The sequence below is a fragment of the Shouchella rhizosphaerae genome, from assembly GCF_900142675.1.
In the GTDB taxonomy this organism is placed as follows: Bacteria; Bacillota; Bacilli; order Bacillales; family Bacillaceae_D; genus Shouchella; species Shouchella rhizosphaerae.
The window spans coordinates 1-57,671 of record NZ_FRBS01000008.1 but is presented as its reverse complement, the minus strand read 5'-3'; the positions used below and the strand labels follow the sequence as shown (position 1 = coordinate 57,671).

The following is a 57,671-nucleotide window of genomic DNA, read 5'->3' as shown; positions in this document are numbered from 1 at the left end:
GATTGCCAAGTATTATGCACCAAGTGATTTAGTTGGAAAAAAAGTCATTTGCGTGACGAATTTAAAGCCTGTTAAACTACGCGGTGAATTATCCCAAGGGATGATCCTCGCCGGCTCAAAAGGAAAGAAACTGCAGCTCGCAACCGTTGATGGTGATCTGCCAAACGGGGCGCAAGTAAAATAACGAATCATAAAGAAAAGAACCAGTTGACCGGAGTTGCCGGCGACTGGTTCTTTTGTGAGTGCTGTCACGCTCACTCATTTTTGTCTTCTTGTATTTCCGTGATAGAAAATTCAACGATGCAAGGGATTTTCGCAGTTTTATCGGCCCGTGCTTTTTTGCCGTATTTTTTAAAAAGCTCGTACATCTCTTCCTGCATGTCATCCATTAACGTATCGGACAAGTATAAAGGCACCCTATTTTTCACACGGTGCGCTTCCCCTATTCCCCCAGGTCCCCTGAACAAAGTCGTTTTCGCTTTATAATACTTTTCGACAATTCCTTTTACTGTTTCCACATGGTCGAGTTCCAGAATGCCATGTTCATACAATTGCTTAATATGGTAATAAATTGTTCCAGGGTTCTTTCCTAGCTCAACGGCTGTTTGCTTTGAAGTCATCGGCTTTTCTGCGAGCAAACTGATAATTTGCCCACGCAAAGGATCGGATATGATTTTTTGTTGTTTTAACGTAATATCCATAACTTCATAATTTTGCATAACGATCCCTCATTTTTGTCAATATGCACGTTGATTTATTTTTTTAAATTAACAGTAGCATTTATTCTACCTATTGAGAAACAAAATTGCAACTAGAAAAGAAGGCAGCGCTTGTACAAAAATCTTAAAACAGCCGATAACGACTCGATTGTCCGAGAAAGAAAGTAACGAAAAAAGCCAGTGGACAATTAGCTTTAAATGGGTTCTGAGAGAATGATTATCATCGTTATAGCAAGCTGTGTAATAAACTGAGCATGATTTACAAATGAAAGGAGGCAAGGATGGAAGTCGGTTGTTGAGTAGAAAAAATAAAGGAAAGCAGGGGATGAGATTTGAGAAAGTTGTGGTCGTTCATGGTTGTGTTTTTGCTGGCGTTTGGTGCTTTTTCCATGCCAGCGTATGGGCAAGAAGGGGCGGAAGCAGCCAATGTGAATTTCTCAATGCAAGGGTTTGCCACTCTTAATGGAGGGACTACAGGAGGCGCTGGAGGAGATGTTGTCACGGTTTCCACCGGTGACCAATTGATAGCCGCACTAAAAAATAAAAAGGCGAACACGCCTTTAACCATTTATATAAACGGAACAATCACGCCTGCAAACACATCTGCAAGCAAGATTGACATTAAAGATGTCAATGATGTGTCTTTGTTAGGGGTAGGAACAAATGGGGAACTTAACGGAATTGGCATTAAAGTGTGGCGGGCCAATAACGTGATCATCCGCAATTTGAAAATTCATCATGTGAATACAGGCGATAAAGATGCCATTAGCATTGAAGGCCCATCCAAAAACATTTGGGTCGACCATAACGAACTCTATAATAGCCTTGATGTGCATAAGGATTATTACGATGGATTGTTTGATGTGAAACGGGATGCTGATTACATCACTTTCTCATGGAACTATGTACACGACAGCTGGAAGTCGATGCTGATGGGTTCGTCTGACAGCGATTCATATGGACGAAAAATTACATTCCACAATAATTACTTTGAAAACTTGAATTCCCGTGTGCCTTCTGTTCGCTTTGGCGAAGCCCATATTTTCAGCAATTACTACGCAGATATTAGAGAGACAGGGATCAATTCTCGCATGGGCGCTCAAGTACGAATCGAGGAGAACGATTTTGAAAGAGCAAACAATCCAATTGTGAGCCGAGACAGCAAGGAAATCGGGTATTGGGATCTAGTCAATAACCGCTATGTTTCTTCGACTGGCGAGCAGCCAACTGTCTCGACAACGACTTATAATCCACCATACAGCTATCAAGCAACGCCTGTAAACCAAGTGAAGGATGTGGTGCGGGCGAACGCCGGAGTTGGGGTTATTTCTCCTTAAAGTTGTTTGAAAGCGCCACCTAAAGAGGTAGAAAGGCAACTACCTCCCGTTTTAGGAATAGAATGCTTTACATTTTTGCCTTCTTCCATTACGCTAACAGTAATGATGAAGGAGGTGAGTAGAACATGGATCTTTTTAATGGCAGCCAGGCAAAGTTTCGCGCCTATTTGTGGATTTGTCAGGCTATTTTTTCCGCTGTTGTTGCAAAATTGGACCAGTCTGTCCTTTTTTACGCAACTGCATAGGAAAAACCATTAGGAAGAGACATTTCTACTCGCATACGGATTGAGGCGGCGGAGAATTTTCTCTGCCGTCTTTTTGGTGTACACAAGTCTCTTCCTACTATCAATAGGAGGAATGAAACGTGATTCTTTGTTATGCCAATCAAGTTAGCCAGTCATATGGCGCTACACAAGTGTTTGCAAACCTGTCCATGGAAATCAAAAGCGGTGCCCGCATTGGTCTCGTCGGACGGAATGGCGAAGGGAAGACAACACTGGCCCGTATTCTTGCCGGAGTAGAACCCCCTGCAACTGGTGAGGTCGGCTGGCGTAAAGGACTGGCGAAAGGCATGTTAGCCCAAGCACCTACCTATTCGCCTGATAGACGTGTCTACACGATACTAGAAACGGTATTTAGCGATATAAAAAAAGTAAAAGAGCATATGACGCGATTGGAAGAAGTGCTTGCAACTGAGCAGCAACCAGCCAAGCTAGAGCGTGTCTTAGAGGAATACGGCAGTTTACAGCAGCAGTTTGCTGATGTTGGTGGCTTTGAATATGAGGCCAATATTCGCCGCATTGCCGCAGGGCTTGGCATTACAGGTTTGCTTGAGAAACGTTGGGGGGCTCTTAGCGGTGGCGAACGGACAAAAGTCGGCCTAGCCTGTTTATTGTTGCAAAAGCCTGAACTACTCATTCTAGATGAACCAACTAACCATCTAGATCTGTACGCGTTTGATTGGCTTGCTGACTGGGTGCGCCATTATGCAGGGGCTGTGCTCATTATTTCTCATGACCGTGCTTTCCTTGATGCGGCTGTAACGGAAATATGGGAAATGGAGAACGGGGTGCTGCATCAATATGCAGCCAATTACAGTGGCTATTTAAAAGAGCGTGAAGAACGCCTCATGAGAGAATTCCAGCAATACGCGGATCAACAGAAAAAGATGAAGAAAATGCGGGAAGCGATTAAGCGCCTGAAAGAATGGGCGAACCGTGCGAATCCGCCTAATGCAGGGATGCACCGCCAGGCTAAGAGCATGGAAAAAGCATTAGCGCGGATGGAAGAGCTAAAAAAGCCGCCGCAAACGAAGAAAGTAGAATTGTCTTTTGAGCAGCAAGGGCGCAGTGGCGAAGATGTAGTTGAACTAAAATCCGTTTCGAAGACATTTGGCGAACGGCAAGTGCTTGGTCAAGTTGACTTAGCTGTGCGCCATCAAGAACGAGTGGCCCTTGTTGGCGCTAATGGAGAGGGGAAATCGACGCTATTAAAGCTCATATTAGGGGAGATCGAGCCTGATACAGGACAATGCAAAATAGGGGCTAGTGTTTCACTAGGCTATTTGTCCCAGCATGGTACAGAACTTGATCCAAAGCAGACGGTGCTCGAAGCATTCCGCGCCAGTGCGCTTTTAGCAGATGGCGAAGCCCGAGGCCAGTTAGCGCGGTTTTTGTTTTATGGCCAGGACGTTTTTAAGCGTGTCGCCGATTTAAGTGGAGGCGAAAAAATGCGGCTGCGGCTAGCGCAGTTGATTTTCGAAAAGCATAATGTGCTCGTGTTGGATGAACCGACAAACCATCTTGATATAGACTCAAAAGAAGTGCTTGAAGAGGCATTGGCTGAGTTTACAGGCACGATCATCGCAGTATCCCATGACCGTTATTTTTTGAACAAACTTTTTCCTGTCACCTATTGGCTTGAAAATGGGGCTGCCACTCGTTATGAAGGCTCGTTTTCATATGCCTGGGCAAAACGAAAAAAACACGAGCAATAAGCAGCCAAAGCAAAAGCGCCAGACAAAGGGGAAATGCCCGTCGTTTGGCGCTTTTTTAGTTTTAGATGGAGAGGACGATTGGCAAGTAACTGGTTTCATACGATTATGTTTCATCGATATCGACCAGTTGGCGGACTGTGCCATCGTCAACACGAACTTCAAATATATGGCCGTCCTTAGTGAAAGAGAAAATGCCGCTATTAAAATCCGTTTGCCGCTCTTTAAAGAAGACGCCTTCATAGGTGAAGCCTTTGCTGTCGTCAAATCGCAGTTCATAAGTGCCATCTGTTTGTTCCACCAAATAGGCAGATACGCCTCTTTCAAAATTCCAATTATCCGTTTCATCGGCCCGTTCTTTAGGGACAACATGAAGATCAGCGAACGGTGCTTTTTCAAGCAACGTGTCAATAATCGAACCGCCGAGTAGGGCAGTCCATAAATTTTCAGCAATTTGGCCGATGACAATTTGTGTTGCTTGTTTTTCTTTTGCAAAGTTCGAAATAACGTTTGTAATATTGTAGGCATGAGATTTCTCTACACTCAAATCAGCACCGTATTCATCAGCAAGTTCTTTAAAAATGGACATATCAATTTTTTTATCGTGTTTATACTCCTCTTCTGGCAAAGAATCAAACACGAGGATCGATAAAGGCGCGTTTAGTTGGGCTGCAAGACTGGCCCCTCTTTTAATGAGTTTGCTGCCGTGATGACCGTAATTGACACAAACAAGGATCCGTTCATTAGACGAAGTAGACATACATTTCCCTCCATTCCTTTTCTGGTGCTTACCACCCAGTATACACAGGGCAATGGCCAAATGAAAATCGGCCATTTTTATACATGGCTTAGGAAAAGCAGTCATATACTGGACCAACCAGGCGAAGCAGGAGGTTGGTAGCGTGGAACGATTGACTGAGAACCTTTATCCCGTGTCGACGAAGACGGTAAATGGCACGAAATGGGGGTATATCAACGACAGAGGGCGCATCCGCATTTCACTCGTTTATGAAGGAGCAGAGCCTTTTCAAAGGAATGGTTTTGCGATTGTTACATTAAATGAAAAGCAAGGGCTTATTAATCAATTCGGCCGTTTTGCCGTAAAGCCCGTCTATAAAAGCATTCAACCTTTTTCAGAAGAACGGGCAATTATCCAAACAAAAGACGGGTTTAAAATGATTGATGAGAAAGGCCAGGTGCGTACGAAAAAAACGTATGCCTACATGGCTCCAATGAAAAATAGCCGTGCGCTGTTTCAAACAAATGGCCGTTACGGGTTTCTTAATTCTAATGGCGAGGAAGTGATAGCAGCCCGTTATCTTTTTGCTTATGATTTTGACGAAGGAAAAGCGGTCGTGCAAACAAAAACGGCAGAGTTTCAGTTAATTGATGAGAACGGGCTTGTGCTGCATACATATCCATATGCCGATGTGGGATCGCTAAGCGAAGGACGAATAGCTTTTAAGGAAGGGGATCGTTATGGCTATTTGGATGAAGCAGGAAATGTCGTTATTCCGCCCAAATATGGCATGGCTTTTGCCTATGAGGATGGCTTTGCGATTATCGCAACGAGTGACGACAACTATTCTTATGGGTTGATGAATAAAGCAGGCGACACCATCTTTGAACCTATATACAATGAAATACGCTTGCTTCAAGAAGGACGTATTGCGCTTGGGAAAGCGAAGGACGCCAATAGGCCGTTTTTAAGCCGTTATGCGATCGCTAATACAAGCGGGGCGGTATTGACGGACTTTGTTTATGATGAGATTGGCTCTTTTAACAAAGGCACTGCTAGCGCAGTGAAGGACGACAGAACGTTTTTTATTGATAGAGAAGGCCACAAAGTCAAGACATTCCCCGCGTTTTCTGGTACAGGTGTACTTCGGAAGGAAAACGGCATTGTTTCGGCATTCATTGACCAGCGTCTTTTTTATACAGATGAGCATGGAAAAATCATTTGGCACCCAGACACGGAAATCCTACTGCGCCGTCCTTATCGCATCCAAGAACGCCTGTATAAACGTGGGCCCAATTATTATGTTTATTATCCGCAAATTGAAGGAATGGCGAACCAACTCGAACAACAGGCCATCAATCAAAAATTGGCGAAGCAAGCTGGTGTTCGTCATGTCACAGAAGCGGAAACAAAAGAACGTACGTTTACAGGTGATTTTAATGTTCTCTTTTTTAAAAAACACCTTGTTGTGTTGGAAATCGATGGCTATACGTATCCATTTGGCGCGGCCCATGGGATGCCAACAAGGACTTTTGCCAATGTGGACGTACGCAATGGCCATGATTATGCCCTGTCGGAACTATTTAAACATGGCCGTGATTATGCGGCAGTTTTAAGCAAACTGGTAGGCGAACAAATAAAAAAACAGGCGGATGAGTACTTTCCAAATGCATACAAAGGGGTGAACAGCACCCAACCTTTCTATGTTGATGAGCATGCGCTCTATCTTGTCTTTGATGTATATGAGCTGGCGCCTTATGCGGCTGGTTTTCCTACTTTTAAAATTCCCTTTGCTGAGATCGAACCGATCATTGACCAATCGGGGCCGTTTTGGCAGTCATTCCACTATTACAATCAGCCAAACTGATCGAATACGCAGATGGCAGTCGAAGTACGTGTGCCTGAGCAAATGGTTTTCGTGTACCTGGAACAGCTGTTATTGCCTATATGCGAGCAGACGATAAAAGATAGTAAAGAAGCCCACTTTTTTGCTTTGCTTGCGTTCACATAGCCAAAAGGCATAAAATGCCTTTGAGGTGAATAGTGATGTTATTTGATACGCATGTCCACTTGAATGCCAAGCAGTTCCAAGGAGATGTACAGGAAACGATTGCAAGGGCGCAGGAAGCAGGCGTTAAAGAAATGGTGGTTATTGGTTTTGACGAGCCTACAATTGAGCGGGCGATGGAACTTGTGGAACAATACGAGGATTTATATGCAGCTGTCGGTTGGCATCCGGTCGATGCCATCGATATGAAGGATAAGCATTTGCACTGGCTGGAAGAGCTATCAGCCCATCCAAAAGTGGTTGCTCTTGGCGAAATGGGCCTTGATTACCATTGGGACAAATCGCCAAAAGATGTCCAAAAAGAAGTGTTCCGCAAACAAATTGCTTTAGCAAAAAAAGTGAAGTTGCCGATTATTATTCACAATCGCGAAGCCGACCAAGATGTCGTTCATCTCCTTGAGGAAGAAGGAGCAGCTGAAGTTGGCGGCATTATGCACTGTTTTGGCGGCAGCGTGGAAATAGCGGACCGTTGCTTAAACATGAATTTCCATATTGGCCTAGGTGGCCCTGTCACATTTAAGAACGCTAGACGGCCAAAAGAAGTAGCTGCGCATGTGCCGATCGAACGGTTGCTAATTGAAACCGATTGTCCTTATTTGGCTCCTCACCCTTATCGGGGAAAACGAAATGAGCCAGCCTATGTAAAGCGGGTGGCAGAAGATATCGCAGAATTACGGGGTATCCGTTATGAGGAGCTAAGCCAGAAAACGAGGGAAAACGCTCTAAAATTATTTGGAATTAAAGACAATAATTAGTTTTTATCCCTAGCATCTGGGCAAATTGCAAAGGTTACTGCTTTGTTACGTTTGTGTAACTGTTGTTGACACGCTATTCGTTCGTCTCTATAATTCGGTGCTTGAGGAGGGACGAACGATGAGCGATAAGCACAACCTGTTGAATAGGCCTGAAGCCGACCCTGCCATTAGGCGGAGGATCTTGATTGCAGTCGCACTTTTCCTAGGACTAATTCTTATTTTATCTGGGTTATTTGAGTTGACCAAAAAAGCGGTTGCTGTTGAACAAAACGGCGAGAAGGTTACTGTGCGCACGCACGAATCGACAGTCGCGGATTTGCTTGAAAGCTTGGAGATCCATGTAGGTGAACATGATTTGATTGAACCGTCGTTGCAAACGGAGATTGAATCTGGGATGGACATTGTTTACAAGCCTGCAGCTGAAGTGACATTGTCTGTTGCCGGTGAGGAGACCACAGTCTACACAGTTGCTGACAATGTAAACGATTTGTTTACTGAGTTAGGCATCGAACCAAAAGCAGAAGACGAGATTGAACCAAGTGGGGATACCCCGATTGAGGATGGATTACATATTGCCTATTCGCCAGCAGTGCTTTTGACATTTGCCTATGACGGCAATGAAGGCGAGTACTGGAGCACCTCAGCGACTGTCGCTGACTTTTTGAAAGAAGCCAATGTCGAGCTTGGCGAGCTTGACCGAGTTGAGCCAGCTTTAGACGAAGAATTGCGGGACGGGCTTGATATCCGCCTCGTACGTGTTGAAAAAGTCACCGATGTCATTGAGGAACCAACTGCATTTGAAACGCTTCGCGAAGAAGATAGCGATTTAAACCATGGCGTGGAGCGTGTAGTAGAAAAAGGGAAAAAAGGCAAGCAAGCTCTTCACTATGAAGTGACGCTTGAAGACGGCGTCGAGGTCGACAGGCAACTTGTGAAGACGGAAACGGTTGAAGAGAGTGAAAACCGTGTTATTGCGGTTGGAACAAAACAAGAAGAGGCAAAAGAGTATGTCTCTGAGACGCAAACGGCCCATGAAACAGTCAGCCAAGAACCAGTGGATCAGCCAGTAAGCGAACCGGAAAAACCGAAACAGGAAAGCGCCAAACCGCAAGAAAAGCAAGAAGTGGAACAAGAGAAACAACAAAAGACATTGCAAATGCAATCGACTGCTTATACAGCGGCTTGTGACGGCTGTAGCGGAATTACGGCGACTGGCATTGATTTAAACAGCAATGCCAACATGAAAGTCATTGCTGTAGATCCAAGTGTCATCCCCCTCGGCACCCGTGTACACGTGGAAGGGTACGGCGAAGCCATTGCTGGCGATACAGGCGGTGCTATCAAAGGAAACAAAATTGACGTACACGTCCCAACAAAAGAAGACGCTACGAACTATGGAAGCAAAAGCGTGAAAGTAACAATACTTGATTAATAAGGAAAAAAGCAAGTTGCTGGCAAAGCACTTGCTTTTTTTTTGTGTGAAAACAGGCTACAATAACGTCATGGTCTTTTTAGAGAACGGAGTGAACGACATTTTCGTGATTAATGAAATGATTGTTGTGGAAGGAAGAAAGGACACAGTTTCCATCAAACGGGCAGTTGAAGCGGATACGATTGAAACCAATGGATCGGCGGTCGGCGAGTCTGTGTTAAAACAAATCGAGCTGGCAGCAAAACGCCGCGGCGTAATCGTATTTACAGATCCGGACTACGCTGGGAACCGTATTCGCCAAATTGTCAGCAAGCGAGTGCCAGGCTGCAAGCACGCATTTATCAAAAAAGCGGACGCAAACCCGAAGCAGCGAGGGAAGAGTGTTGGTGTAGAGCATGCCTCCCCCGATGCAATTCGCGAGGCGCTTCTTGCTGTTCGTACGGAGCAGCTTGAACCATTTGCAGCACAAATGACGGTCGCTGATTTAATGGAAGCAGGATTATTATCAGGAAAAGGGGCGAGAAGCCGCCGCGAACGTTTAGGCGAACACTTGTCGATCGGCTATGCTAATGGGAAACAGCTTTTGAAACGGCTGCACATCTTTCGAATCACCCCTGAAGAATTTAACGAAGCGGTGAGGTGGATAAACAAACAGGAGGAAAGTGAACTTGAATAAAGACATTGCGACACCAGCGCGGACAAATGCCATTTTAAAAAAGCACGGATTTACATTAAAGAAAAGTTTAGGGCAAAATTTTCTCATTGATTTGAACATCCTTGCCAAGATTGTGGAAGCAAGTGGTTTCGATGAACAAGACGGCATTGTCGAAATTGGTCCAGGCATAGGTGCCTTAACGGAACAACTGGCAAAAAAAGCAGACAAAGTGGTCGCTTTTGAAATTGACGGCCGTTTAATCCCGGTGTTGGAAGACACCCTTTCGGCTTACCCGAATGTTAAGATCATCCACTCTGACGTGCTTAAAGCCGACTTGCCCGGTGTGCTGGACGCTGAGTTTTCGAAAGGGCAAGCTATCCATGTTGTTGCCAATTTGCCCTATTATGTCACTACCCCTATTTTAATGAAATTGCTGGAAGACAGGCTCCCTTTTAAAAGCATCACCGTCATGATCCAAGCAGAAGTAGCAGAGCGAATTGCGGCAAAGCCAGGGTCGAAAGAATACGGTGCCTTATCGATCGCTGCTCAATATTACGCAGAAGCAAAGCCAATGGTGGTTGTGCCGGCCTCTGTTTTCGTGCCCCAGCCACGGGTTGATTCAAGTGTATTAAAATTAACGATTCGCGAAAAGCCGTTAGTGGAAGTCATTGATGAACGTTGGTTTTTTGACGTATTCCACGCTAGTTTTGCCAATCGCAGAAAAACGATTTTAAACAACCTTGTCCATAACCTTGCCGGGAAGGACGCCAAGGCTGCTATTGAACAAGCGCTGTCGGAGGCGGGGATTGATCCAAAACGCCGGGGCGAGACGCTGTCACCGCAGGAATTTGCTCGTTTGAGCGATGCCCTTTATTCCACGTTGCGGAAAGCCGACCGATAAAGGAACCATCGCCGTTGCCTCTTCATAGGCTATCGCAGAGGGGGCAACGCGATGACAATACAAGTTGGTGATGTGGTAGGCCGACTCTCTTATGATTGCGATGTCTTGTTTCGTGTGCTTGCAATCGAGCGCGGCGTGGCAACATTAGTCGGTGAAGAAATGCGTTTGCTGGCGGATGCGCCAGTGACCGATCTAAAAAAAATGTCCGCAAAAGAACGGGAAACAGATAAAAAACGGCAAAAAGAGCGAGAGGATGTCTCCTACCGGTTGTTTCGCCAAGATGCGAAATTAATGAAACGAAGGCAAGAATATCAAGCGGCATCAGGCTATGAAGAGACGCCGCATTTTTTTGAGATGAGAGGCCGTGTGCTTCACTTAGATGGAGACTTAAATTATTTAAATCGTTGCACGGCGTTATATGAAAAATTCGGCGTCCCCGTTTACGGCGTCCACATGGAAGAAAAAGAAATGCCAACGCAAATGGCCTCGCTTATGGAAATGGTCCAACCGGATATTGTCGTGATTACAGGACATGATGCCTATTCAAAAGCTAAAGGAAACCGAGATGAATTAAAGGCTTATCGCCACACAAAGTATTTTGCTGACTGTGTCCGTATTGCAAGAACAACGGTACAAAGCCGTGATGACTTGCTTATTTTTGCTGGGGCCTGTCAGTCCCATTTTGAGACGTTAATCAAAGCTGGCGCTAATTTTGCCAGTTCCCCAGAACGAGTGAATATCCACGCGCTTGATCCAGTCTATATTGCATCGAGGCTTAGTCGTACTTCTTTTTTAGAGACGGTTAATTTATGGGAAATACTGCGCAATACCATTACAGGGCAAAAAGGAATAGGTGGCATTGAAACACGTGGCTCTATGCGCCTCGGTTTGCCGTTAAAGGAGCAAGATGAAACGCCTCAAACCGATTGAGGCGTTTCAGACTGTAGACAAACGCTCGCATACTTCGTCGTTTGTCTCACTCATATGCTCATGAACCTCCGTTCTATTCGCATCTTCCCTCGCCTGACAAACGTTTTCTATCAGTCTGATTAGGGCTGACATTGACATTTATTAGCAGACATAAAGGAAGCGTTTTTAGTATATCCTACAAACAACAAAAGTTGACAAAGATAGTTGTTGACAAACAGGTTTTCTGGTTGTTATAATTTAAAATTTGACTTTTTTGTAATTGTGTTATATACTATGAAGAGCGAGGTGGTTGTGAGTATGGCAAACACAATAATTGACATTAAACGGGCACTAGACAAAAATGTTGGCAAGCGTATTACCATTAAGGCAAATGGCGGACGCAGACGCTCTTCAGAGCAGTCAGGCATGATTGAGGAGACCTATCCTGCCGTGTTTATTGTCAAGTTGGATGAAGACCAAAACTCGGTGGAACGCGTCTCTTACAGCTATGCAGATGTGCTTACGGAAACAGTTGAACTGTTTTTGTCAGGAGAAAATGGCCAAAAAGCAACAATTATATAAGAATCGGCGTTTGCCTCAGTGACTTTCTTTCCAGCAAAAAGAAAGTCTTTTTTTTGTCCATTTGCTCATACTAAGGGTGCTGGGCTATAACCAGCAACAAGCAAAGGAGCGGGTTTAAAATGGGGAGAAGACGAGGCATTATGTCAGATCGCTTAAAAGAAGAACTTGCAAAAGAGCTTGGTTTTTATGATACTGTCCAAAGAGAAGGCTGGGGTGGCATTACGACAAGAGACGCAGGGAATATGGTAAAACGCGCCATTGAAATTGCCGAACGAAACTTGCAAAATGGACAGTAATGGTTTGAAGCCTGTTGCGCAGCTGCGCAACAGGCTGTTTATATTCAATAAAGCACACTTGAACAGGTTTACGTATAGAGATTATTTGCCGCTGAAGCTGGCAGGATAGAAAAGGTGGTATGTTGCACGGACAAGTGATAAAATAACGAAAGCATATGCGAGTATAGAAGGTGACGATGTGAAGTATTCAATTAAAGCGCCTGCAAAGATCAATTTGTCCCTTGATGTGATAAGGAAACGGGAAGATGGTTATCATGAAGTTGAAATGATCATGACAATGGTTGACTTAGCTGACCGAGTAGACTTATCACTGCGGGCCGATGGAGGCATATCGATAGACGTTTCTGAAGGGTTTGTCCCGAGTGATGAGCGGAACTTTGCTTACCAAGCGGCATCGTTATTAAAAAAACGATACAACGTTAGAGAGGGCGTACACATTTACATTACGAAACGGATACCAGTAGCAGCCGGGCTGGCTGGCGGAAGCAGTGATGCAGCTGCAACGTTAAAGGGCTTAAATGAGCTTTGGCAGCTTGGTCTTTCAGTGGATGAACTGGCGACACTAGGCGCTGAGATTGGTTCTGACGTTTCTTTTTGTGTGTACGGCGGCACGGCGCTAGCGACAGGCAGAGGAGAGCTAATTAAGCCGATTGCTTCCCCACCGCCATTATGGGTGATTTTGGCAAAGCCGCCCATTGGCCTATCAACGGCAGACGTTTATAATGGCCTAAAATTAAGCGAGGCAAGGCATGCAAAAACAGCAGAGATGATCGCGGCACTTGAGCGCCAAGACGCAGCATCAATTTGTGCGTTGCTCCATAATACGCTCGAAGATGTGACGCTACGCCTTTATCCAGAGGTCGCCCATATTAAAGAGCAAATGAAGCGTTTTGGCGCTAACGGTGTATTAATGAGTGGAAGCGGTCCGACGGTTTTCGGCATTGTCGAAAAGGAATCGCGGGTTAACCGGATTTATAACGGCCTTCGTGGCTTTTGTGATGAAGTGTACGCAGTGCGGCTGATTCGTACAAGCGGCACTTGTCCAAATACGGATGAAAATGGTATGTTATAAATAAACATTCGGTTATGAGTGCGGAGGGATTATGAAAAAGTTGAAGCGCAGTGGGCGCCTTGTAGATATGACTCATTTTTTGCTGCAACATCCCCATGAAATCGTATCACTAACCCATTTTTCTGAACGTTATCAAGCGGCTAAATCCTCTATTAGTGAAGACTTGGTCATTATTAAAGACATGTTTGAAGAAGAAGGCTATGGTGCGTTAGTGACGATACCAGGGGCAAGCGGCGGCGTAAAGTTCATGCCAAAGATGAACAAACAAGAAGCAGAGCAATTAATTGGCGAATTGGTGCAGGCGTTAAACAAACAAGAACGGATTTTGCCAGGCGGTTATCTGTATATGATGGACTTGTTAGGCAATCCAAAGTTAATGCACAAAGTGGGCCGCTTGTTTGCAGCGGTGCTTGCTGATAAGGAAATTGATGCGGTGATGACAGTAGCAACGAAAGGCATCCCCCTTGCCTATGCGGTCGGCCATTACTTAGGGGTCCCCGTTAGCATTGTAAGAAGGGATCACCGCATTACAGAAGGTTCAATGGTCAGCATCAATTATGCGTCTGGATCTTCTGACCGAATCCAGACGATGACACTCGCACGGAGAAGCTTGGCACCAGGGTCAAAGGTGTTCATCGTTGATGACTTTATGAAAGCAGGCGGCACACTTCGAGGAATGGTCGACTTGCTCGAAGAGTTTGAAGCTGATTTAGTCGGCATTGGCGTATTAGTCGAGTCGGCGGAAGTATCAGAAAGGCTTGTTGATGATTATTTGTCTTTGACAAAATTAACGAACGTCAATGTTCGTGAAAAAGTGATCGATGTGACAGAAGGAAACATTCTAACGAAATTAGAAACGTCTTAAAGGAGGCTGCTTTATGAAAGTCGTGCATACCAATGAAGCGCCGGCAGCAATCGGCCCATATTCACAAGGAATGATTGTAGGAAATCTATTTTTTTCATCTGGGCAAATTCCACTTACGCCTGCTGGGGAACTAGTTACAGGCGGAGTAGAAGAGCAAACCCATCAAGTGTTTGCAAACGTAAAAGCGGTATTGGAAGAAGCCGGTTCATCACTTGAAAAAGTGGTAAAGGCGACCGTTTTCATCAAAGATATGAATGATTTCCCCCGTATTAATGAAGTATACGGCAGCTATTTCCGTGAACATAAGCCGGCGAGGTCGTGTGTGGAAGTAGCGCGGCTGCCTAAAGATGTACTAATTGAAGTCGAAGTCATTGCAACCATTTAAAACTGGATGATTGTTTAAAGCACCTTTCTCATAGTGGGAAAGGTGCTTATTCGTTCGTAAAAAAGTTTAGCAAAAAAGATTTGAAATAGGTGAAGGTAATTTTCTTTTTACCGCGAATTGTTTAAACAGATCAACAATAAGAGAGGTGGCTAACATGGAAATTACTGACGTGAGACTTCGCCGTGTCCATACGGAAGGCCGCATGCGTGCAATCGCATCGATTACAATGGACCATGAGTTTGTTGTTCATGATATCCGCGTAATAGATGGCAACAACGGGCTTTTTGTCGCAATGCCAAGCAAGCGGACGCCTGACGGCGAATTTAGAGATATTGCCCATCCTATTTCCTCAAAAACGAGAGAAAAGATCCAAATTGCCGTTATAAACGAGTATGAGCGTGTCGGCGAATATGAAGACGCGCCTAACTATGAGGAAGCAGGAGCTTCTTGAGGTTGTCGGAAAAGTCGGCAAAACCACTCAAGTTGAAGGTGCAAATAGCTTGTTTTCATGCTTCCAAAACATAGAAGCGAAGCGTTTGTCTACAGTTTGAGAACGTCGAACTTCCTGAACATGGTAAGTGTTTTCGTTTTTAGCCATTTGCTAAATGAGGGTGGCAAAAAATGAATGTTCCAGTTGTAAAAAGCCAGCCGGCAAATGTAGGCTGGCTTTTTACAACTGGAACTGCCTAAACTGTGTAAAGGCGGTGGAATGCCTTGAAATACCGCATTTTTTAAAGTATAGTTTTAATGACAAAGGATTGGCTGGAGGGACATAATGAGCGGACGATTTGCGGTTATTTTAGCAGCAGGGCAAGGGACGCGTATGAAGTCAAAGCTTTATAAAGTACTGCACCCTGTCTGTGGCAAACCGATGGTTGAACATGTAGTCGATCAAGTTTTCAAATTGGAATTTGATAAAACAGCGGTTATTGTTGGGCATGGAGCAGAGGAAGTAAAAAAAACACTAACTGAAAAAATTGAATTTGTGATGCAACCAGAACAGCTTGGTACAGGCCATGCTGTTAAATGTGCTGAGCATCTATTGGCAAGCCAAAAAGGCACAACAGTTGTGCTGTGCGGTGACACCCCTTTGATTACAGCTGCCACAATTAAAAAATTAATGGATACCCATGAAGCAAACGGAGCTAAAGCAACAGTGTTGACAGCCCATGCTCCAGATCCTACGGGCTATGGCCGTGTAATTCGCGGAAACCAGGGGCAAGTAGAGAAAATTGTTGAACATAAAGATGCTTCTGTGGATGAGCTAGCGATTGCGGAAGTGAATACAGGTACGTACTGTTTTGACAATGAAGCATTGTTTGAAGCGCTTGCAGAAGTGAAAAATGAAAATGCCCAAGGGGAATATTATTTGCCTGACGTGATTGGCATTTTACGGCAAAAAGGCGAAACCATTTCAGCTTACCAAACCGACTCCCTTTCGGAAACGATGGGCGTGAATGATCGTGTGGCTCTGTCACAAGCAGAGGCAGCGATGCGCAATCGCATTAACGAAGAGTGGATGCGCCAAGGCGTTACGATTATTGATCCGCAAACAACGTATATTTCTGCAGACGCATCGATTGGCCAAGATACGGTCCTTTACCCAAATACGTCCATAAAAGGGCCATCCGTTATTGGAGAAGACTGTGTGATTGAATCAGGTACAGAAATCGCTTCTGCAACGCTTGGCAGAGGCGTTCACGTGTGCAGTTCGGTAATAAGCAACAGCGTGGTGGCCGATGGCTCATCGATTGGCCCATTTGCCCATATCCGCCCTGGCTCCGATGTTGGAGAAAATGTGCGTGTAGGCAATTTTGTCGAGCTAAAAAAGGCAAGCATTGGCACTGGAAGCAAAGTTTCGCATCTTACTTATGTAGGCGATGCGGAAGTGGGCAGTGATGTTAACGTTGGCTGCGGCGTCGTGACTGTCAATTATGATGGCAAAAACAAACATAAGACGATTATTAAAGACGGCGCTTTTGTCGGTTCAGGCTCAAATTTGATTGCGCCTGTAGAGATTGGCGAGCGTGCATTTGTGGCAGCCGGTTCAACAATCACCGATGATGTTCCGAGCCAAGCGCTATCAATTGCAAGATCGAGGCAAGTAAATAAGGACAATTACGTGAAAAAAGATGTTTAAGAACAACTGGAGGTCAAGCAACGAAATGGCAAATTACAGCGATCCAAGCTTAAAGGTGTTTACGCTCAATTCTAATAAAGGGTTGGCTGAAGAGATTGCCCGTCACATCGGCGTCTCACTTGGAAAGAACTCAGTGATGCGTTTTAGCGACGGAGAAGTGCAAATTAACATTGAAGAAAGCATCCGCGGCTGTGATGTCTATTTGATTCAATCAACGTCGGCTCCAGCTAATGAACATTTAATGGAGCTCCTCATTATGATTGACGCAGTAAAACGGGCTTCAGCACGGACGATAAATGTCGTGATCCCTTATTACGGCTATGCGCGCCAAGACAGGAAAGCGCGGGCGCGAGAGCCAATTACAGCCAAACTCGTTGCCAATTTACTTGAAACAGCAGGGGCAACCCGCGTGTTGACCATTGATTTACATGCTACGCAAATCCAAGGGTTTTTTGACATTCCAGTTGACCAGCTAATGGGCGTTCCGCTCTTGTCTGATTACTTTGAGAGCAAAAAGCTTGATGATATTGTTGTTGTATCGCCTGACCACGGCGGTGTTGTACGCGCACGAAAAATGGCAGACCGCTTAAAAGCGCCAATTGCCATTATTGACAAGCGCCGTCCGAAACCAAATGTTTCAGAAGTAATGAATATTGTCGGCAATATTGAAGGAAAAACAGCTATTATTATTGATGATATTATTGATACAGCAGGAACGATCACACTTGCGGCGAATGCATTAGTAGAGCAAGGGGCTACAGAAGTGTACGCGTGCTGTACACATCCTGTTTTGTCGGGGCCTGCTATCGAACGTATTAGCAATTCTAAAATAAAAGAGCTAGTCGTAACCAATACGATTGCCCTAACTGAAAAGCAAAGAGGGGAAAACATTACGCAACTTTCTGTTGCCGGCTTGATGGCTGAAGCGATTATCCGCGTCCATGAAGACGCGTCGGTGTCAACGCTTTTTGATTAAGGTTAGCTGGTGATGTCGGAAGGTCACGGGAAAAAACGATCCATGTCTGTTTGAAAACCAAGCTATGAGGGAACACATGTAAGTAGTTGTGTTAAATCTTACAGTAGAGGTGAAAGATCATGACCGTATTGAATGCTCGTGAACGCAAAGACCAAAAAGCACACCAAACAAAAGAACTCCGTAATCAAGGGCATGTCCCAGGCGTATTATATGGCAAAAAGGTTAAAAGTACACCTGTATCGGTAGAAGCTGTCGCCTTTTTAAAGACATTCCGCGATGTTGGCCAAAATGGCTTGTTTGACCTTCAATTAGAGAACGGCGGCAAACATCATGTCATGGTTCAAGAAGTACAAATCGATCCTCTTAACAATCAGTATATGCACGTTGATTTTTTTGAAGTGGATATGAATGAAGAACGGGATGTGAATGTCCCTGTCCATTTAGAAGGGGATGCGCCGGGAGCGAAGGAAGGCGGCATCGTCAACCACTTGCTTTATGAAATAACGGTCCATTGCCTTCCTGCTGACATTCCGGAATCAATAACGGTTGATATTTCAAACTTGAACATTGGCGACAGCCTTTCTGTTTCTGACATTCGTGCCAATGTGCCCGTTACGATTGTCAATGAAGATGATGAGACGGTTGTAACAGTAACACCGCCGACGGTTACTGAAGACCCAGATGCAACAGAGGAAGACAATACGACGGCAGAATCAGTGGAAGCGACAGGAGAACGTAATGACGATAACCTTGATCGGCCAGGTCGTGTAGAATAAGCGTAAAGGAAAGGTATGGCTCGTCTGAGTTATGCCTTTTTCGTAAAGGAGTAGCAAATGAAGTTAGTAGTGGGTCTAGGGAATCCTGGGAAAAAGTATGAACACACACGGCATAATATTGGGTTTGACATTATTGACCGTTGCGCACAAGAACTTGACTTGCCCCTGGACAAGCAAAAGTTTAAAGCCATTTATGGAGAAAAGCGGATCGGTAGTGAAAAAGTTGTTCTTTTAAAGCCGTTAACGTATATGAATTTATCAGGCGAAGCTGTACGTCCGTTTATGGATTATTTTAATATCAGCAACGACGAGCTTGTTGTGATTTATGATGATCTCGACTTGCCTGTAGGAAAAATACGCTTGCGAAAGAAAGGCAGCGCTGGTGGCCACAATGGCATTAAATCATTGATAGCTCATTTAGGAACAGAGGATTTTAACCGTATTCGTGTTGGAATAGGCAGGCCGGCCCATGGTGAACCTGTCGTCCATTATGTCCTCGATACGTATCGCAAAGAGGAATTGGCCTTTATGAATGAAGCGGCTGAAAAATCGGCAAAGGCGATTGAGGCGTGGCTAGAAAAGCCTTTTCTAGAAGTGATGAATACGTTTAATTGATCTGATAACGGTAACCGGTCGTTCTGACGGGAAGAACGAGCTATCCTATGGCTTGGGCCATGTTGGAAGCTCAATGGAAAAGGCAGCTACTAGAATTCGGATATTTTCCATCTTTTTTGCTCATACTATGGAAACCAAGTGTGAAAAAGAGGTGGGAAAATGGCTGTATACTATGGCTGCCGCCATTGCGGACAGACGATCGGTGTTGTATTTGAAAACGCAACCGAAGCTGACTTAGGTTTTCATGAATTGAATGAAATGGAAAAGGACGAACTATTGACTTACTACGAGAATGGTGATATACATGTGAAGGCCATATGTGAAGATTGCTATACAGCGTTGAGTGATAATCCTCAGCTGTATAGTTACCCGTATTTCATCCATTGAAAAGAGGCGGCTTCGTTTATAGAAAGAACAAAAATACCAACGCTTTGGTCAGCTTTTTAACCAAAGCATTTTTCCGTTCATAAGATGCATTGGCATATTCAGCATTGTCAATGAGTAGCAATAAGCAAGTTCCTTTAAGGAGTTATCGTTAAAAAGTCGAGTATGTATCTGTGAAAATACGTACGGCGCTCGGGGTTTCTTTAACGCGTCTCGACTTGTTTGTCCGCTTATATGAATACGCGAAGAGAAGAAATTCAGGGGGAAAGAAAAGATGTTAGGATTGCAGCAATTGGTGGGCAGCGTAAAAGAAGTGCGCGCTGTTGCAAAGGGTATTGAAAATGACATGAATGAGCAACTTCTTACTGGCCTGACCGGTTCCGCTCGCACGGTTGTAAGCGCTGCGTTATTCAGGGAAACAGGAAGAAGCCAACTCGTGGTTACCCATAATTTATACCAAGCCCAAAAAATATATGAAGATCTTGTTGAATTATTAGATGAGGACACAGTTTATCTTTATCCTGTGAACGAGCTCATCTCAGCCGAAATTGCAGTCGCTAGCCCGGAAATGAAAGCGCAGCGCTTGGATTTGCTTAATGCGCTTGTACAAGATTTTAAGGGCATTGTCGTCGCTCCGCTAGCTGGCATTCGCCGCTTGTTGCCGCCAAAGGCTTTATGGCAAAGCAGCCAGCTCCATTTGAAAACAGGCGAGGACATCGGTGATTTGGAAGAATTTATAAAAAATTTCGTCACAATGGGTTACCGCAGGTCTGATATGGTGTCAGCACCTGGGGAATTTAGTGTGCGCGGAGGCATTGTCGATCTGTATCCGCTTACGAAGGAACATCCTTTGCGAATTGAGCTGTTTGATACAGAAGTCGATTCAATGCGCTACTTTTCATTGGAGACGCAGCGTTCTGAAGGAATGATTGATGAAGTCACAATTGGTCCTGCTCAAGAAGTGCTGCTCCATCATCAACACTATAGCCACGGGGCGAAGTTGTTGGAAGAAAAATATGAGGCAACGCTAAAAAAAGTAGCAAGCAAACAAACACGGGATAAATTGCAAGAACATATTCCTTTTGAAATTGCCCAACTGAAGCAATCGGCTACGTTTGAAGGCATGTACAAATACATGTCGCTTTATTATGAAACGCCGCAATCGTTATTGTCTTATATGCCAGAAGATGCATTTGTCTGGGTGGACGAAATGAATCGCGTCAAAGAAATGGCGGAACACTTGCAAAAAGAAGAGGCGGAATGGCATACGGCAATGCTTGAACAAGGGAGCATCGTCCACGGTACGCACTTGTCCCTTGATGCACTTGCGAGGCTGCAACAGGCGCCGCAGCCGGTTCTTTATACGTCGCTTTTCCAAAAACAAGTACCTTCAACGAAGCCAGAGCAAATCATTAACTTATCCTGTAAATCGATGCAAAATTTCCATGGGCAGATGGATTTGCTTACTTCTGAAGTCAATCGCTGGCTTTCTAACGATTACACCGTTTTGTTCATTGCCGGAACAGAGGACCGTGCCAATCGGCTTGCTTTAAACTTAGAAGACGAAAAAATCGATGCCCATTTGATTGAGGCGATAACGGATTTGACTCCAAGTAAAGTGCAAATTTATACAGGGCACTTGCACACCGGATTTGAGCTATCCGAACAGAAACTTGTCGTCGTTACTGAAGAGGAAGTATTTTCAAAGCGGGCGAAACGTCCTAAGCGTCGGCAAAAGCTATCAAACGCTGAGCGGATTAAAAGCTATTCCGAATTAGCTGTCGGCGACTTGGTCGTTCATACGAATCATGGTGTCGGTAAATATTTAGGCGTTGAGACGCTTGAAATCAATGGCGTCCACAAAGATTATTTAAATTTGCGCTATGCGGGCAATGACAAGCTCTATGTGCCCGTCGAGCAAATTGACCAAGTGCAGAAATATGTCGGAACAGAAGAAAAAGATCCGAAGATTTATGCCCTCGGAGGAAGCGATTGGAAAAAAGTAAAAAAGAAAGTCCAATCTTCGGTTGAAGACATTGCTGATGATTTAATTAAGCTGTATGCAGAACGTGAAGCAAGCGTTGGCCACCGCTTTTCTTCTGACGGCCCGGAACAAGCTGAATTTGAAAGCTCATTCCCGTACCAGGAAACGGAAGACCAGCTACGGGCCATTAAGGAAATTAAAGAAGACATGGAAAAGCAACGGCCAATGGATCGCCTATTGTGCGGCGATGTTGGATACGGAAAAACGGAAGTCGCAATTCGTGCTGCCTTTAAGGCGATCATGGACGGCAAGCAAGTCGCCATTTTAGTACCGACAACTATTTTAGCGCAACAGCATTTTGAAACGATTTCAGACCGGTTTTCTGACTTTCCGATTACAGTTGGCGTTTTAAGCCGTTTCCGTTCGCGAAAAGAGCAAACGGAAGTGCTGAAAGGCTTAAAAGCAGGATCTGTAGATTTAGTCGTCGGTACGCACCGTCTGCTTTCAAAAGACGTACAGTTTAGAGACTTGGGGTTATTGATCGTCGATGAAGAACAGCGTTTTGGCGTTACCCATAAAGAGAAAATCAAACGCATGAAGGCCAATATCGATGTGCTAACGTTGACGGCGACGCCGATTCCGCGAACTCTCCATATGTCGATGCTCGGTGTTCGTGATTTATCGGTGATTGAGACGCCGCCAGAAAACCGCTTTCCTGTCCAAACGTATGTCGTTGAGTTTAATCCAGCCATTGTACGGGAGGCGATCGAGCGTGAACTAAGTCGTGGTGGCCAAGTGTATGTCCTCTATAACCGTGTAGAAGACATTGAGCGGATGACGGAGCAAATTTCTACGCTCGTCCCTGATGCAAGAGTAAGCTATGCACATGGGCAAATGAATGAGCGTGAACTGGAATCGATCATTTTGGATTTCCTTGAAGGGGAAAGCGATGTGCTCGTAACGACAACCATTATCGAAACAGGCGTTGACATTCCAAACGTGAATACGCTCATTGTTTGCAACGCCGACAAGATGGGCTTGTCCCAACTTTATCAAATTCGCGGGCGTGTTGGTCGCTCGAACCGAGTGGCGTACTCGTATTTTACGTACCAGCCTGACAAAGTGTTAACCGAAGTGGCTGAAAAGCGCCTGCAGGCCATCAAAGAATTTACTGAGCTTGGCTCAGGCTTTAAAATTGCGATGCGTGATTTAACGATCCGCGGTGCTGGAAACTTGTTAGGGTCTCAACAGCATGGCTTTATCGACTCTGTTGGATTTGACTTGTATTCGCAAATGTTGAAAGAAGCCATTGAAGAACGGAAAGGGGAAAAACCGAAAGAACCGCCATTTAAGGCGGAGCTGAATGTAAATATTGACGCCTACATTCCAGAGCGGTATATCCCTGACGCGAAACAAAAAATCGAGATGTACAAGCGCTTTAAAGGCGTGGAAACGTTAGAAGAAATCGCTGACCTGCAAGATGAACTCGTTGATCGTTTCGGCGAATATCCAAAACAAGTCGCTTATCTTTTTGAAATGACAAAAATTAAGCTGATTGCCGATCAAGAAAAAGTCGAAAAAATTACAGAAGGCAAAGACGCCGTTACGATTTTATTGACAGAGGAAACAACCAATCGCATCCATGTTGCAACGCTTGTCGATGCTGCCCAAAAAATCGGTCGTGACGTTAGCATCGGCTCGCAAGGAAACCAAATTAAACTAGTTATTAAGACAAAGCAACTTTCTGATGAAACATTGCTTGCGTACATCATTGAATTACTGGAAGCATTGATCCGTGCTGACAAGTCAAAGAAAGCGATGTCTGCGTCGTAAGGCTAGTCCTATTTTCTGCTTTATGGGCCTCCTTTCAAAAAAGATTACAAAATAATTCATTCGCTGGTGAATAGTTCATGGAAACGGAAGAATACTACATTTACACCCCATTGAATGTATTCTTCTGATTTGCATCATTCTGTGTAAACACCTTCAGAAAGAGAGGCTCTTCTTATGAAAGCAACAGGAATTGTACGACGCATTGACGATCTCGGGAGAGTGGTCATCCCGAAAGAAATACGCCGCACATTGCGGATTCGTGAAGGCGATCCTTTGGAAATATTTGTTGATCGTGACGGCGAAGTGATTTTGAAAAAATACTCGCCGATTTCCGAGCTTGGCGATTTTGCAAAAGAATATGCGGAAGCCCTTTATGATAGCTTAAATCAAAATGTACTCATCTCGGATCGTGATACGTATATTGCTGTAGCAGGGGCGCCAAAGAAAGAATTCGCCAATAAGGCAATTGGCGATGCGGTTGAGTCTGCTATGGTAGAACGTAAATCTTACTTGGAAGCCAATGCTGGAGAATACAACCTTGTTGGCGATCACAAAGACGATTTTCAAGGATATGTGGTCGCGCCAATTATTGCGGGCGGCGATCCCATTGGTACAGTGGTAATCTTCTCTAAAAACGAACCATTGAACGGCAATCTTGAACAAAAAATGGCTGAAACCGCTGCTGGCTTTTTGGCTAGGCAAATGGAGCAGTAGCACGACAAAAACACCATGGGCAGAACATGGTGTTTTTTGTGTGCTTTCTTTGCATCAATTGAAAAGAGACTATGATACGATAAGAGTTCAAGTAAAAAAAGGAGGTATATCAAAAAACATGCAAAATTGGTTTAAAGTATGGATTCGTCCCCGTCAAGTTGTCGCTGACGAATTAAAAACAGCCAGAGAAAAGAAGCAGACATGGAATTATTTGCTGATTGCTTATGTGTCTGCTGTACTGAGCACTTTTACGAATTTTTCAAGCGGAGTTGTTCCAACATTTGTTTACGTTATTGTGTTTGCTTTACTTACTAGCATTGTGGTAGCTCCGATTAGCCTGTATGTCCTCTCTTGGCTATACAAGTGGGTCGGCAGTTGGCTTGGGGGAAAAGGGACAGCGCTTGACCTTCGCGTCGCTACTGTACATACAAGCATGATCCCATTGATTATTCATGGCCTTATTAGCATTCCTTTTATTCTTGTTATTGGCGAAACCTATTATTGGTTCGACCTAGAAAGCATTCTGTTAGGGATAGAGATCGCGCTTTCGCCACTACAACTGTGGGCACAAAACATCCTCGGCCTTATCAGTCTGACAGCGGGTATTTGGACATTCGTGCTTTTGATGCATGGAATTGGCGAAGCCCATCAATTTTCCGCATGGAAATCAGTTTTGGTTGTCCTCATTTTAGGAGCAATGCTCGTCGTGATTGCGGTTGTTGTTAGCTTTTTACTCGCAATCGTTGGTGCTCTATAAGTCCAATAAAAAAACGCCCATGGGCGTTTTTTATTGGACCTCTTGCTCAAGCTTCTCTGTAATGTAGGCAACAGCGTTTGTTGCTTGGCTCGCATTCATTGCCTCAATGTATGTTTGCCTTCCATTATAAAGCTCTTGGACTTCCTGTTGCAATGTTTCCTTTGTCAAGTTTTCTTCCTCTAACATGCGGGCGTAACCATTTTTGACAAAAGTTTGGGCGTTCAAGATTTGGTCGCCACGGCTTTGTGCTCGTGAAAGAGGGATGATAAGCATGGGGATGTGCAAAGCCAAAAACTCAAAAATGGCATTCGAACCGCCGCGTGTGACAACAAGGTCAGCCGCTTGAAGAAAGTGAGGCAGTTCGTCATGAACATATTCATATTGTTTATAGTTGCGGCGCCCTTCCAACGCTGGATCGAGGTGGCCTTTTCCGCAAATATGAATGATTTGATACGTGTTTGTAAGCGTATCGAGGGATTCGCGAATGGCTTCGTTGATCCGCTTTGCCCCTAAGCTCCCGCCCATAACGAGCAATGTCGGCCGCTCTCGGCTAAAATCAGTGATGGTCAGCCCTTGAATGCGGGAGCCTTCGAGAAGCTCGCGGCGAATTGGAGAGCCGACCGTTGTGGTTGCTTCTTTTGGAAAATGGGCGGCTGTTTCAGCGAATGATGTATAAAATGTGTTAGCAAATCGTTTAGCGAGGCGGTTTGCAAGCCCGGGCGTCAAGTCGCTTTCATGCAAATGGACGGGGATTCGGAGCGTATAAGCTGCCGCCACAACTGGTACCGTCACAAAGCCACCCTTGGAAAATACAACATCAGGCTTTTCCGCTTTTAAAATTTTCCGGGCTTGGCGAAAACCATTTGCAATTCGAGCAATATCGGTCACATTTTTCCAATCCATATAGCGGCGTAGCTTGCCACTTGAGATGCCAAAGTAGCGAATTCCGGCCTTTTCAACTAGTTGCCGTTCAATTCCTTCATAAGAGCCGATATAAGCAATTGACCAGTCTTTGTCATTAAGCTCGTTGATAATAGCAAGATTCGGGGTGACATGGCCAGCCGACCCTCCCCCAGTAAAAATAATTTTTTTCATAAAAGTCCCTTCTGTTCAAACGGATTTCAATTCCTATATAAAAAGCCGTGTGATTTGGTCAATGACGATAAAAAGAATCGCCATACAGCCAAGAAAAGCGATCAAAATCAGCATCGACCGCCACAGTTTAATTTTTTGCGCTTCTGCAAAAGCAACGAGAAAAATGCCGATTAACCAAATCGAAGCCACGTTATGGACAAACACGCCGATTTGGTAAATGATATATACGACGTTGCTGTGTAAAAAATAAGCCTGCACATAGGCTATACCAAAAAGGAGTATGCTGACAAGTCCTAGCAGGATTCCTGGCATAAAAAAGCCATAAACCAGTGCTTTTCTTGTTGCTTCCACATTGCCATTGCCACCATACCAACTGCCGACCTTTCCCAGAAGAAGGCCAAACACGTAGTATAGCAAAGGACCCATCAAAGAACCAATCACTAAAATAACCAATATGGAGGCGGCTGACAACTCGCCTAGCAAAATAAAGGCTTGGATGTGAGAATAGGACAATGTCGTAAGCAAGCCAAACAATAATGAGATCAATAGGGCGGCTTTTTTATGTAAGCCATACTGAAGGACATCCTGCATCTGCCTACGCGGGTGGAGCCAGACCGAAAACCATAGGTTTCGCGCTTTCAAAACATCACCTTCGCTTATCAAATTCTACCCTCTATCATACCACGTTTCTCTAGTCGGATTGAAGCGCACTGGAAAAAGAAAATAATTATTAGTATCATACATAGAGAAAGACGCAAAAATACCGGTTGGACGGTTGGGGCCGACCATCCTACATAGGGGATCGAAGCCCGTTGCAGAGAACACCGTGTTAGTGTCAAAAAGGAGAGGAATGCTGCTTTTAATAACACCGTAAACAATGGAGCAATAGGCTCGTTTTCCTTTGTTTATGTTATGAGTAGCAAACAATGGTTGGGTGATTCAGGCAGGACGGGAGCAGTAAAAGGCGCAGTGTTTATTGCGTTTGCAGCACTGATGGCTAAGGTACTATCGGCTGTCTACCGGATCCCATTTCAAAACATTGCTGGTGACTTTGGTTTTTACGTATACCAGCAAATCTACCCTTTTTACGGGACAATTGCCATTCTAGCCCTTTATGGCTTTCCAGTTGTGATTTCCCGGCAAGTTGCTGAGAAGAAGGCGCAAGGGCTAGAAAAACAAGCAAATGAATTGGCCAGACAAGCGTTTGTGGGAATGACCGTATTCGCTGTCGTTGCTAGTATTGGATGTGCAGCAGCAGCGCCGTTAATTTCCCAATTTATGGGAGATGAACGCCTTGCCCCCCTTCTCCGCCTCGTAAGCGTTGGCTTTTTGTTTTTGCCTATATTGAGCGTAGGTAGGGGAGTTGGACAAGGATACGGCGATATGAAACCGACAGCTTTTTCCCATATAGGCGAACAGCTTATACGGGTAGCGGCGATTATTTTTGTGACATATGCTTTGGCAGCTGCTAATAGTGGGCCTTATATGATCGGCACAGGCGCTGTGTATGGCTCGCTTTTAGGGAGCTTAGCTGGTTGTATCATTGTTATAGTTGCTACAAGGCAGATTAAATGGAAAAAATGGGCGCTTTCCTTCGCCTCTATAGGCTCAGCGCTTAGGCAAAGTACATCGATTTTATCGCAAAGCGTTTACGTTTGTATCAACGCTTTAGTCTTATTGCTGTTTCAAATGATTGACGTTTTTACTGTCGTTCGTTTGCTCCAAGAAGCAGGCTTACAAGAAGAACAAGCTTATTTGGCAAAGGGTGTGTATGACCGAGGTCAGCCGCTCATACAGCTTGGCACGGTGCTCGCCACTTCCCTTGCTCTCGCCCTTGTTCCCCTGTTGGCTAAAGCGCTGGCAAGAGGAAAGGAGCAACATGCGCAGATGTACCGCGATGCAGCAGTTCGGATGACGCTTTTGCTAGGGGGAGGGGCCGCGATTGGCTTGGTTGTACTGATGGGACCGGTCAACCATATGCTGTTTACAGACCGTGCAGGAACAGACATCTTGCAAGTTGTTGCTGTCTCGATTTTCCCTGCTTCGCTCTATTTGACGGCTGCAGCGATTTTGCAAGGCTATGGCAAAATTCATATTCCCCTTTATGCCGTGGCTGTTGGTCTTGCAGTAAAGCTGGCGGGTAACCTCTTGTTTATCCCAGTGATGGCATCAGCAATGGGTGGGGCGTATGCAAGTTTATTTGCCTTTTTGGCGATGGCGGCTCTCGCTCTGTACGCGATTAGGCGCCAAGATGGTGTTCTGTTTGTGCAAAAACGTTCCTATATAAGCACTGGTGTGACGCTTTTCTTGCTGTTCCTAGTCGCTTATGGATGGAAGTGGTTGTTAGAGGCGTTTCTTTTCACAAGTGAGGAACGAGTAGGCGATACAATGATTGCCTTATCCACATCGCTTGTCGGGGTGGCCACCGTTGCTTGTTGTTTGCTTGCCAGTTCTGTTTTGACATTGCGTGAGTGGGCAAGCGTTCCAAAGCTGGCAAATTGGCGGCGAAAAGCAATGAATATTTTAAAGTAAAGGCAAGGTGACTATGGGAACCATATCAGTTGTTGGACTAGGAGCAGGCAATCTTGCGCAACTGCCGCTTGGCATTTACCGTGCCTTAAAAAAGGCGAATCGCATTTATGTACGTACAGACAACCATCCCGTCCTAGTGGAATTAGCGGAAGAGGGGCTGGCGTTTACGTCATTTGATTCTGTTTATGAACAACATAGCGAATTTGAAGATGTTTATAAAGAGATTACAACGCGCTTGCTGGAAGAGGCAAAACAAGACGACGTCCTTTATGCCGTGCCTGGACATCCATTTGTGGCGGAGCGGACGATTCAACTTTTGCAAAAGCAAGCGCAAGGAACAGGTGTAACGATCGATGTCCTTGGCGGTGCCTCGTTTTTGGACAACATGTACACAGCTTTGGCAATCGACCCCATTGAAGGCTGCCAAATTGTTGACGGCACGGCACTACGAGCGGAAGAGTTGCAAATTCGTCATCACCTCATCATCGTGCAAGTATACGATGCACTGATCGCGTCAGAAGTAAAACTGACGTTAATGGAAAAGTTGCCAGACGATTATGAAGTATCGATTGTGACCGCAGCTGGCACGCCAAAGCAGTCGATTTTGCGTGTGCCTTTGTTTGAATTGGACCATTATGTAAAAGCAAACAATTTAACCGCTGTATATGTGCCGCCTGTAAGAGAGGATCGATTATTGCATCGCGACTTCTCCTATTTGCGAGGCGTCATTGCCACGTTGCGGGGGCCGGAAGGCTGTCCTTGGGACCAGAAGCAGACACACCATACATTAAAACGGTACTTGCTTGAGGAAGCATTTGAAGTGTTTGAGGCGATTGATGAAGAAGACGACAGCCATTTGGCAGAAGAGTTGGGCGACGTCTTGCTGCAAGTGCTCCTGCATGCGCAAATTGGCGAAGAACAAGGCTATTTTAACGTGGATGATGTGATTGGGACACTTACGGAAAAAATGATTCGCCGCAACCCCCATGTGTTTGGCGGGGCAAAGGCGGAAACTGCTGGCGAAGTGTTACAGACATGGCAGCAAATAAAAGCGCAAGAACAAGCAGAACAGCCCAAGCCCAAGTCTGCATTAGACGGGCTAGCTGCAACCAATTCCATGCTTGTAGATGCAGCCGCCTTGCAAAAGCGTGCAGCCAAGACCGGTTTTGAATGGGCGAACGTCGAAGAAGTGTGGGAAAAATTGTTTGAGGAAATAGAAGAATTTAAAGTGGAAGCTGCCAAGACAAGCAAAAGCAAAATGGAAAAAGAATATGGGGATATTCTGCTTGCAGCGGTAAGCTTGGCTAGATTTTATGATCTATCCCCAGAGATCGCGCTCCACCGTTCGTTGACTACATTTAAAAAGCGGTTTTTGTATGTTGAACAAAAAGCGCAGGAAAAAGGGCAGGCGATAGCCGACATAGAGATGAGCGAACTGGATCGCTGGTGGAATGAAGCGAAAGGCAAATTTAACGAATAAGAGGAGTGATTGGATGCGGTTGGATAAATTTTTAAAAGTGTCGCGCCTAATTAAAAGGAGGACGTTAGCGAAAGAAGTTAGTGACCAAGGCAGAGTCACGGTCAATGGCCAAGTAGCAAAAGCGGGGACAACAGTAAAAGCAGGAGATGAACTGGCGATTCGGTTTGGACAAAAAATCGTCACGGTAAAAATAAACGACGTACGTGATACCACACGAAAAGAAGAAGCTGCTGAAATGTATACGATTGTTAAAGAGGAGTCTGTATAATGCGCGGTTTTATTTTTGATATGGACGGCGTCATCATTGACAGCGAGCCGCTCCATTTCCAAGTAGAGCAAGATGTGTGTAAGAAATACGGCGTCGAGCTGGCGGAAAAAGAATTAGAATCCTATGTAGGCACCCGCGCGAGGGATATGTGGCAGCAAATCAAGAAAACACACGGGGCCACGTTTGAAGTATCTGCCGTGCTGAATGAAGCCAATGAGCGAAAGCAAGCCTATGTTGTCAGCGGGAAAGTCGAACCGATCCCTGGCATTAAAGAACTGCTTGCAGCTTTAAAAAATAACGGGTACCGCATTGGTTTAGCGTCTTCGTCGCCACGGCCATTCATTGAAGCAGTGCTTAACAGTTTTGGCATCAGCGACTATTTTGATGTTGTCATGAGCGGAGAGGAAGTCGCTAACGGGAAGCCTGAACCTGACGTTTATAGGGAAACAGCCGAAAAACTTGGCGTTCAACCGGACGCTTGCACGGTATTAGAAGACGCTGCACATGGCGTGCAGGCTGCATTGGCCGCAGGAATGCGCGTCATTGGCTTTGTTAACCCAAATTCAGGTAGCCAAGACTTGAGTGCAGCACACGACCAAGTAAACGATATAGGGCAAATCCAACCGCAAGCGGCGGAAATCATGATCGAGAAAAATCAATAACTGCATTCAGCCTGATAAGGAGTGCAGGTGAGGGAAGCTGCGAATAGAACCGGTGTTCATAAGCATATGACTAAGGCAAACGACGACGTATGATGTATGCGAGCATGCATCTACAGTATGAAGCCGTAAACAAAAAAATTGTTTACGGCTAGAATGTTCGACGCTGTTTAGGAAAGCGCATCGCGGGGCTTTTGCCCGAGTGCTCCAGCCACAAGGTTTTCTGCAGCGCGCAGCGCCATCGCTTCACGGGTAGCAGCTGTGGCTGAGCCAATATGAGGTGTCAATGTAACATTATCCAACTCTAGCAATGGATGTCCTGGTGGCAATGGTTCGACTTCAAACACATCAAGAGCAGCACCAAAAATCGTTTTTTGCTTTAATGCTTCAATTAGGGCAGCTTCGTCGATAACGGCACCACGGGCCCCATTGACGAGAATGGCCGTTTCTTTCATTTTGCTTAGCTCTTCTTTTCCGATTAAATGCTTTGTTGCCTCAGTCAGTGGTACCATGATGACAACGACGTCGGCTTGTTCAAGCAGCTCGTGTAATTCTACTTTTTTGGCGCCATACTTCTTTTCGACTTCTGGCCTGCTTGAGCGGTTATGGTAAAGGATCTTCATCCCAAAACCTTCCTTGGCGCGATGGACGATTTTTTCGCCAATGCGCCCCATGCCGACAATACCGAGTGTTTGGTTGTAGACATCTTGACCATATAGAGACTGTGCCGTCGTCTGTTTTGTCCAGTTGCCTGCCTTGACTTGTTCGTGCAGTGGAGCGATGCGGCGCGCCCCTGATAGAATGAGGCCGAACAGCAAGTCTGCAACCGTTTCGTCAAGAACATACGGCGTGTTTGTGACATAAATGTTTTGCTCCGCTAAGCCTGCAACATCAAAACCATCGTAGCCCACGGTGGCGGTGCTAATCACTTTTAGCTTGCTAGCATGTTTAACGAGCTCGGTATCTGCACCAATTCCTGTCAGCATCGCGCCGTCCACATCAGCCAATTCGTGGGCCAATGCTTCTCTAGTTAGCGGTTTGCTCTCGTCCCATATCCGCAAATGGCAGAATTGTGAGATATGGTTAAGCGCAGCGTCAGGCAACGAACGTGCTAAAAAAACAGTTGGTTTGCTCATATGTACCCCTCCTCTAAGTGTAACGATAGCAATCTATGCTTGATTTGTCACCTCCCTCCTTAATGCAGGAGGGAATAAATCAATGTAGAATGATCTGAGAAAGTTAATTAGGATATGGGGGCGAGTAGTTGTGCAACTTCGAGAAATAACAATTAGCGATGCAAAGCCGTTTTTGCAATTGCAGTTGCAATTAGACAAAGAAGCGAGTTATATGCTCTATGAGCCTGGGGAAAGAACGACAACGGTGCGAGAACAGCGGAAGGCGATTGCCGATATCCAGCAGTCTCCGTCATCCACCATTTTTGTAGCGGAACACGACAAGAAGCTGATTGGCTATCTGAGTGTGTTTGGTTCCCGATTGCAGCGCATTCGCCATGTGGGCTATATTACAATCGGGATTTTAGAGGATTATTGCAACCGAGGACTTGGCAGGAAGCTGCTAGAGAAAGCGGACCATTTTGCACAGAGCGTTCAGCTTCACCGACTCGAGCTAACGGTGATTGAAGAGAATGCACGGGCGCTGCACGTGTACCAAAAATGTGGGTATGAGCAAGAAGGCGTCCGCCGCCGGGCAATCCGACATGGCCACAAGTGGCTTAATGAGATTTATATGGGGAAATTGTTGTAAACCTCATTTTGGCGCTTGAAAATGGTCCATTCCTCCTCTAAACTAAAAGAAAAGTGAGAATGATTTTCATTATCCTATAGAGTGGACGGAGGAATAACCGTGCAGGAAAAAGAGATGTTTGACCTAACGATTATCGGTGGCGGGCCAGCCGGTTTATATAGCACGTTTTATGCAGGGATGCGCGATTTAAAAGTAAAGCTCGTCGAATACAATAAAGAGCTAGGCGGCAAAATTTTGTTTTACCCAGAAAAAATTATTTGGGATGTTGGGGGAATGCCGCCTACAACAGGCAGAACATTAATTAACCAGCTTGTGGAACAGGCAACGACCTTTAACCCAACGATATGTTTAAATGAACACATTGTACGGATGGTGCGGGAGCCTGACAACACGTACACCCTTTTTAATGAGCAAGGTAAGGCCCATTATACACGGGCGGTCATGCTTGCCTCTGGGCATGGCATCCCTGTTATGCAAAAGCTTGAAATTGAGGGTGCCGACCGGTATGAAATTTCCAATCTCCATTACACGGTCACGCAAATGGACATATTTGCAAACAAGCGGGTTTTAATTTCTGGAGGGGGCAATGCAGCTGTCGACTGGGCGAATGAACTTGCCAACATTTCAAAAGAAGTGGTTGTGTGCCATCGGCGCGATGAATTTGGCGGCCATGAGAAAAATGTAGAGCAAATGAAATCTGTAACAAAAATACACACGCCCTACCAAATAAAAGAACTGCATGGCGTAGGCTCTGCGATTGAAGCGGTTACCCTTGCTCATTGTGATACAGGCGAACAACGACAAATCGAAGTCGATGCTGTCATTGTAAACCATGGGATGAAACTAGATGGCTGCTTTTTAATCGAAGCAGGCCTTGCATTGGAAGAAGACGGCTTTCTCCGCGTATCGGCCTGTATGGAGACAAGTCAGCCTGGCATTTTTGCAGCCGGAGATGTGACAAGGCATGAAGGGAAACTTCAGCTCATATCGGGGGCGTTTGTTGAAGGGGCAACAGCAGTAAATGGCGTTAAGCAGTTTTTGGACCCGAAAGCGGATAAGCAAGCATATGTATCTTCCCATAATGAAAAATTTAAGAAAAAAAATGAGCAGCTAAAGCAGGAGAAACAAGCACAGCTAATGAACTAAGTTGGCAAGGCTGTACTTAGACAGCGCCAGCGCTCATAAATATAGAGAATAAAAGAAGCTCTTGTTTCAGAGAGGGGCGCCAATCGATTGGACGGAATAATGGGGTTTTTGGAAGATTTTGGTTACTGGGGATTGTTCGTGCACGCCTTTGCAGATGCTGTGATTTTTCCAGTGCCTGCGTTTTTTCTACAAGTGTCTTTAAGCTTGCTCCACCCAAACCAAGCCATTTGGTTTGCAACAGTGGGGTATATCGCTTGTCTTCTTGGCACGCCAGTAGGATATATGCTCGGCCGTTTGCTTGGAAACTCTGTCTTGCAAAAGTGGTTAAAACCAAGCGCTTTAACAAAGGCCGAGAATCTGTTTAAGAAGAACGGTGAGGCTGCTATATTAATTGGCGCATTTACGCCGATCCCTTTTAAAGTATTTACGATTTTATCAGGGGCGCTCCACTTTTCGCTATGGAAACTGATGGTTTACGCCGCACTTGGGAGGGCTGTTAAATTTTATGCAGTTGGCATCCTCTTTTATGTATATGGGCGTGCAGCCGAGAACATGGTTCATTCATACTTAACTTACGGGATGTTAGGAGTCGCTATTCTTCTTGCCATTGGCATCAACGTAAAGCGTCGCATTCAAGAGCGCCCAAAAACAGAACCGCAAAAGGGCAAAGAACTTTCATAAGTGGAAGCAACACCCTTTAAGCGATAGGACCAGCCGTCTCTATGAGAGGATGTTTTGTGCTAGAAGCTTGTTCTAGGGGCAAAGCCCCATGCATACATTGCAATAAAGACATGCTTTCTAGGAGGGTGCAGAAAATGGACGGTTCTACTTACGAGTTTGGCACGCCAATGGGACGTGAAAGAAAAACCAACGACCACGACGTTACGTTGCGCGGGCGCAAGCAATTAGATATAACAGGCGTCAAACAAGTAGACAGTTTCGATAGCGAAGAATTTTTGCTAGAAACGGTACAAGGCTATTTGTCGGTCCGAGGCGAAAACCTTCATATGAAAAACTTAAATGTTGAGCAAGGGAATGTTTCGATTGAGGGAAAAATCCACGACCTGATTTATGTCGATCAAAACCAGCAAGGAAAATCCAAAGGGCTCTTTGGAAAACTGTTTAAATAATGGCTTTAACTGTTCAGTTCTATACAATGGTCGCTATGGCCGCAATGGGCATTTGTCTTGGCGCGGCTGTTGATACGTACGGCCGTTTTCTGCCAAGGCAACGTACTTTCCGCATTCACATCGCCTTGCTTGACATTGCCTTTTGGATTGTCCAAGCGCTGCTTGTCTTTTATATTTTATTTAAGACAAACCAGGGAGATATCCGAATTTACGTATTTTTGGCGCTACTCTGTGGCTATGCTGCCTACCAAGCATTGTTTAAAGGCGTGTATAATTGGTTCGTCAATTTAGTCATTACAATTGTTCAGGCTGTATTACGGTTCGTTTGGGGTTTGTTAAAAGCGCTCATTGTCATGCCGATAAAATGGTTGTTGATGTCTGTGCGTCGCTTGGTTATGATTATAGTAATCTCTGTGTGGAGCATCATTCTTTATGTCCTGCTTAAACCCCTATATTGGCTAATGAAAAAACTAGGCGTTGTTGGCCTGTTAAAAAAAGGACAGCCTATCTTGCGTAAATGGCAGGAACGATTGGAGCGTTTTAGGAAAAAAGACGAGAGGTGAGCGACTTGGCAGTGAAACACCGGGCAACGATTAAAGAACTTGACACAGACTATATGGAGCAAAGGCAGCAAGAACTAATCCGACAAGCGAAAAGGCGAAAAGGACTCTATCGCCGGCTTGGATTTATGGGCATCGTCTTTAGTGTGCTCGCTATTTGTTGCAGTGTAACGCTATTTTCGCAACGAGCTGATATTAATGATAAACGGCAAGAACAACAAGCTGCTGCTGAACAATTGGAACAGCTAAAGAATGAGGAAGAACAGCTCTTGCGCGACATTGCCAATTTTCAAGACGATGAATTCATTAAAGAGATTGCTAGACGTGACTATTACCTCACTCTTCCAGGGGAAACAAGAATTAACGTCTCCAAGCAGCAGTCAAGCGATTGACACCAAAATTTCAGGTCGGGTATAATATATTGGAGTACGTTTAGTTCACCCAAAATTTAAGGAGGATGTACGTTTTCATGTCCATTGAAGCAGGCAGCAAGCTGCAAGGCAAGGTGACTGGCATTACACATTTCGGTGCATTTGTGGAATTGCCAGGCGGATCAACGGGTCTGGTTCACATTAGTGAGGTTGCGGATCATTATGTAAAAGATATAAATGAACTTCTAAAGGTTGGCGATGAAGTGACAGTCAAAGTCGTCAATGTAGAAAAAGACGGCAAAATTGGTCTTTCGATCCGTAAAGCGGTTGACCGTCCCGAAGGAGAAAGCCGCCCTCCGCGCCCTCATCCGCGCTCCGGTAACAATCGGGGAGGCGGAAAGTCGCGCCCTGCTCCGTCTTTTGAAGACAAAATGAGCCGTTTCCTAAAAGATAGCGAAGAACGTTTGTCGACGATTAAAAGGCAAACAGAGTCTAAACGCGGCGGTCGGGGTGCAAAACGCGGATAGCGATGTTGCTTGTGTAACGTATATCTGTTTGTAAATAGGAGTGAGAGAGGAGCAGGGCAATCCTGCTCCTCTCATGTTGTCGACAACATTACTCAGACTGATAGAAATGGGAGAAGGAAATTCGGTTTGCTCTAGATTTTAATGTTGACTTTCACCCAAAAAACAAGTATATTAACTAATGTCGTGAAAAGCGAGGCGGTGTAGCTCAGCTGGCTAGAGCGTACGGTTCATACCCGTGAGGTCGGGGGTTCGATCCCCTCCGCCGCTATCTATCATTTGTCAGACGAGTAGAAAGACATTGAGCGTTTTCTACTGGATGAAACCCTCTTTTCTGTTAAGGAAAAAAGGGTTTTTTTGTGTCTCATAAACAAAATGGACAAAATAAAAAAAATGAATAGAATGCCCATTAAATTGGAAACGGTTACAAGAGGCGCCTGTTTCGTTAAGATAAGAGAAATCTCAGTATAAGGCTTGGAAGGAGACCAGTATGTTTAGTCTTAGTTTTATTGGACTGATTGCGATTGTGGCAGTCGTCGCATTGCTTATCAGCAAAAAAGTGTCGCCAATCGTTGCTTTTACGCTTATTCCCATTATAGCCGCGGCCGTTGCAGGCTTCGATTTAAATGACATTGGTAGTTTCTTCAGTGTAGGTGTCAATGATGTGATTTCTGTCGCCGTCATGTTTATTTTTGCAATACTCTTTTTTGGCATTATGCAAGATGCAGGCTTGTTTGATCCCGTTATCAATAAAGTGCTTGCCCTCTCAAAAGGAAATGTCATTGGCGTAGCAGTAGCAACAGTGATCGTTGCCTGCGTCGCACATCTCGATGGCTCAGGCGCGACAACGTTCTTGCTGACCATCCCGGCGCTGTTGCCTACTTACAAGCGTTTGCAAATGAGCCCGTATTTGCTCTTGCTTTTAGTCGGTCTAGGGGCAAGCATCATGAATATGGTGCCGTGGGCAGGACCGGTAGCGCGTGTTGGTACCGTACTTAATATGAGCGCCGGAGAACTTTGGTTGCCGCTTATTCCTTTGCAGCTTATTGGCATCGCGTTGCTGATCGGTCTAGCGGTGTTGCTTGCTATTAGAGAAAAGAAAAGAATTGCCAATCGCTCCGTATGGAATGAAGCAGCAGCTACAGCATACTCGGCAAATGACTCGAAAGAAACAGAAAGCCAAAAGAAAGCAGGCGCTCTGCAAATGACCGTCAATGCGCTCCTAATGGCTGCTGTCATTATTGTATTGGCGGTCGACGTCTTGCCGGCCCCGCTCGTATTTATGCTTGGCGTGGCACTGGCGCTGCCGTTTAATTTACGGAACGTAGACGACCAAATGGAAGCCATTAAAAAGCACGCACCAAATGCGTTAATGATGGCAACGATCATCATTGCCGCAGGCTGTTTTTTAGGAATTTTAAACGAGTCGGGAATGCTCCAGGCACTAGCAGTCGATATAGTCGGCGTGCTTCCACACGCTGTTGTCCCTTATATTCATGTTATTATCGGCTTTTTTGGCGTCCCATTTGACTTAATTTTAAGCACAGATGCCTATTATTTTGCATTGTTGCCACTCGTTGAACAGATTGTAACCGAAGTCGGAGTTTCTTCTACTTCAGCCGCATATGCGCTCGTAATCGGAAACATCATTGGTACATTTGTTAGTCCTCTTGCCCCGGCTGTATGGCTGGCATTGCAACTCGCAGGCCTTGAAATGGGCAAACATATCCGCTATTCCTTTTTTATCATGTGGGGATTTAGCATCGTCATGCTTGTGATCGCTTACATCCTCGGCATTATTACATTTGCATAAAAGCTTCACTCAGAAAAAAATGCGTTTGTCTACCATTTGAAGCCGCATCGTTAGGTGCGGCTTTTGATGTTGGCGGCAAAAGCAACAGACTGAGAAAAAAGATTGTTCCCCATGCCTAAATTCGTCCGTCATTTCTAGCCAACCATTGAGCATCTATCCAAAGATACGCTAACACCAAACCCCTATTATTCGATTTTTGTGAATCATCCACACTGATTCGCCCGAAGTACGTCGAAATAATTTTTGATATTGGTCCTTAATTCTGACAAATTGCTCCAGCTTTGCTTGCTATAGTGAACGTACGATATTAATAGGGTGGTGGCGAGAATGATCAGTAAAGTGATAAAGACGTCAGAAGAAATGGGTACAGCGAAAGTAGCCGAAAAGCTAAACGGCATATGGACCAAATGTGCAAGCAGTGGACAAGCCCTTAAAAGCGGAGCCAAAACGGTGCTTTATGATTGGGGCATATTCATTGCCATTCTTGGTTTTCTGCTAGGAAGGGCTATGATTTTATCAGAGTTGACGCCATTTATCTTGCCATTCTTGGCGGCTGTGTTTTTGTTAAGGCGCTCTCAATCACTCATTGCTGCAGCTTCGTTATTAGCAGGTGCCGTGTTTAGTTTTCATGGTCAGTTTATTTTTGCGATTGCAGGGATCGGGTTCTTTCTTATCCTGTACAAATGTATGAAAATGTTCATGAAACACCCTGCTAAATCGCTCCCTTATCTCGTGTTTTCAGCTAGCATCGCTACAAGGCTGTCACTCGTATTTCTAACAGAAGGTGGATTAAGCCAATATGCGATGATGATGGCTACAGTCGAAGCGGCGCTAAGCTTTATCCTGACAATGATCTTTATCCAAAGCATACCGCTTGTGACAGGAAAAAGAGGTGGACAAGCACTTCGGAATGAAGAAATTATTTGTTTAATTATCTTGCTTGCCTCTGTAATGACAGGAACAGTCGGTTGGACGATAAATGAGGCTGTGCTTCAGCATAGCTTTGCCAGTTATCTCGTTTTAGTGTTTGCTTTTGTTGGCGGGGCTGCAATAGGCTCGACCGTCGGAGTGGTGACAGGCTTGATTTTAAGCTTGGCGAGTTTAGCAAGTCTTTATCAGATGAGCCTGCTTGCCTTTGCAGGCTTGTTAGGAGGGTTGTTAAAGGAAGGGAAACGGATCGGCGTGTCACTTGGCTTACTTGTAGGAACGCTCTTAATTGGCATGTATGGTCAAGGGGGCGGGCTTGGGGCAAGTGTGTCAGAATCTGCCATTGCGATCACGCTATTTTTGCTGACGCCGAAGAGCTGGCTGACGAAGGTAGCACGCTATATTCCTGGGACAGTTGAGCATTCCCAGGAACAGCAGCAATATTTACGGAAAGTCCGTGACGCGACAGCTGGAAAGGTTGAACGGTTTTCGTCTTTATTCCAAACGCTATCGAACAGCTTTCATACACCTTCTAAAAATGAGGAAGAAGAGCATGACCATGAGGTCGATGTCCTCCTGAGCCGCGTGACAGAAAAAACATGCCAAACGTGCATGTTGAAAGAAAAGTGCTGGGTGCAAAATTTTAATGCTACTTATGATTCTATGAAGCAAATGGTCCAGGAAAGTGAGGTGCATGGAACGGTTGTCGATCCAAAATTACAAAGGCAATGGCGCAGCCATTGCCGTAAGCCTGACCAAGTCATGGCTGCCCTTAATGCGGAAGTGAACCATTATCGGGCAAACAAGGAATTGAAGAGGCAAGTGTTAGAGAGCCAACGGCTAGTCGCCGACCAATTGCTTGGCGTTTCCCGGGTAATGGGGGATTTCGCCAAAGAAATCCAAAAAGAAAAGCAACCTCATGTCATCCAAGAAGAAGACATGGTCGATGCTTTGAGGAACGCTGGCCTTGAGGTTGGGCATATAGACATTTACAGCATGGAGAGTGGCAGCATTGAAATTGAAATGAGTGTGTTATGCAGCCATGAAAATGGCGAGGCGGAAAAAATTATCGCGCCAATGCTTTCTGATTTAGTTAAGGAAACGATTGTGTTAATGCGGGAAGAACCAGGCTTTTATTCAAATGGATATAGCCATATTTCATTTGGGTCAGCAAAGCCTTTTGCTGTTGAAACAGGCATTGCCAAAGTCGCCAAAGGCGGCGAATGGCTGTCTGGAGACAATTATGCCATGATCAAATTAAATAGCGAAAAGTTCGCGGTTGCGATAAGCGACGGCATGGGCAACGGTGAAAAAGCCCATTTGGAAAGCAGTGAGACGTTGAAGTTGCTGCAAAAAGTGCTGCAATCAGGAATTGAAGAAACAGTGGCAATCAAATCAGTCAATTCCATCTTGTCATTGCGCAACACGGAAGAAATGTTCTCCACACTCGATTTGGCGATGATCGATATGCAAGATGCAGGAGCAAAGTTCCTGAAAATTGGATCAACGCCAAGCTTTATTAAGCGGAAAGACCACGTCATAAAAATTGAAGCAGGCAATTTGCCAATGGGCATTTTCCACGAATTTGAAGTAGACGTTGTTAGCGAGCAGCTTAAGCCAGGTGACTTGCTGATTATGTGCAGCGATGGGGTGTTTGATGCGAAAAGGCAAGTTGAGAACAAGGAGCAGTGGATGAAACGTATGATTAAGGAAATTGAAACCGATGACCCACAAGAAGTGGCCGATGTGCTATTAGAAAAAGTCATTCGGTCGGAAAAAGGAATTGTCATTGAAGACGATATGACGATCGTCGTTACTCAGTTGAAACACAATACGCCGAAATGGTCTTCGATCCCGATCCATCCGAAGACGACTAAAAACAAAAAATCCGCGCCGTTCTATAAACAGGCAACAGGCACATAAACGTATATTTTCCCTCCAATATGACCATGATGGTAACACGAAATCAGATGGAGGGGAAACGAATGAATGGGACATTAAGGCAAATTTTGCTCATGACCGACGGGCATTCGAATTACGGCGAAGATCCTGTAGCGATTGCGCGCTTGGCCCAAGAGTATGACGTTACGGTAAATGTAATCGGCATTACTGATGAAAACCGCGAAAATGAAAAAGGACTTCAAGAGGTTGAAGCGATTGCTCTAGCTGGTGGAGGGGTTAGCGAAATTGTTTTTGCCAGGCAACTGGCCAAAACAGTTCAGATGGTAACAAGAAAAGCGATGACGCAAACACTTCACGGTGTCGTTAACCAAGAACTTAAACAAATATTAGGCCAGAATGATGAAATGGAAGACTTGCCGCCGGAAAAACGCGGGCAAGTGATGGAAGTAGTGGATGATCTAGGGGAGAAAGTGCTCTTGGAGGTACTTGTGTTAATCGACACGAGTGCAAGCATGACAAATAAATTACCGATGGTGCAGGAAGCGTTATTGGATTTGTCCATTAGTTTAAATTCCCGTTCAGGGGATACAAAATTTTCTCTGTATTCATTTCCCGGGAAAAGAAAGCCGATTGAAAGGTTGCTTGATTGGACACCAAAGCTCCAATCACTCACTGCGACTTTTACGAAACTGTCAACGGCGGGAATGACACCGACTGGCCCAGCTTTGCAAGCAGCACTCCAAGTGTTTGAGGAAAGACGGGGCAAAAGGAGATTGGAAGACGATGAGAATGAACAGCGCCAAGGGCGATTTGGATTTTGAACTTTACCCAGGACTGGCATTTCGCGGCAAGTGGAACCGTAAACCTTATAAGTTGATTCGAAAACTTGGGGCAGGGGTCACTGGCTATGTTTACTTGGCAGAAGGAGAAACGGGTTCAGTGGCGTTAAAGATTGGCACAGAACCGATGTCAATTACAGCAGAAGCGAATGTACTGAAACAGTTCAGCAAGGTCCAAGGCAAGCCGCTTGGGCCTTGCTTATTTGACGTTGACGACTTCCTGTCTACCAATAGTGTCCTTCCTTTTTACGCAATGGAGTATATTGAAGGCGAAAATTTTGTTGACTTCCTCCGAGGCAAAGGGCCAGAGTGGCTGCCTGTATTGGCATTGCAATTGTTGAGTGCATTAAGCGCGCTCCATCAACAAGGCTGGGTATTTGGCGATTTAAAGCCCGAAAATGTGATTGTTACTCGTCGTTCAGCTGAAGTCAGACTGTTAGATGTAGGCGGAACCACACGAGTGGGCCGCGCGATTAAGGAATATACTGAGTATTATGACCGGGGTTACTGGGAACAAGGAACACGAAAGGCGGAGCCGACCTATGACTTATTTGCGGCCGCAATGATGGTCGTCGACTGTGCCTACCCGCGGCAAGTAAAAAAAGAGCGGGGCAATACGGCAAGCCAATTAAAAAAGCTTATTTACCAAGCGCCACTCTTAAAACCTTACCGGGAAATTGTTTATAAAGCATTAATGGGAGGGTATGGATCTGCAGAAGCAATGAAAAACGACTTTCTTGCCTCGGTGAAGCAAACCGAAGAGCGTAGCCGAGTGAAACGGAAACAGCAACATAAAGTTAGAAAACAGAAAGGGGCGCCGATCGACTTAATCCTAGTGATGTCTTTTGTTCTCATCCTTTTTGTCCTATACTTATTGATACAATCATTTTGAAGAGAGCTATAGGGGCGAATAGAATGGAAGCACGCGTGGAACAGTTTATAGAAAACAATCGATTGTTTGGAATGGAAACAAACGTACTTGTTGCCGTCTCAGGCGGCCCCGATTCAATGGCGCTGCTTGCCATTATGGCCAATTTGCGAGAAAAGTGGAAGCTCAATCTATTTGTCGTCCATGTTAACCACCGACTTCGAGGCGAAGAGTCAAATAAAGATGCCGAACTAGTTCAATCTTTCTCTGCTCGCCTCGGCGTGCCGTGCAATGTGAAAGACGTTGACGTTGCTGCCTTTAAAGCCGAGCACCATGTTGGAACGCAACAAGCGGCCCGTGCCCTCCGCTACCAAGTCTTCCAAGGGGAAATGGAGCGAGTACATGCTACTGTGCTTTTGACTGCCCACCATGGCGACGACGAAGTGGAAACGGCTTTTATGAAACTAACTCGCGGAACGACACCGTTGACGAAGCTAGGCATTGCCGCTACTAGGCCATTCGCAAATGGTGTGTTGGCGCGGCCGCTACTTGAAGAAACGAAGCGTTCCATCGTCGCCTACTGCAACGAAAAGGACATTCCTTACCGAATCGACCAGAGCAATTTTTCCGATGCGTATACGCGCAATCGGTTTCGAATGAACATGGCGCCTTATCTTGTTGAGGAAAACCCCCATATTCATAAACATATTGGCCGTTTTGACCGCTGGCAAGAGGAGGACAACCATTATTTAATGGAGCAGGCGAAAGCTCATTTGGATCAAATTTTAACGAAAAAAAGCGAGAAAAGCATTGAACTTGAAATTCAGGCGCTTTGTCTTGCCCCCTTTCCTTTACAAAGAAGAATGATTCATCTAATATTAAATTATCTTCACTTAAATGTTTACGGAGTAAATGACATGCGTGTTTTTCCTGATGCAATTGAGCAGATCCAAGCGTTTCTCCAAACAAGTGCCCCTTCCGCTCAACTAGATTTGCCAGGTAGGGTACAAGTGAAACGTTCCTACGGGACGTGCTTGTTCACAACAGCCCCTTTTATAGAAACAAAAGCTTATTGTCATCTGCTTAGTATCCCAGGTAAAGTAGACACGCCCCTTGGAGTAATCAGGGCGGATACACGAGAAGAACTATTGGAATTGGAACATACGGATGCTGTTTCATTTCAGGTGAGCCAAGTGGCTTTTCCGCTATACATACGAAATCGCAAGCCGGGAGATAAGCTGTCCCCAAGCGGAATGAGCGGAAGCAAAAAAGTGAACCGTTTGTTTATCGATCGAAAAGTAGATCGCGCCAAAAGAGATGCTTGGCCTCTGCTTGTCGATGCAAATGACTCGATTCTTTGGGTGCCTTCACTTCAAACATCCCGCATTCTCACCCGCTCCGCTAATGTACAAGGCGAGCTACTCCATGTTACTTTTTCCCAACATAAATGGCCATAACGAAAAAAAAGGCACCAACTTACAGGAGGTACATGACCGTACATGAAGAACGACATGAAAGAAATTTTATTGACTGAGGAACAAATTCAGCAAAAAATCAAGGAATTGGGGCAGGCTATCACAAAAGAGTATGAAGGCCGTTTTCCACTAGTTGTCGGTGTTTTAAAAGGCGCCCTTCCTTTCATGGCTGATTTGATTAAAGCTGTGGATACTCATTTGGAAATTGACTTTATGGACGTGTCCAGCTATGGAAAAAGCACTGTCTCCTCAGGTGAAGTGAAAATTGTAAAAGACCTTGACACGAAAGTGGAAGGGCGTGATGTCTTAATTGTCGAAGACATCATTGACAGCGGCTTAACGCTAAGCTATTTAATCGAGTTGTTTAAATACCGGAAGGCTAAGTCTGTAAAAGTGGTAACGCTTCTCGATAAGCCTGAAGGCAGAAAAGTGGATTTGGTGCCGGATATGACAGGTTTTGTTGTCCCGGACGAATTTGTAGTAGGATACGGTCTAGACTTTGCAGAACGCTACCGGAATTTGCCTTATGTCGGAATACTGAAACCTGAAGTTTATGAAGGCTAATTATTGGTATAGAACGATTTCTTATGGTAAGATAGGTGCAGTTTTGTTGGACGCGGGAGGAGGTACAGAATGAATCGTACAGTACGCACGATAGTCATCTTGACGATACTGATGCTGATTATTATTGCAGGGGTCCAAAGCTTTTCAAATGATCCTACAGAAACCCAGCAAGTTCGCTATGATGAGTTCTTAGAGAAGCTCGAGCAAGGAGAAGTGGAAAATATTACCGTTCAGCCTGAGCGTTCTGTTTTAGTTGTCACAGGACAGTTTGCCGGGCAAAAAGATGGCGAAAATTTCACCACAACGATTCTGAATTCAGATATTACAGCAGACCTTCTCTCTAATATAGAAGGCGTCGAATTGACGGTTGAACCAGAAGAAGAACAAAGCAACTGGTTGTCAACCATCATTATGATCGCGCCGTTTTTACTAATCTTTTTGATCATCATTTTTCTCATGAGTTCTGCCCAAGGCGGTGGCGGCGGTGGCGGTAACCGCGTCATGAACTTTGGCAAAAGCAAAGCAAAAATGGTTAGCGATGAGAAGAAAAAGGCGAAGTTTAAAGACGTTGCCGGCGCTGACGAAGAGAAGCAGGAGCTTGTCGAGGTCGTTGAGTTTTTAAAAGACCCGCGCAAGTTTGCCGCTATAGGGGCGCGGATTCCTAAAGGCGTGTTGCTTGTCGGTCCTCCAGGTACAGGGAAAACGCTGCTTGCCCGGGCTGTTGCCGGTGAAGCAGGCGTGCCGTTTTTCTCAATTAGTGGTTCTGATTTCGTCGAAATGTTTGTTGGGGTCGGGGCATCCCGTGTGCGTGATTTATTTGAAAACGCCAAAAAGAATTCCCCATGTATTATTTTTATCGATGAAATTGACGCAGTTGGGCGCCAGCGTGGCGCAGGACTTGGCGGCGGCCATGATGAACGTGAGCAAACGTTGAACCAATTGCTTGTCGAAATGGACGGTTTTAGTGCAAATGAAGGCATCATTATCATTGCTGCTACAAACCGTGCTGATATCCTTGATCCCGCACTCCTTCGTCCAGGTCGTTTTGACAGGCAAATTCAAGTGAACGCCCCTGACGTTAAAGGGCGTGAAGAAGTGCTCAAAGTCCATGCGAGAAACAAGCCGCTTCGCGAGGAAGTAAAGCTTGATCTCATTGCGATTCGAACGCCTGGTTTTTCCGGGGCAGACCTTGAGAATTTGCTGAATGAAGCAGCGCTTGTGGCAGCGAGAAACGACAAAAAAGAAATTGGCATGGAACATATTGAAGAGGCAATTGACCGTGTCATTGCAGGTCCTGCCAAAAAAAGCCGCGTCATTTCCGAAAAAGAAAAGAACATTGTTGCGTGGCATGAAGCTGGGCATACCGTTGTTGGCGTCAAGTTGGAAAGCGCCGACATGGTCCACAAAGTAACGATTGTCCCTCGTGGAATGGCAGGCGGTTACGCGATGATGCTGCCGAAAGAAGACCGTTATTTTATGACAAAGCCTGAGCTGCTTGATAAAATTGTCGGCTTGCTTGGCGGGCGTGTCGCTGAAGAAATTCAATTTGGTGAAGTTTCCACAGGTGCTCATAATGACTTCCAACGAGCGACAAGCATAGCGCGGAAAATGGTAACGGAATATGGCATGAGCGATAAATTGGGGCCTATGCAATTTGGGCAAAGTTCTGGCGGTCAAGTTTTCCTAGGAAGAGACATTCAAAACGACCAAAATTATTCAGATGCGATTGCTCATGAAATTGATTTGGAAGTTCAACGCATCATAAAAGACAGTTATGAGCGTTGTAAACAAATCTTGCTTGCGAATAAGGATAGTCTAGACCTTATCGCCAAGAATTTGCTTGAACTCGAAACGCTTGATGCCGAACAAATCCAATCCCTCATTAATGAAGGCAAGCTGCCTGAAAACCATCATGCGTCGAAGAAAAACGGCGACATGAAAGTGAACATCCAGTCAAAAGATTCAGCAGAAGAAGTGGAAGGCGCTTATGAAGAAACGACAAACGTAGGCGAAAACCGACCACCGTCTTCAGAGGAAACAAAGGAGAACCGCGATTAAGCGAAAATAGAGGGTGCCTAGATGGCACTCTCTTTTTGGTAAAAAGGGGGTCAAAGCCAATGATGTTGGCCATTGATATTGGCAATTCTTCGATTGTGACAGGCGTCTACGACGAGAACGACCAACTAGCATTCATATTTCGGATCGCGACCACGCACGATAAAACGAGTGATGAATATGCCATGTTGCTGCACTCTTTTTTTGAGCAAAAAGGTTGCCGTTTCAACGACGTCACCGGTGTGATCATCGCGTCTGTCGTTCCAACAATTATGCACCGCTTTCGCCGCATGTGCCAAGATTATTTACACGTAACCCCCTTAATTGTCGGTCCTGGCATTCGCACCGGCCTTTCAATCCATTATCAAGACCCGAAAGAAGTCGGTGCCGACCGGATTGCTAATGCCGTTGCAGCAATTGCTCGCTACGGCGCTCCGTGTATTGTAGTCGACATTGGTACGGCTACGACATTTTGCTGCATTGATGCAAAGCACCGTTACCGAGGGGGCGTTATTGCCCCTGGAGCGGCTATTTCGACGGCAGCTTTGTCGAATAAAGCATCTAAATTGCCGAAAATTGAACTTACAAAGCCGGCATCTGTTGTAGGAAAGACAACGGTTGCCTCCATGGAAAGTGGGACATTCTATGGGCATATAGCGATGATTGACGGCGTGGTTGAACGAATCAAGGAGGAGCAACGTCTTGACGATGCTAAAGTCATTGCAACAGGCGGATTAGCCTATCTTTATGCGGAAGAATCAAAGCAAATTCAACATTTGGAACAAGAGTTAACGTTAAGTGGGCTAAAATATATTTACGATAAAAACCAATGATTGGAGCGGGTTTTGAATGAAAGATTATGTAGTAAAAGCAACAGCCTACGACGGTGAGGTACGGGCGATTGCCCTTAGAGCGACAGAAATGGTCAAAGAAGCATGCAAAAGGCAGGGCACTTGGCCGACTGCTTCCGCTGCCCTTGGACGGACAATGATGGGCGGAGCCCTTATGGCATCGATGTTAAAAGGCAAGGATAAGCTAACTGTACGAATTCAAGGAAATGGACCGATTGGGGAAATCATCGTTGATGCCCATGCATCAGGGGCAACGCGTGGGACAGTGACCAACCCTCATGTCAGCCCAGAGTTAAACAGCAAAGGCAAGCTCGATGTGGCGAGAGTGGTCGGGACTGAAGGAACACTTTCGGTTGTAAAAGACCTCGGTATGAAAGAACCATTTACAGGAAGCGTGCCGATTGTTTCAGGCGAAATAGGCGATGACTTCACATACTACTTTGCCAACTCAGAGCAAACACCTTCCTCTGTTGGTGTCGGTGTCCTTGTCAATCCTGATGAAAGCGTCCTTGCAGCGGGAGGGTTTGTCATCCAACTACTGCCTGGAGCGAAGGAAGCAACCATTACAGAAATTGAAAAACGGATCGGGGAAACGCCGCCTATTTCGAAGCTGGTGGAACAGGGCAAAACACCTGAAGAAATAATTAATGGCCTTCTTGGAGAAGAAAATGTCAAGTTCCTTGAAACAAAACCTGTTTTCTTCGAATGCTCGTGCTCGAAGGAGAGAATCGGCAACGCGATTATTAGCCTTGGGACGAAGGAGATTGAAGCGATGATTACAGAGGATGGTGGCGCTGAAACGGTGTGCCATTTCTGCAATGAATCGTATTCATTCACAGAAGCAGAACTAAAAGCGTTGTTAGAAGAAGCCGAGAGCAAACGGTAGACAAAACCATGCTTCATTGGCGCAGGCGAAAAGCGTGAAAAGCAGAGATGTCTGATTGACTTATCTGAAAATGTTTGCTATCCTATTTTTATAAAACCAATGAAGATACTAGGGATTGAGGAGGCGTTTGATTGTGACCGTTGTAAACAACATTACGGAATTGATCGGCAATACCCCGCTTGTAAAATTAAACCGCCTGGCGACTGCTGAACATGCAGACGTGTACTTAAAGCTTGAATACCAAAATCCAGGAAGCAGCGTAAAAGATCGGATTGCACTGGCGATGGTGAATGCAGCTGAAGAATCCGGAGAACTAAAGCCAGGAGCGACCATTGTTGAACCAACAAGTGGCAACACGGGCATTGGCCTCGCTATGGTTGCAGCGGCCAAAGGCTATAAAACAAAACTGGTTATGCCTGAAACGATGAGTATGGAGCGGCGTAACTTGCTGCGCGCTTACGGAGCTGAGCTTGTGTTGACCCCAGGTCCAGAAGGCATGGGCGGGGCAATCCGAAAAGCGACAGAGTTAGCTAAACAAGACGGGCATTTTATGCCGCAGCAATTTGAAAACAGCGCCAATCCGAAAATCCACCGTGAAACGACTGGCAAAGAACTGCTTAAGCAAGTCGATGGGCAGCTTGACGGCTTTGTCTCCGGCATCGGCACAGGCGGCACGATAACTGGAGCAGGCGGCCTATTAAAAGAGCATTTTCCAGAATTGAAAATTGTCGCGATTGAGCCGAAAGACTCTCCTGTGCTGTCAGGTGGCAAGCCCGGCCCCCATAAACTGCAAGGCATTGGCCCAGGTTTTGTGCCAGGCATCTTAAATACAAATGTGTATGATTCGGTTTTACAAGTATCGACTGAACAAGCGTTTGAATATGCACGTCGTGCGGCAAGGGAAGAAGGCATTTTAGGCGGTATTTCCTCAGGGGCAGCCATTTATGGAGCGTTAGAACTTGCGAAAGAGCTAGGGCCAGGTAAAAAAGTGGTTGCGATTATTCCTTCAAACGGAGAACGGTACTTGAGCACGCCGCTGTACCAATTTGAGGAAGAAACGACCCATTCATAATTTACCAGCTTTGTTTGTCGGCCACTCGACATGAGGGTTTAAAAGATAGGAACAAGGCAAACGATGCGCCTGTCTACCGTCTGTAGCAGTCTCTTTTCGAAGAGGCTGCTTTTCTTCTTAGAAATTGTTTAGTAGAATAGGCACATATGCTTTAGAGACGGAGTGAGTCTATGGCGCAAAAAGGGTCTGCCATTCGTACATCAATAAATAAAAAAATCGCAATGCCGCAAAACGAGTGGTTTCACCGATTTTCCGCATTGGCGAAAGACGAGCCCCATCATGTACTGTTGGAAAGTGGACAGACAGGCCGGTATAGCATAATCGGCTTAACGCCTGTTGCTGTGATCGAAGGCAAGGGCCACACATTAATGGTTAGCGACCAAAACGGCAAACATCTTTTTAAAGGCCCGCTGTTATCTTCGTTAGAAACGGTACTTGCCCCCTACCAAACAGAAGACACGTTAACAGGCCCACCAATGCAAGGCGGGGCGATTGGATACTTGTCTTATGATGTTGTCCGAGAAATTGAGTCGTTAAAGGAAACCGCGGTTGATGATTTGCAACTGCCTGAAGTCTATTTTCTCGTTTTTGAGGAAGTAGCTGTGTACGACCATGAGGAAGAGCAGTTGTGGCTATGCGCCAATGGAAGCGATAGCCAATTGCTGCAGGAGAAAGTGGCGCTGCTTGAACAGCGGTGGCTGCAAGCAGAGTCTGCTCCGACACCAAGTAGAAATCCATTTACTTCCCGTTCACGCAAAGAAGCGACATTTACGAAAGAGCAGTTTGTTCGTGCTGTCGAAAGGGTGCAGGACTACATTCGAAGCGGCGATGTATTTCAAGTCAATTTGTCCGTTCGCCAGACCCGGAGCCTTCAAGTAGACCCTTTTAGTGTGTATAAAGAGCTAAGGCAGCTTAATCCATCACCGTATATGGGTTATATCCATAGTCCAAAAACACAAATTGTTAGCGCCTCGCCCGAATTGTTAATTAAAAAGCGGGGCAATGAACTGGAAACAAGGCCAATAGCTGGAACACGCTCAAGAGGTGTCAATGAGGAAGAAGATGCCTTGCTTGAAGCAGAACTTTTAAGCAATGAAAAAGAGCGGGCTGAGCACGTAATGCTCGTTGATCTGGAACGTAACGATCTTGGCAGGGTGAGCCAATACGGCACGGTAGCCGTTGACGATTTATTAGTGGTTGAACGGTACTCACATGTTATGCACCTTGTTTCCAGTGTAAAGGGACAATTGGCAGAGGGTTTGACGCTATACGATTGCATTCGGGCAACGTTCCCAGGGGGGACGATAACGGGAGCGCCAAAAGTAAGGACAATGGAGATCATTGAAGAGTTGGAGCCCGTTCGCCGCGGCCTATATACAGGGTCCATTGGTTGGATTGGTTTTAATGGCGACATGGAACTAAACATAGTCATTCGCACGATGCTGTGTCAGGATGGGAACGCCCATGTCCAGGCAGGCGCTGGAATAGTGATTGATTCCAATGCCGAAAACGAGTACAAAGAATCAATGAAAAAGGCGCAGGCGCTATGGCGTGCGCTTGAATTAGCAGAGCAGAGAGTTTTAACAAAAACGAGCAGAGCTTAGGAGGAGCAAGAGATGATTTTAATGATCGACAATTATGATTCATTTACGTACAATTTGGTTCAGTATTTAGGCGAAATGGGACAAGAGTTGGTCGTCAAACGGAATGATGCTATAACGATTACGGAAATAGCCGACTTAAATCCTGATTGTATCATGATTTCTCCAGGGCCATGTAGCCCAAACGAAGCAGGAATCAGCTTAGAGGCGATTCGTGCTTTTGCAGGGAAAGTGCCGATTTTTGGCGTATGCCTAGGACACCAGGCGATTGCCCAGGCTTTTGGCGGCCATGTTGTTCAGGCGGAGCGGCTGATGCACGGGAAAACATCGAATGTCCAGCATGATGGAAAAACAATATTTGCTGGTCTTCCGAGTCCGCTTGTCGTCACGCGTTACCATTCGCTTATTGTTAAACGAGAAACGTTGCCTGGATGTTTTGAAATTAGTGCGGAAACAACGGAAGGGGAAGTGATGGCGATTCGCCATAAGGAGTTGGCGATTGAAGGCGTCCAATTCCATCCCGAATCGATTATGACGAAAGAGGGGAAAACGTTGTTGCGTCAATTTATTGATTCTTATCAAGGTGGCACGGCATGTTCCTCAGTATAAACGGAGCTGTTGTTGCAAAAGAGCAGGCGACCATTTCTGCGTTTGACCACGGTTTTTTATACGGCATTGGTCTGTTTGAGACTTTTGCTGCCCATAAAAACGGGGTGTTTTTGCTCGAAGCGCATATTGACCGTCTTTTAAAAGGCTTAGAATCAGTCGGCATTGCCTACGCATTGACAAAAGAACGGGCGCTTGAAACCGTCTATACATTGCTTGAAGCAAATCAGCTCGAGGAAGGATATGTCCGCTGGAATGTATCAGCTGGCATGCGTGAGATTGGCTTGTTTCCAGATCGCTATGAGGCGCCAACGGAAATCGTGTATATGAAGCCATTGCCTAAAAAGCCGCTTCACAAAGAAGCTGTTGTTTTACACACTGTTCGGAACACGCCTGAAGGGGGCGTGCGGCTAAAATCACATCACTATTTAAATAATGTTCTCGCCAAGCAAGAGCTAAACCAGTCCCCTCATGCTGAAGGCATTTTTTTAACAAAAGAAGGGCATGTAGCAGAAGGCATTGTCTCCAATCTATTTTGGATAAAAGGCGATGTTGTCTTCACACCCTCGTTAGAAACGGGCATCTTAGGCGGAGTAACGAGAAGCTTTGTGATCAAACAATTACAAAGGGCAGGGCATGAAGTGCGCGTAGGCTTATTTAAAGCGGAAGCTCTTCATGAAGCGGATGCCCTTTTTCTCACGAATTCAATCCAAGGCGTCGTGCCTATTACAAGATTGGACGGCCGGGAGCTGGAAATCGGCTCGCTTGTGCCGGTCATTGCTGCCAACTACACACATGCAGCGAATGGAGGAAGCAAAACAACATGAGCAAGCGATTTTCTCTTCAAGTCAATAGGGGAGCACGAACAAAAGTGATGGGCATCTTAAACGTAACGCCTGACTCTTTTTCAGATGGGGGCCGCTACAATCGTCTTAACGCGGCGGTTGACCGTGCCCATGAGCTTGTGAAAGCTGGCGCTGACTTAATTGATATTGGCGGAGAATCAACGAGGCCAGGGTACACCCCTGTGCCAGCAGAAGAAGAAATGGAACGGGTTATTCCCGTCATTGAAGCAATATCAGCGCGGATGGACGTCCCGATTTCCATTGACACGTACAAAGCTAAAACGGCAAAAGCAGCAGTACATGCTGGCGCTGCTATTATTAACGATGTTTGGGGAGCAAAAGCTGATCCGGAAATGGCGACAGTTGCTGCCAACCTTGCTGTTCCAATCATACTGATGCACAACCGCGAGAATATGAATTATCAATCGTTCATGGAAGATGTGAAAGCTGATTTGCAAGAAAGCATTGACATCTGCCTCAGGGCAGGTGTACAAAAACAGCAAATTTGGCTTGATCCAGGGGTCGGCTTTGCGAAAACGTATGAACAAAATTTGGAGGTTATTCGTGAACTAGACCAAATTGTCGAAATGGGCTTGCCAGTGTTGCTTGGTACTTCAAGAAAATCTTTAATTGCCAAAACCTTGAATTTGCCGGTTGAGGAACGTATAGAGGGCACTGGCGCGACCATTTGTTTAGGAATCGCGAAAGGCTGTCAAATCATTCGTGTCCATGATGTGAAGGAAATGGCACGCATGGCCATTATGATGGACGCCATGCTGAAAAGGAGTGATGATGTTGGATAAAATCTTTTTAAATCAACTGTCTTTTTACGGATACCATGGCGTCTATTCAGAAGAAACAAAGTTGGGCCAACACTTTATCGTCGATTTAGTGCTTGAGCTCGATTTAAGGCATGCTGCACGCCATGATGATTTGCAGGCATCCATTGATTACGGCGACGTACATGAGCGTGTTAAAACGATTGTTGAAGGAAAACCGTACAAGCTGGTAGAAGCAGTGGCTGAACGGATTAGCGCCGAGCTTTTACAGGCGTATGACCAACTGCAAACCTGTACAGTGAAAGTGATCAAGCCTAATCCGCCCATTGCAGGGCATTACGACTCGGTTGCAGTCGAGCTAACGAGGTCACGCCATGCATAAGGCTTATATTGCGTTAGGTTCGAATGTAGGAGACCGGGAAAATTATTTGCAGGAAGCAATGAAGCTGCTTGACGCCGATGCCTCGATTCAAGTCATTCAAGCTTCTTCCATATATGAAACGGAGCCTGTTGGCTTTACGGACCAAGGGCCATTTTTAAATATGGTTGCTGAAGTCGAAACAACCCTTAGCCCGTTTTCATTGCTTGCAGCAACACAAGCAATAGAGAGGAAACTTGGTCGAAAACGCCTTATCCGCTTCGGCCCTCGTACACTAGATCTTGACATTTTGTTGTTTGATCATGAAAATATAGAGACGGGTGAGCTGCAAATCCCCCATCCACGAATGTGGGAGCGCGCGTTTGTGCTCGTTCCGCTTGCAGAAATAGCGCCTGATGTATACAGCGAAACCTGTAAGCAAACAGTGGCTGAATTAGCTTCGGCGATGCAAGCTGGTGTAACATGGTGGAGAGATTGGAGCGGCGTTGACCAATACGTCCATACAGAAAGCTAAACGCTGTTGCTGTAAGCGTATCTTGAATTTAGGTGAATATAGCAGGATCATTGGTCCTGAAGGGTTTATACATCTCCAAAGCGGAGATGATACAAAGGAGAGCAAATGGAGGTGTGACCTATGCTGAAAATAGGCGATATAGAAATGAAAAACCAAGTCGTACTCGCGCCTATGGCAGGAGTATGCAACCCGGCGTTTCGCTTAATTGCGAAAGAATTTGGCGCCGGCCTAGTTTGCGCGGAAATGGTTAGTGACAAAGCCATCTTGCATAAAAACGAAAAATCGTTACAAATGCTTTACGTAGATGAGCGGGAAAAGCCGCTTAGTTTGCAAATTTTTGGTGGAGAAAAAGATACACTAGTAGAAGCAGCGCGATTCGTAGACCAAAACACCAATGCCGATATCATCGACATTAACATGGGTTGTCCAGTGCCGAAAATTACAAAGTGTGATGCAGGAGCCCGCTGGCTTCTTGACCCTAAAAAAATTTACGAAATGGTCGCTGCCGTTGTCGATGCAGTCAAAAAGCCGGTAACTGTCAAAATGCGGATTGGCTGGGATGAAGACCATATTTATGCCATCGAGAATGCTCGTGCAGTTGAACGAGCGGGCGGAAGTGCAGTAGCCGTACATGGTCGCACGCGCGTTCAGATGTACGAGGGTGTGGCTGATTGGAATATAATTGGCGATGTGAAAAAGGCAGTGAACATTCCGGTTATAGGCAACGGTGATGTGGCTACACCGCAAGACGCCAAGCGGATGCTCGACGAATATGGCGTTGATGGTGTGATGATTGGCCGTGCAGCTCTCGGAAACCCGTGGATGTTGTACCGTACAATCCAATATCTTGAGAATGGTACTCTTCCTCCAGAACCGACTCCACGCGAGAAAATTGAAGTTTGTTTAATTCATTTGGATCGTTTGGTTGCTTTAAAAGGCGAGCGTGTGGCAGTGCGCGAGATGCGTAAACATACAGCTTGGTATATTAAAGGATTGCGCGGCAAAGCGAAAATCCGCGACAAAGTCAACCAATTTGAAACAAGGGATGATGTAGTAAAAGCCCTTTATGAATACGTTGATTTCTTAGAGGGGCGCGAACTGGCGGAGAGTTCTGCGATATAGTACACTGTTCGTAGTAATGAACGGCAAAGGGTTTGACCGGTTTACTCGGTCTACCCTTTTTCAGTGAATGAGGACAAGGGGTTGAGAGCGATGACGGAAGGATTGGAAATGCATGATTTGCTTGCCGTGCGCCGAGACAAGTTAAATCAATTGTATGATGAAGGGATTAACCCATTTGGCGGAAAGTTTGAACGGACGCATACATCAAATGAAGTGATTGAGCAATTTGCTGCGTTTACGAAAGAAGAGCTTGAAGAAAAAGACGATCATGTCGTCCTTGCAGGGCGATTAATGACAAAACGCGGCAAAGGAAAGGCCGGGTTTGCCCACATTCAAGATATAGGAGGGCAGATTCAAATATACGTTCGTCAGGATGCCGTAGGGGAAGAAGCGTATGGTTTATTCAAATCATTAGATATTGGCGACATGGTTGGTGTCGGCGGGCGTCCATTTAAGACGAAGGTAGGAGAAATGTCTGTGAAAGTGACGGAGCTGGTGATACTAGGGAAATCATTGCGTCCGTTGCCAGACAAATATCACGGTTTAAAAGACGTTGAGCAACGTTACCGCCAGCGTTATCTTGATCTAATTACGAGTCCTGAATCAAGAACCGCGTTTATAACAAGAAGTAAAATCATTCAAGTCATGCGCCGTTATTTAGATGAAAAAGGCTTTCTTGAAGTGGAAACGCCGATGATGCATAGCATCCCTGGTGGAGCTTCTGCTAGGCCATTTGTCACTCACCATAATACGCTCGATATGGAATTATACATGCGTATTGCGATTGAGCTTCATTTAAAGCGTTTGATCGTTGGCGGCTTGGAAAAAGTATACGAAATAGGCCGTGTGTTCCGAAATGAAGGGATATCAACTCGCCATAACCCAGAATTTACAATGATTGAACTTTATGAAGCGTATGCTGATTACCATGACATTATGGAACTGACAGAAGGCGTAATCGCGCACATTGCTAAGGAAGTCTTAGGCACGACCACGGTCCAGTACGGAGAACACACCGTTGAACTGGCACCTAGTTGGAAGCGAGTCCATATGGTTGATGCGATTAAAGAAAAGACTGGCGTCGATTTTTGGCAGCAGATGAGCGATGGAGAAGCGCGGGCACTTGCAAAAGAACATGGAGTGCCAGTAAAAGAAACAATGACATTTGGCCATGTTGTAAACGAGTTTTTTGAGCACTTTATAGAAGAAACGCTTATTCAGCCTACATTTGTATATGGCCATCCTTTGGCGATCTCCCCGCTTGCAAAGAAAAATGAGGAAGACCCGCGCTTTACTGATCGCTTTGAGCTGTTTATTGTTGGGCGTGAACATGCCAATGCATTCTCTGAACTTAATGATCCGATTGACCAGAGAAAACGCTTTGAAGCACAATTAATTGAACGTGAGCAAGGTGACGATGAGGCCCACCGAATGGATGAAGATTTTATTGAAGCGCTTGAATACGGCATGCCTCCAACAGGCGGTCTCGGTATTGGCATTGATAGACTTGTGATGTTGTTGACAAATTCACCTTCCATCCGGGACGTCATTCTCTTCCCGCAAATGCGTAACCGCGAGCAAGGCGAATAAGCAATGGTTGGCTGATCTGATGTTTTCTACAGGTCAGCCAACTGCCTGTTCAAACAGATAAGAAAATCTTTTAAAAAAGTATTGCGCTTTTTGTTTTATAGTGGTATATTATTTCTTGTCGCTAAGATGCGATGTTCACCAAACGAAGCAAAAACAAAAGATTTTATTGACAAACGTCGCTGTTTTTGCTACAATGAAAAAGTTGCTGAAATGGCAACCAAGTCCTTTGAAAACTGAACAAAAGCCAAGCGTAAAAGAGATACAAGGTATCTCGTCAATCATAGTGAGCCACAACTTCGGTTGTGCAATGAAGCTAAGGATCTTCGGTTAAGGTCGCGACGTCCTGTCGCAACACCGAAGCCAACACATCCGTGTGTAAGTAAACTTTTTTAACGGAGAGTTTGATCCTGGCTCAGGACGAACGCTGGCGGCGTGCCTAATACATGCAAGTCGAGCGGACAGAAGGGAGCTTGCTCCCGGACGTTAGCGGCGGACGGGTGAGTAACACGTGGGCAACCTGCCCCTTAGACTGGGATAACTCCGGGAAACCGGAGCTAATACCGGATA

Annotated in this window: 57 protein-coding genes, 1 tRNA gene and 1 rRNA gene (1 of these 59 running past the window's edge); 54 read left to right on the top strand and 5 right to left on the bottom strand. The window is 45.5% G+C overall.

The genetic code is table 11. The annotated features are described in order from the left end of the window. A protein-coding gene (gene metG, locus BUC05_RS19795; protein ID WP_063609312.1) for a methionine--tRNA ligase crosses the window boundary here: on the top strand, nucleotides 1-184 show its end. The gene continues 1,793 nt to the left of window position 1, outside the view; only the last 184 of its 1,977 coding nucleotides appear in the window; its start codon lies off the left edge, out of view; the stop codon is at nucleotides 182-184. A gap of 70 nt (nucleotides 185-254) precedes the next feature. Here metG and BUC05_RS19790 read toward each other — a convergent pair whose 3' ends face one another. After that, complete coding sequence (locus tag BUC05_RS19790; RefSeq protein ID WP_073305808.1) at nucleotides 255-719, bottom strand: ArsR/SmtB family transcription factor; 465 nt, start codon at nucleotides 717-719, stop codon at nucleotides 255-257. A 389-nt stretch (nucleotides 720-1,108) separates the two neighbouring features. On the opposite strand from BUC05_RS19790, the gene BUC05_RS19785 reads away from it, so the two are divergent. Together BUC05_RS19785 and abc-f are read left to right on the top strand one after the other, a co-directional pair. Beyond that, nucleotides 1,109-2,056: a pectate lyase family protein gene (locus tag BUC05_RS19785; protein ID WP_244153331.1), complete on the top strand. Its 948-nt coding sequence runs from the start codon at nucleotides 1,109-1,111 to the stop codon at nucleotides 2,054-2,056. Nucleotides 2,057-2,420: 364 nt separating this feature from the next. Further along, nucleotides 2,421-4,052, top strand: coding sequence for a ribosomal protection-like ABC-F family protein (gene abc-f / locus BUC05_RS19780; RefSeq protein ID WP_073305806.1), 1,632 nt, complete (start codon nucleotides 2,421-2,423; stop codon nucleotides 4,050-4,052). Nucleotides 4,053-4,155: 103 nt separating this feature from the next. Here abc-f and BUC05_RS19775 read toward each other — a convergent pair whose 3' ends face one another. Continuing rightward, nucleotides 4,156-4,809, bottom strand: coding sequence for a universal stress protein (locus BUC05_RS19775; protein WP_073305805.1), 654 nt, complete (start codon nucleotides 4,807-4,809; stop codon nucleotides 4,156-4,158). A gap of 142 nt (nucleotides 4,810-4,951) precedes the next feature. Here BUC05_RS19775 and BUC05_RS19770 point away from each other — a divergent pair, with 142 nt between their 5' ends. From BUC05_RS19770 to BUC05_RS19675, 20 genes are all read left to right on the top strand, one after another. Beyond that, nucleotides 4,952-6,655, top strand: a complete 1,704-nt coding sequence (locus BUC05_RS19770; protein ID WP_073305790.1) for a WG repeat-containing protein — start codon at nucleotides 4,952-4,954, stop codon at nucleotides 6,653-6,655. Nucleotides 6,656-6,834: 179 nt separating this feature from the next. After that, the gene (locus BUC05_RS19765) at nucleotides 6,835-7,611 is read left to right on the top strand and encodes a TatD family hydrolase (protein ID WP_073305788.1); all 777 of its coding nucleotides are present in this window, start codon (nucleotides 6,835-6,837) and stop codon (nucleotides 7,609-7,611) included. 118 nt (nucleotides 7,612-7,729) lie between these two features. Beyond that, entirely contained in the window at nucleotides 7,730-9,043 is a 1,314-nt protein-coding gene (locus BUC05_RS19760) for a G5 and 3D domain-containing protein (protein ID WP_244153328.1), read from the top strand. Between the two features lie 70 nt (nucleotides 9,044-9,113). After that, nucleotides 9,114-9,719 (top strand): ribonuclease M5, encoded by a 606-nt coding sequence (gene rnmV / locus BUC05_RS19755; protein WP_050749011.1) that lies wholly within the window; start codon nucleotides 9,114-9,116, stop codon nucleotides 9,717-9,719. After that, nucleotides 9,712-10,599: a 16S rRNA (adenine(1518)-N(6)/adenine(1519)-N(6))-dimethyltransferase RsmA gene (gene rsmA / locus BUC05_RS19750; protein WP_063609318.1), complete on the top strand. Its 888-nt coding sequence runs from the start codon at nucleotides 9,712-9,714 to the stop codon at nucleotides 10,597-10,599. Before rnmV ends, rsmA begins: the two co-directional genes overlap by 8 nt. 51 nt (nucleotides 10,600-10,650) lie before the next feature. Then, complete coding sequence (gene yabG, locus BUC05_RS19745; protein WP_011244935.1) at nucleotides 10,651-11,529, top strand: sporulation peptidase YabG; 879 nt, start codon at nucleotides 10,651-10,653, stop codon at nucleotides 11,527-11,529. 297 nt (nucleotides 11,530-11,826) lie between these two features. Further along, nucleotides 11,827-12,090 (top strand): Veg family protein, encoded by a 264-nt coding sequence (locus tag BUC05_RS19740; protein ID WP_011244936.1) that lies wholly within the window; start codon nucleotides 11,827-11,829, stop codon nucleotides 12,088-12,090. 119 nt (nucleotides 12,091-12,209) lie between these two features. Further along, nucleotides 12,210-12,386, top strand: coding sequence for a small, acid-soluble spore protein, alpha/beta type (locus BUC05_RS19735; RefSeq protein ID WP_011244937.1), 177 nt, complete (start codon nucleotides 12,210-12,212; stop codon nucleotides 12,384-12,386). 178 nt (nucleotides 12,387-12,564) lie between these two features. After that, complete coding sequence (gene ispE, locus BUC05_RS19730) at nucleotides 12,565-13,458, top strand: 4-(cytidine 5'-diphospho)-2-C-methyl-D-erythritol kinase (protein WP_011244938.1); 894 nt, start codon at nucleotides 12,565-12,567, stop codon at nucleotides 13,456-13,458. Between the two features lie 31 nt (nucleotides 13,459-13,489). Continuing rightward, nucleotides 13,490-14,323, top strand: a complete 834-nt coding sequence (gene purR, locus BUC05_RS19725) for a pur operon repressor (protein ID WP_011244939.1) — start codon at nucleotides 13,490-13,492, stop codon at nucleotides 14,321-14,323. A gap of 13 nt (nucleotides 14,324-14,336) precedes the next feature. Beyond that, entirely contained in the window at nucleotides 14,337-14,708 is a 372-nt protein-coding gene (locus tag BUC05_RS19720; protein WP_073305782.1) for a RidA family protein, read from the top strand. A gap of 154 nt (nucleotides 14,709-14,862) precedes the next feature. After that, nucleotides 14,863-15,159 (top strand): septation regulator SpoVG, encoded by a 297-nt coding sequence (spoVG, locus tag BUC05_RS19715; protein ID WP_011244941.1) that lies wholly within the window; start codon nucleotides 14,863-14,865, stop codon nucleotides 15,157-15,159. 324 nt (nucleotides 15,160-15,483) lie between these two features. Continuing rightward, entirely contained in the window at nucleotides 15,484-16,848 is a 1,365-nt protein-coding gene (gene glmU, locus BUC05_RS19710; RefSeq protein WP_073305780.1) for a bifunctional UDP-N-acetylglucosamine diphosphorylase/glucosamine-1-phosphate N-acetyltransferase GlmU, read from the top strand. Nucleotides 16,849-16,873: 25 nt separating this feature from the next. Then, a complete protein-coding gene (locus tag BUC05_RS19705) occupies nucleotides 16,874-17,824 on the top strand; it encodes a ribose-phosphate diphosphokinase (RefSeq protein WP_011244943.1) in 951 nt (316 codons plus the stop codon). Nucleotides 17,825-17,943: 119 nt separating this feature from the next. After that, nucleotides 17,944-18,600, top strand: a complete 657-nt coding sequence (locus BUC05_RS19700) for a 50S ribosomal protein L25/general stress protein Ctc (RefSeq protein WP_011244944.1) — start codon at nucleotides 17,944-17,946, stop codon at nucleotides 18,598-18,600. Nucleotides 18,601-18,657: 57 nt separating this feature from the next. Next, nucleotides 18,658-19,215 carry an aminoacyl-tRNA hydrolase gene (gene pth, locus BUC05_RS19695; protein WP_035202166.1) on the top strand — a complete coding sequence of 186 codons (558 nt, stop codon included), beginning with the start codon at nucleotides 18,658-18,660 and terminating at the stop codon, nucleotides 19,213-19,215. Nucleotides 19,216-19,374: 159 nt separating this feature from the next. Beyond that, nucleotides 19,375-19,602, top strand: coding sequence for an anti-sigma-F factor Fin family protein (locus BUC05_RS19690; RefSeq protein ID WP_035202169.1), 228 nt, complete (start codon nucleotides 19,375-19,377; stop codon nucleotides 19,600-19,602). A gap of 271 nt (nucleotides 19,603-19,873) precedes the next feature. After that, the gene (gene mfd / locus BUC05_RS19685; RefSeq protein WP_035202172.1) at nucleotides 19,874-23,416 is read left to right on the top strand and encodes a transcription-repair coupling factor; all 3,543 of its coding nucleotides are present in this window, start codon (nucleotides 19,874-19,876) and stop codon (nucleotides 23,414-23,416) included. Between the two features lie 174 nt (nucleotides 23,417-23,590). Continuing rightward, a complete protein-coding gene (gene spoVT, locus BUC05_RS19680; RefSeq protein WP_011244948.1) occupies nucleotides 23,591-24,130 on the top strand; it encodes a stage V sporulation protein T in 540 nt (179 codons plus the stop codon). A 118-nt stretch (nucleotides 24,131-24,248) separates the two neighbouring features. After that, the gene (locus BUC05_RS19675; protein WP_035202175.1) at nucleotides 24,249-24,887 is read left to right on the top strand and encodes a YIP1 family protein; all 639 of its coding nucleotides are present in this window, start codon (nucleotides 24,249-24,251) and stop codon (nucleotides 24,885-24,887) included. Between the two features lie 30 nt (nucleotides 24,888-24,917). Here BUC05_RS19675 and BUC05_RS19670 read toward each other — a convergent pair whose 3' ends face one another. Then, the gene (locus BUC05_RS19670; RefSeq protein ID WP_011244950.1) at nucleotides 24,918-25,982 is read right to left on the bottom strand and encodes an undecaprenyldiphospho-muramoylpentapeptide beta-N-acetylglucosaminyltransferase; all 1,065 of its coding nucleotides are present in this window, start codon (nucleotides 25,980-25,982) and stop codon (nucleotides 24,918-24,920) included. Nucleotides 25,983-26,015: 33 nt separating this feature from the next. Continuing rightward, on the bottom strand, nucleotides 26,016-26,624 hold the full coding sequence (locus BUC05_RS19665) for a YIP1 family protein (RefSeq protein ID WP_142237601.1): 609 nt from the start codon (nucleotides 26,622-26,624) through the stop codon (nucleotides 26,016-26,018). A 288-nt stretch (nucleotides 26,625-26,912) separates the two neighbouring features. Between BUC05_RS19665 and BUC05_RS19660 the strand changes: the two genes are divergently transcribed. From BUC05_RS19660 to BUC05_RS19645, 4 genes are read left to right on the top strand one after another with little or no spacing between them, the layout of a single operon-like run. Further along, a complete protein-coding gene (locus BUC05_RS19660) occupies nucleotides 26,913-28,514 on the top strand; it encodes a polysaccharide biosynthesis protein (RefSeq protein WP_167369591.1) in 1,602 nt (533 codons plus the stop codon). A 13-nt stretch (nucleotides 28,515-28,527) separates the two neighbouring features. Then, the gene (mazG, locus tag BUC05_RS19655) at nucleotides 28,528-29,994 is read left to right on the top strand and encodes a bifunctional methyltransferase/pyrophosphohydrolase YabN (protein WP_073305778.1); all 1,467 of its coding nucleotides are present in this window, start codon (nucleotides 28,528-28,530) and stop codon (nucleotides 29,992-29,994) included. A 13-nt stretch (nucleotides 29,995-30,007) separates the two neighbouring features. Beyond that, nucleotides 30,008-30,262 (top strand): RNA-binding S4 domain-containing protein, encoded by a 255-nt coding sequence (locus tag BUC05_RS19650; protein WP_035202177.1) that lies wholly within the window; start codon nucleotides 30,008-30,010, stop codon nucleotides 30,260-30,262. Then, the gene (locus BUC05_RS19645; protein ID WP_084140103.1) at nucleotides 30,262-30,924 is read left to right on the top strand and encodes an HAD family hydrolase; all 663 of its coding nucleotides are present in this window, start codon (nucleotides 30,262-30,264) and stop codon (nucleotides 30,922-30,924) included. Before BUC05_RS19650 ends, BUC05_RS19645 begins: the two co-directional genes overlap by 1 nt. A gap of 167 nt (nucleotides 30,925-31,091) precedes the next feature. Here the strand turns inward: BUC05_RS19645 and BUC05_RS19640 are convergent, their stop codons facing one another. Next, complete coding sequence (locus BUC05_RS19640; protein WP_011244956.1) at nucleotides 31,092-32,057, bottom strand: 2-hydroxyacid dehydrogenase; 966 nt, start codon at nucleotides 32,055-32,057, stop codon at nucleotides 31,092-31,094. A gap of 130 nt (nucleotides 32,058-32,187) precedes the next feature. Between BUC05_RS19640 and BUC05_RS19635 the strand changes: the two genes are divergently transcribed. From BUC05_RS19635 to BUC05_RS19505, 27 genes are all read left to right on the top strand, one after another. Beyond that, nucleotides 32,188-32,685 carry a GNAT family N-acetyltransferase gene (locus tag BUC05_RS19635; RefSeq protein ID WP_035202178.1) on the top strand — a complete coding sequence of 166 codons (498 nt, stop codon included), beginning with the start codon at nucleotides 32,188-32,190 and terminating at the stop codon, nucleotides 32,683-32,685. Nucleotides 32,686-32,799: 114 nt separating this feature from the next. Next, the gene (locus tag BUC05_RS19630) at nucleotides 32,800-33,831 is read left to right on the top strand and encodes an NAD(P)/FAD-dependent oxidoreductase (RefSeq protein ID WP_035202200.1); all 1,032 of its coding nucleotides are present in this window, start codon (nucleotides 32,800-32,802) and stop codon (nucleotides 33,829-33,831) included. Between the two features lie 99 nt (nucleotides 33,832-33,930). Further along, nucleotides 33,931-34,512, top strand: coding sequence for a YqaA family protein (locus BUC05_RS19625; RefSeq protein WP_035202201.1), 582 nt, complete (start codon nucleotides 33,931-33,933; stop codon nucleotides 34,510-34,512). A 134-nt stretch (nucleotides 34,513-34,646) separates the two neighbouring features. After that, a complete protein-coding gene (gene yabP, locus BUC05_RS19620) occupies nucleotides 34,647-34,961 on the top strand; it encodes a sporulation protein YabP (RefSeq protein ID WP_011244960.1) in 315 nt (104 codons plus the stop codon). Continuing rightward, entirely contained in the window at nucleotides 34,961-35,524 is a 564-nt protein-coding gene (gene yabQ / locus BUC05_RS19615) for a spore cortex biosynthesis protein YabQ (protein ID WP_011244961.1), read from the top strand. Before yabP ends, yabQ begins: the two co-directional genes overlap by 1 nt. A gap of 11 nt (nucleotides 35,525-35,535) precedes the next feature. Beyond that, nucleotides 35,536-35,913 carry an FtsB family cell division protein gene (locus BUC05_RS19610; protein ID WP_244153330.1) on the top strand — a complete coding sequence of 126 codons (378 nt, stop codon included), beginning with the start codon at nucleotides 35,536-35,538 and terminating at the stop codon, nucleotides 35,911-35,913. Between the two features lie 77 nt (nucleotides 35,914-35,990). Beyond that, on the top strand, nucleotides 35,991-36,419 hold the full coding sequence (locus BUC05_RS19605) for a S1 domain-containing RNA-binding protein (RefSeq protein WP_011244963.1): 429 nt from the start codon (nucleotides 35,991-35,993) through the stop codon (nucleotides 36,417-36,419). 194 nt (nucleotides 36,420-36,613) lie between these two features. Continuing rightward, nucleotides 36,614-36,687, top strand: a tRNA-Met gene (locus tag BUC05_RS19600). 219 nt (nucleotides 36,688-36,906) lie between these two features. Beyond that, nucleotides 36,907-38,229, top strand: a complete 1,323-nt coding sequence (locus BUC05_RS19595) for a CitMHS family transporter (RefSeq protein ID WP_035202180.1) — start codon at nucleotides 36,907-36,909, stop codon at nucleotides 38,227-38,229. Between the two features lie 360 nt (nucleotides 38,230-38,589). Continuing rightward, nucleotides 38,590-41,079, top strand: coding sequence for a stage II sporulation protein E (gene spoIIE, locus BUC05_RS19590; protein WP_081427698.1), 2,490 nt, complete (start codon nucleotides 38,590-38,592; stop codon nucleotides 41,077-41,079). Nucleotides 41,080-41,126: 47 nt separating this feature from the next. Beyond that, nucleotides 41,127-41,879, top strand: coding sequence for a vWA domain-containing protein (locus tag BUC05_RS19585; RefSeq protein WP_073305774.1), 753 nt, complete (start codon nucleotides 41,127-41,129; stop codon nucleotides 41,877-41,879). Further along, nucleotides 41,848-42,789: a protein kinase domain-containing protein gene (locus tag BUC05_RS19580; RefSeq protein WP_035202204.1), complete on the top strand. Its 942-nt coding sequence runs from the start codon at nucleotides 41,848-41,850 to the stop codon at nucleotides 42,787-42,789. Before BUC05_RS19585 ends, BUC05_RS19580 begins: the two co-directional genes overlap by 32 nt. A gap of 23 nt (nucleotides 42,790-42,812) precedes the next feature. Continuing rightward, nucleotides 42,813-44,222 carry a tRNA lysidine(34) synthetase TilS gene (tilS, locus tag BUC05_RS19575; RefSeq protein ID WP_035202183.1) on the top strand — a complete coding sequence of 470 codons (1,410 nt, stop codon included), beginning with the start codon at nucleotides 42,813-42,815 and terminating at the stop codon, nucleotides 44,220-44,222. Nucleotides 44,223-44,264: 42 nt separating this feature from the next. Beyond that, nucleotides 44,265-44,804, top strand: coding sequence for a hypoxanthine phosphoribosyltransferase (gene hpt, locus BUC05_RS19570; protein WP_011244969.1), 540 nt, complete (start codon nucleotides 44,265-44,267; stop codon nucleotides 44,802-44,804). A 69-nt stretch (nucleotides 44,805-44,873) separates the two neighbouring features. Next, a complete protein-coding gene (gene ftsH / locus BUC05_RS19565) occupies nucleotides 44,874-46,862 on the top strand; it encodes an ATP-dependent zinc metalloprotease FtsH (RefSeq protein WP_011244970.1) in 1,989 nt (662 codons plus the stop codon). Nucleotides 46,863-46,921: 59 nt separating this feature from the next. Then, a complete protein-coding gene (locus BUC05_RS19560) occupies nucleotides 46,922-47,692 on the top strand; it encodes a type III pantothenate kinase (protein ID WP_011244971.1) in 771 nt (256 codons plus the stop codon). A 16-nt stretch (nucleotides 47,693-47,708) separates the two neighbouring features. Then, the gene (gene hslO, locus BUC05_RS19555; protein ID WP_011244972.1) at nucleotides 47,709-48,596 is read left to right on the top strand and encodes an Hsp33 family molecular chaperone HslO; all 888 of its coding nucleotides are present in this window, start codon (nucleotides 47,709-47,711) and stop codon (nucleotides 48,594-48,596) included. Nucleotides 48,597-48,729: 133 nt separating this feature from the next. Continuing rightward, the gene (cysK, locus tag BUC05_RS19550) at nucleotides 48,730-49,668 is read left to right on the top strand and encodes a cysteine synthase A (protein ID WP_073305772.1); all 939 of its coding nucleotides are present in this window, start codon (nucleotides 48,730-48,732) and stop codon (nucleotides 49,666-49,668) included. A gap of 170 nt (nucleotides 49,669-49,838) precedes the next feature. Continuing rightward, complete coding sequence (gene pabB, locus BUC05_RS19545) at nucleotides 49,839-51,272, top strand: aminodeoxychorismate synthase, component I (protein WP_051881120.1); 1,434 nt, start codon at nucleotides 49,839-49,841, stop codon at nucleotides 51,270-51,272. A gap of 12 nt (nucleotides 51,273-51,284) precedes the next feature. Beyond that, nucleotides 51,285-51,878: an aminodeoxychorismate/anthranilate synthase component II gene (gene pabA / locus BUC05_RS19540; protein WP_011244975.1), complete on the top strand. Its 594-nt coding sequence runs from the start codon at nucleotides 51,285-51,287 to the stop codon at nucleotides 51,876-51,878. Then, the gene (gene pabC, locus BUC05_RS19535) at nucleotides 51,863-52,702 is read left to right on the top strand and encodes an aminodeoxychorismate lyase (protein ID WP_035202184.1); all 840 of its coding nucleotides are present in this window, start codon (nucleotides 51,863-51,865) and stop codon (nucleotides 52,700-52,702) included. Before pabA ends, pabC begins: the two co-directional genes overlap by 16 nt. Beyond that, the gene (folP, locus tag BUC05_RS19530; RefSeq protein ID WP_035202185.1) at nucleotides 52,699-53,523 is read left to right on the top strand and encodes a dihydropteroate synthase; all 825 of its coding nucleotides are present in this window, start codon (nucleotides 52,699-52,701) and stop codon (nucleotides 53,521-53,523) included. The genes pabC and folP overlap by 4 nt, the downstream gene beginning before the upstream one ends. Further along, nucleotides 53,516-53,881: a dihydroneopterin aldolase gene (gene folB, locus BUC05_RS19525; RefSeq protein WP_035202207.1), complete on the top strand. Its 366-nt coding sequence runs from the start codon at nucleotides 53,516-53,518 to the stop codon at nucleotides 53,879-53,881. Before folP ends, folB begins: the two co-directional genes overlap by 8 nt. Then, the gene (gene folK, locus BUC05_RS19520) at nucleotides 53,874-54,392 is read left to right on the top strand and encodes a 2-amino-4-hydroxy-6-hydroxymethyldihydropteridine diphosphokinase (protein WP_011244979.1); all 519 of its coding nucleotides are present in this window, start codon (nucleotides 53,874-53,876) and stop codon (nucleotides 54,390-54,392) included. Before folB ends, folK begins: the two co-directional genes overlap by 8 nt. A 120-nt stretch (nucleotides 54,393-54,512) precedes the next feature. Further along, nucleotides 54,513-55,514 (top strand): tRNA dihydrouridine synthase DusB, encoded by a 1,002-nt coding sequence (gene dusB / locus BUC05_RS19515; RefSeq protein WP_011244980.1) that lies wholly within the window; start codon nucleotides 54,513-54,515, stop codon nucleotides 55,512-55,514. A 90-nt stretch (nucleotides 55,515-55,604) separates the two neighbouring features. Beyond that, nucleotides 55,605-57,104 carry a lysine--tRNA ligase gene (gene lysS, locus BUC05_RS19510; RefSeq protein WP_035202187.1) on the top strand — a complete coding sequence of 500 codons (1,500 nt, stop codon included), beginning with the start codon at nucleotides 55,605-55,607 and terminating at the stop codon, nucleotides 57,102-57,104. A gap of 389 nt (nucleotides 57,105-57,493) precedes the next feature. Next, nucleotides 57,494-57,671: ribosomal RNA gene (locus tag BUC05_RS19505) — 16S ribosomal RNA — on the top strand; the annotation flags it as partial.

Bases quoted from the DNA above. Each gene is read 5' to 3' on its own strand.
- folK (WP_011244979.1), top strand. From the start codon at position 53,874: ATGCATAAGGCTTATATTGCGTTAGGTTCGAATGTAGGAGACCGGGAA.
- BUC05_RS19585 (WP_073305774.1), top strand. From the start codon at position 41,127: ATGGAGGGGAAACGAATGAATGGGACATTAAGGCAAATTTTGCTCATG.
- BUC05_RS19785 (WP_244153331.1), top strand. From the start codon at position 1,109: ATGCCAGCGTATGGGCAAGAAGGGGCGGAAGCAGCCAATGTGAATTTC.
- BUC05_RS19690 (WP_035202169.1), top strand. From the start codon at position 19,375: ATGGCTGTATACTATGGCTGCCGCCATTGCGGACAGACGATCGGTGTT.
- BUC05_RS19625 (WP_035202201.1), top strand. From the start codon at position 33,931: ATGGGGTTTTTGGAAGATTTTGGTTACTGGGGATTGTTCGTGCACGCC.
- folP (WP_035202185.1), top strand. From the start codon at position 52,699: ATGAGCAAGCGATTTTCTCTTCAAGTCAATAGGGGAGCACGAACAAAA.
- BUC05_RS19630 (WP_035202200.1), top strand. From the start codon at position 32,800: ATGTTTGACCTAACGATTATCGGTGGCGGGCCAGCCGGTTTATATAGC.
- BUC05_RS19580 (WP_035202204.1), top strand. From the start codon at position 41,848: ATGAACAGCGCCAAGGGCGATTTGGATTTTGAACTTTACCCAGGACTG.
- BUC05_RS19560 (WP_011244971.1), top strand. From the start codon at position 46,922: ATGATGTTGGCCATTGATATTGGCAATTCTTCGATTGTGACAGGCGTC.
- BUC05_RS19740 (WP_011244936.1), top strand. From the start codon at position 11,827: ATGGCAAACACAATAATTGACATTAAACGGGCACTAGACAAAAATGTT.
- spoVT (WP_011244948.1), top strand. From the start codon at position 23,591: ATGAAAGCAACAGGAATTGTACGACGCATTGACGATCTCGGGAGAGTG.
- dusB (WP_011244980.1), top strand. From the start codon at position 54,513: ATGCTGAAAATAGGCGATATAGAAATGAAAAACCAAGTCGTACTCGCG.
- pabA (WP_011244975.1), top strand. From the start codon at position 51,285: ATGATTTTAATGATCGACAATTATGATTCATTTACGTACAATTTGGTT.
- BUC05_RS19595 (WP_035202180.1), top strand. From the start codon at position 36,907: ATGTTTAGTCTTAGTTTTATTGGACTGATTGCGATTGTGGCAGTCGTC.
- BUC05_RS19790 (WP_073305808.1), bottom strand. From the start codon at position 719: ATGCAAAATTATGAAGTTATGGATATTACGTTAAAACAACAAAAAATC.
- spoVG (WP_011244941.1), top strand. From the start codon at position 14,863: ATGGAAATTACTGACGTGAGACTTCGCCGTGTCCATACGGAAGGCCGC.
- BUC05_RS19605 (WP_011244963.1), top strand. From the start codon at position 35,991: ATGTCCATTGAAGCAGGCAGCAAGCTGCAAGGCAAGGTGACTGGCATT.
- BUC05_RS19700 (WP_011244944.1), top strand. From the start codon at position 17,944: ATGACCGTATTGAATGCTCGTGAACGCAAAGACCAAAAAGCACACCAA.
- BUC05_RS19670 (WP_011244950.1), bottom strand. From the start codon at position 25,982: ATGAAAAAAATTATTTTTACTGGGGGAGGGTCGGCTGGCCATGTCACC.
- BUC05_RS19640 (WP_011244956.1), bottom strand. From the start codon at position 32,057: ATGAGCAAACCAACTGTTTTTTTAGCACGTTCGTTGCCTGACGCTGCG.
- pth (WP_035202166.1), top strand. From the start codon at position 18,658: ATGAAGTTAGTAGTGGGTCTAGGGAATCCTGGGAAAAAGTATGAACAC.
- BUC05_RS19775 (WP_073305805.1), bottom strand. From the start codon at position 4,809: ATGTCTACTTCGTCTAATGAACGGATCCTTGTTTGTGTCAATTACGGT.
- BUC05_RS19675 (WP_035202175.1), top strand. From the start codon at position 24,249: ATGCAAAATTGGTTTAAAGTATGGATTCGTCCCCGTCAAGTTGTCGCT.
- ftsH (WP_011244970.1), top strand. From the start codon at position 44,874: ATGAATCGTACAGTACGCACGATAGTCATCTTGACGATACTGATGCTG.
- yabG (WP_011244935.1), top strand. From the start codon at position 10,651: ATGACAATACAAGTTGGTGATGTGGTAGGCCGACTCTCTTATGATTGC.
- spoIIE (WP_081427698.1), top strand. From the start codon at position 38,590: ATGGGTACAGCGAAAGTAGCCGAAAAGCTAAACGGCATATGGACCAAA.
- pabC (WP_035202184.1), top strand. From the start codon at position 51,863: ATGTTCCTCAGTATAAACGGAGCTGTTGTTGCAAAAGAGCAGGCGACC.
- pabB (WP_051881120.1), top strand. From the start codon at position 49,839: ATGGCGCAAAAAGGGTCTGCCATTCGTACATCAATAAATAAAAAAATC.
- yabQ (WP_011244961.1), top strand. From the start codon at position 34,961: ATGGCTTTAACTGTTCAGTTCTATACAATGGTCGCTATGGCCGCAATG.
- hpt (WP_011244969.1), top strand. From the start codon at position 44,265: ATGAAGAACGACATGAAAGAAATTTTATTGACTGAGGAACAAATTCAG.
- BUC05_RS19705 (WP_011244943.1), top strand. From the start codon at position 16,874: ATGGCAAATTACAGCGATCCAAGCTTAAAGGTGTTTACGCTCAATTCT.
- BUC05_RS19650 (WP_035202177.1), top strand. From the start codon at position 30,008: ATGCGGTTGGATAAATTTTTAAAAGTGTCGCGCCTAATTAAAAGGAGG.
- BUC05_RS19735 (WP_011244937.1), top strand. From the start codon at position 12,210: ATGGGGAGAAGACGAGGCATTATGTCAGATCGCTTAAAAGAAGAACTT.
- yabP (WP_011244960.1), top strand. From the start codon at position 34,647: ATGGACGGTTCTACTTACGAGTTTGGCACGCCAATGGGACGTGAAAGA.
- BUC05_RS19765 (WP_073305788.1), top strand. From the start codon at position 6,835: ATGTTATTTGATACGCATGTCCACTTGAATGCCAAGCAGTTCCAAGGA.
- BUC05_RS19720 (WP_073305782.1), top strand. From the start codon at position 14,337: ATGAAAGTCGTGCATACCAATGAAGCGCCGGCAGCAATCGGCCCATAT.
- lysS (WP_035202187.1), top strand. From the start codon at position 55,605: ATGACGGAAGGATTGGAAATGCATGATTTGCTTGCCGTGCGCCGAGAC.
- tilS (WP_035202183.1), top strand. From the start codon at position 42,813: ATGGAAGCACGCGTGGAACAGTTTATAGAAAACAATCGATTGTTTGGA.
- glmU (WP_073305780.1), top strand. From the start codon at position 15,484: ATGAGCGGACGATTTGCGGTTATTTTAGCAGCAGGGCAAGGGACGCGT.
- BUC05_RS19760 (WP_244153328.1), top strand. From the start codon at position 7,730: ATGAGCGATAAGCACAACCTGTTGAATAGGCCTGAAGCCGACCCTGCC.
- mazG (WP_073305778.1), top strand. From the start codon at position 28,528: ATGGGAACCATATCAGTTGTTGGACTAGGAGCAGGCAATCTTGCGCAA.
- rnmV (WP_050749011.1), top strand. From the start codon at position 9,114: ATGGTCTTTTTAGAGAACGGAGTGAACGACATTTTCGTGATTAATGAA.
- BUC05_RS19645 (WP_084140103.1), top strand. From the start codon at position 30,262: ATGCGCGGTTTTATTTTTGATATGGACGGCGTCATCATTGACAGCGAG.
- hslO (WP_011244972.1), top strand. From the start codon at position 47,709: ATGAAAGATTATGTAGTAAAAGCAACAGCCTACGACGGTGAGGTACGG.
- purR (WP_011244939.1), top strand. From the start codon at position 13,490: ATGAAAAAGTTGAAGCGCAGTGGGCGCCTTGTAGATATGACTCATTTT.
- mfd (WP_035202172.1), top strand. From the start codon at position 19,874: ATGTTAGGATTGCAGCAATTGGTGGGCAGCGTAAAAGAAGTGCGCGCT.